Genomic DNA, 55,191 nt, shown 5'->3' with positions numbered 1-55,191 from the left:
AGGTTGACCGAGGGAGTGGCGGTCGAGCCCCGGAAGCCGTCCGCCGAGGCGGCCGTTTCCGGGACCAACGATTCGCCCTCAGCTCCGAGCGCGGGGGCCGCGTCGGCGCTGGTGTCGTCGGTGAAGAAGCTCGACATCGGGGTCACTCTCCGCTTTCGGCCCAGATCAGGGCGCAATGGCCATTGATGAAGTCGGTGAAGGCATCGGCGCTCTCGGACTCGTCGGCGACGGTGTCGCTGTCGCCTTCGATGAAGCCGTCCGGGCCGTAGGGGGTGCCACATCCGGCGATCTCAGCCGGTGTGCGGTTGCCGATCAGCTCGGCGGTCAGTGCGGGCAGCGGCTCGAGTTCGTAGTCGTCGGGCAGCAACGTCAGGTAGACGTCGGACGGTTCGACCGAAGCGAGGAGCTGAGCGGCCTCGTTGGGCACCATGAAGGTGATGGTGCCGCCCTGCGGCGTCAGCGCCGTCTGGGTACCGTCGGCCCCGGTCTGCAACTGCTGACGGGCGCCGATGGCCAGGATCTCGATCCGCTGGTAGACGTAGCGAGCCGGCTGGGAGAACGTGCAGTACTCCTCGTCGCTGACCGTGGCCCCGAACGAGTTGTTGTCCGGGTCGGTGGCGCCGTCTTCGATCGGCGCCTCGCCCTCGGCGGGTGTCGGCGCAGCGTCCTCGGTGGTGCAGCTGCCGTCGTGGTTCACCATCAGGTTCACCTCGTCGCCGGGCTGGAGGTAGCCGCCGACCGCTCGGATCGTGTCGACCTCCATCGAGAAGGCGACGTTGCCCGAGGGGATCTGGTCACGCAGCGACTGCGTCAGGACCGTCGGGTCGATGAAGAGTCCGGCGACGATGATCTGGTTGCGAGGGATGTCGCCGCCGGCAACGAGCCCGGTGATGGGATCGGTGTTGTCCGGCGAGATGAACGTCGACGGGCGGATCTTCAGCGGGACCTCGCTGCGCTCCACCGATTCGAGGGCCTGCGCAACGGGGGTTCCCTTGGGGATGTCCGCCGTTGCGATCAGCACTTCGACCGGCTGAGCGTCGTCGTAGACATCGCGTTCGATGCCTCGTACGTAGTTGAGCAACGCGATGCCGGCAAAGATGCCGACGCCGATCGCAGCGATAAGGATGAGTGTCTTCCGGGAACTCACGGGAACCTCGTTGGTGAGAGAGTGACCTTCTGCGGTCCCCCTGTCGGATGCGCCGTCTCGTAGTTGAGGCGTTTGGCCCGGTACTTCGGTCCCGGTGCGCGACCGACGTCAGGGGCCTCCCTCTCAACGGCGTTCCGCTGTGGGTTCTTGATGAGAACGCGAAACGGGCGCCCCGTTGGGGCGCCCGTTCGGTGGAGTGTGTCGGCCCGGAGGCCGAGTGCTCAGGTTTCCTCGGTCGATTCCTCGGCCTCGGTGCCCTCGGCAGCCGCCTCGGCCACCGGGACTTCCTCGACCACTTCGACCTCTTCTTCGACGTACTCGTACTCGATCTCGTTGCCGTGCTCGTCGGTTCCGGTCTCGGTCGTACCGGGCACCGGCGCATCTTCGCCGGCCTCCGCGTAGTACTCCTCCCAGGCCTGCTGGCCCTCGGAGCTGGTGTCGTCGCCCATGTAGTTGCCCTCGGCGTCGTACGCATGATCACCGAAGTGCTCCTGGTACTCGGCGGCAACCTGGCCACCCTCGGCGGCCTGCTTGATCGACAGGCTGATGCGACGGCGCTGGAGGTCGAGATCGATGATTTTGACCCACAGCTCCTCGCCCGGGGTGACGACCTGCTCAGGGAGGTCGACGTGGTGTGCCGACATCTCGGAGATGTGCACGAGGCCCTCGATGCCGTCGCCCACCTGGACGAACGAACCGAACGGCACGAGCTTGGTGACCCGGCCGTAGACGAGTTCGCCCACGCGGTGCGATCCGGCGAACTCCTGCCACGGATCCTGCTGCGTCGCCTTCAGCGAGAGGCTGATGCGCTCACGGTCGAGATCGACCTCGAGCACCTCGACCTCGATCTCGTCACCGACGGTGACGACCGAGCTCGGGTGGTCGACGTGCTTCCACGACAGCTCGGAGACGTGGACGAGACCGTCCATGCCGCCCAGGTCGACGAAGGCGCCGAAGTTGACGACCGACGAGACGACACCGGTGCGCTTCTCGCCCGGCTTGAGATCGTCGAGGAACGCTTCGCGCTGTTCCTTCTGGGTCTCCTCGAGCCACGCACGACGCGAGAGCACGACATTGTTGCGGTTCTTGTCGAGCTCGATGATCTTGGCCTCGAGCTCCTTGCCGACGTAGGGCTGGAGGTCGCGGACACGACGGAGCTCCACGAGCGACGCCGGGAGGAAGCCGCGGAGACCGATGTCGATGATGAGGCCGCCCTTGACGACTTCGATCACCGGGCCCTTGACCATGCCCTCGGCTTCCTTGATCTCTTCGATCTTGCCCCACGCGCGCTCGTACTGCGCACGCTTCTTGGAGAGGACGAGACGCCCTTCCTTGTCTTCCTTGGTGATGACGAGCGCTTCGATCGACTCGCCCATCGACACGACCTCGTTGGGGTCGACGTCGTTGCGAATCGAGAGTTCACGGCTCGGGATCACGCCTTCGGACTTGTAGCCGATGTCGAGCAGGACCTCGTCCTGGTCGACCCTGACGACGGTGCCCGTGACGAGCTGCCCGTCTTCCACCAGCACCATGGTGCTGGTGTAGGCCTCTTCGATGTCGACGCCACCGAGGTCGGTGTCGATGATCTGGCGAGGGGTGTAGTTGCCTTCGGCATCGAAGGTCCCGAATTGGGTCTCTTCGAGGGAGGTGTCAGTCATGTACTTTTTCTCGGGAATCGGGTTGACGCGGCGGTATCGGACCACAGTGCCCTGTCAGGAAGACAGCCTTCAAAGGCTAGCCGTGGCGATCACGAGAAACTCCGGCGACTCGACATCGGGAGGACGTGCCGTCCACTTCCCCGGTTCGACCGCGTCGAGCGAACGCACCTCGAGCCCGACGGCGGCGCACATCAGGCGCAGTTCCCGAGGCGTGAAGCAGGTGGTCCACAGGTCGGTCCCGGCGACGTTGCCCTCGGCGTCGCGGATCTCCGTGGATTCGCGATGCACGCCGCGGAGAGCGTCGAAGTCGTTGCCCTCGACGAGGTTTGCCACCTGGAGATAGGCACTGAACGCCGTGAAGACGAGCGTGCCGCCGGGCTTCAGGGCGCGGGCCATGCCGGCGAGGATCTCCAGGTCCGGGTCGAGCCGCTCCCCCGCCGCCGGGCCGCCGGCAAGGCCGAAGGCCCCCTGGCAGATCGAGATGACCAGGTCGAATTCCACGCGAAAGGGCAGGTCGCGGGCATCCTCTCGCGAGTACGTGACGCCGGCGGGGGCCTCGTTGCGGGCGACCTCGAGAAACGTCTCACTGATGTCCACGCCGTGCACGTCGTAGCCACGCCGTCCGAGCTCGTTGGCATGGCGACCGGGCCCGCACCCCACGTCGAGCACCCGAATGCCGGGCGCCAGGCCGAGCCGTTCGACCAGCGCGTCGATCTCCCGTCGGGTTCCCTTCGTGAACGAGTAGCGCAGGTACGCGGGACCCATGTGGTCGGCCAACTCCTCGAACCAGTGCCCCCTGTCGCTCACTCCCCGATTCTCCCGTTCACCCCCGTCGTTCTGGTGGACCATTCGTGCGCCTGACGCGCAATTGGTCCACCAGAACGGCGGGTTTCAGGCGGCGCGGGACTGCCGGTAGGCGGCGGCGAGGAGCTGACGCAGCTCGGCGGGAGCGTGGAACAGCTCTCGTTCCGTGACCGAGATGACCTGCAGCCCCGCTGCTCGCAGCCGTTCGCGTCGTGCGGTGTCGTGGGCGACGTCGAGCAGTGAGGAGTGGAACGGTGCCGGGTCGATCTCGACGACGATGCCGGCCTCCATGTCGACGAAATCGACGCGGCCGATCCACCGGTTCTCATCTCCCAGGTCACGCTGCTGCTCGAACGATCGATGGCCCCACGACACTGCCAACTCGCGGAAACGCCCCTCGGCGCCCGACTCCGGCGGGCGATAGTCCTCCCCTCTGGCGTTGATGTGTTCGCGCATGAGGGTGATTCCCGGTCGTCCCCGCTTCGCCAGGCAGTCGAGCATCCGCCGCAGGGACCGATGGTCGACTCTGCCCTGCGCCCACAGGCGGTCGAGCGCCCGTCCCACCCGCTTGGGATGGACCCACCGGAGGCCGGCCAGATCGAAGAGCGTTCGCGTCGGCGTGGTGACCCGGAGTCCGTCGACGTCGACCCAGTGCCAGTCGAGCAGGCAGCGCGGCTGATGCACCGTCGCGAGTCTCGGACGCCCTCCCTTGCCGGGTCGGCCGGGAGCGGTCACCCCCGCGGGCAGTGCGGTGAAGCCCGGCACGCCCCAGAGGGCAGCGGCCGAAGGGTGGGAGACCACTGCGGTGGGACCCGCCTCCAACATGGCGGCACTGAGCGCAGCCCGTTCGGTCTCGGGCGCGCCCGCCACACGGAACACCCCGTCGCCCACCTCGAGCAGCTGACCGTCCCGTCTCCGCCTGCCGATCGCTCCCGCATCGAACCCGATCTCGCGCAGCTGCCTTCGCGCGACCGTTCCGTGCTGTCGTCCAGCCAGCTCCCACACCATCTCGTCACGTTCCGTCGCCATGGCGACCGGGCTACCAACCCGGTGTGACAGCGCTCGTGTGACCCCGTGGTTCTGGTGGACTATTTGTGCGGATTTCGCACGAATAGTCCACCAGAACGACGCGGTTTCCCAGAGCGACGAGGTATGGGGTCAACCCTTGGCGTCGGCCCAGGTGTCGGCGACCTGGAGGTCGATCTCGAGGGGGACGCGGAGGTCGAACGCGTCCCGCATGACCTCACGGGTGAGCACCGAGGCCCGCTCGACTTCGGCGTCGGGGGTCTCGAGGATGATCTCGTCGTGGACCTGGAGGACGATGCGGCTGTCGAGGCCCTCGTCGTCGATGGCCTGGTCGAGCCGCACGAGGGCGACCTTGAAGATGTCGGCGGCGAGCCCCTGGATCCCGGCGTTCATGGCCTGACGCTCGCCGGCCTGGCGGATCTGCCGGTTGCCCGACGACAGCTCGGGGATCTGCCGGCGTCGACCGAACAACGTCTCGGTATAGCCCCGTTCCCGGGCCTGTTCGACGGTGTCGTCCATGTACTGCTTCACCGACGGGAACGCCTCGAAGTACGACTCGAGGATCTCCGACGCCTCCGATACTGCGATGTTGAGCCGCTGGGCGAGCCCGTAGGCCTCCATGCCGTAGGCGAGTCCGTAGGACACCATCTTCGCCTTCGACCGTTCCTCGACGTGGACATCGGCGGGGTCGATGCCGAAGATCTTCGCCGCCGTCGCCGTGTGGATGTCGTCGCCGGCGTCGAACGCCTCGATCAGGCCGGGGTCCTCGGCCAGGTGGGCGATGCACCGTAGCTCGATCTGGTCGTAGTCGGCGATCAACAACTTGTGGCCGGGCGGGGCCACGAAGGCCGTGCGGAACACCCGACCCCGCTCGGAGCGCACCGGGATGTTGTGGAGGTTGGGCTGATCCGAGCTCAGGCGACCGGTGCGCGCCACGGTCTGGTTGAACGTGGCCCGAATGCGGTCGCCCTCCCCCACCTCGGCCACCAGACCCTGCCCGTAGGTCGAACGCAGCTTCTCTATTTCGCGATAGGCGAGCAGGTGGTCGACGATCGGGTGCTCGCCGCGCATCTTCTCCAGCGACTGGGCATCGGTGCTGAAGCCGGTCTTGGTCTTCTTTCCCGGCGTGAGCCCCAGCTCGTCGAAGAGCACCTCTCGGAGCTGCTTGGTGGAGTTCACGTTGAAGTCGTGGCCGGCCTCGGCGATCACCGCGGCCCGGAGACCCTCGGTCTCGGCGGTGAGTTCGTCGCGAATCTTGATCAGGACTGCCGGATCGACGCCGATGCCGCGCTGTTCCATCCGCGCCAGCACGCGCACGAGGGGGATCTCGAGGTCGTCGTGCAGCGCCACCGACCCCTGGGCCGTCATCGCCTCGACGATCGGGCCGACGAGCCGGTCGACCGCCAGCGCGGCACGGCACGGTCCGGCCGCGGGGTCCTCCTGACCGCCGTCGAGGTCGAGCTGGCCGTCGGGCGGTCCCGACTGCGGCAGCTCCAGACCGGCGTACTGATAGAGGAGTTCGCCCAGGTCGTAGCGATTGTCGGCCGGATTCAGCAGGTACGCGGCCAGCTGTGTGTCGACGCGCAGGTCGCGCATGTCGACGCCGAGGTCGAGCAGCCGACGGGCCGTGGCCTTGGCGCCGTGCATCGCCACCGGGCGACCGTCGGGGCCGAGCATTTCGCGTAACGCAGCGAGCACGGCCTCATCGGTGATGACGCCCGGTGGCACGAACCCGACCTCGGCGGCCTCGCCATCGATCACGAAGGCGAGACCGTCGTCGATACCGGTCTCGGGAACGGCCAGCGCAAGGACGCTGGATCCCTTGGCCGTCTGGCGCATGGCCGCGATCGCGTCGTCGGCGGTGGCGAAGGTCGTGATCTCGGCTTCGAGCACCTCGGCCGCAGGCCCGGCCTCGGCCCCGAGCGCTTCGGCGAGTCGGTCGTGAAGGGTGCGGAATTCGAGGAAGTCGAAGAGCTTGCGCACCTCGTCGGAGTCGTGGTCGCCCTTGTTCAGGTCGTCGATCGTCACGTCGAGTTCGACGTCGCGGACCAGCACCATCATCTCGACGTTGTTGCGCACGTTGGCCTCGTTGGCGGCCAGGTTCTCGCGCAGCTTCGGCGTCAGCTCGTCGAGCGCGGCGTAGATGCCGTCGATCCCGCCCCGTTCGTTGATCAGCTTGGCCGCGGTCTTCTCACCCACCCCGGGCACGCCGGGCAGATTGTCGGAGTTGTCACCGCGCATCGCGGCGTATTCGACATAGTTCGACGGCGTGACCCCGGTGCGTTCGAGAATGCCGGCCTCGTCGTAGAACGCGTAGTCGGAGACGCCCCGCTTGTTGTAGAGCACCTTCACGTGGGGGTCCTCCACCAGTTGGTAGCTGTCGCGGTCGCCGGTGACGACGATGACGTCGTCACCCCGGTCGCGGCCCTGGGTGGCGAGCGTGGCGATGATGTCGTCGGCCTCGAAACCCACGACTTCGACCGAGGGGATCTTCAGCGCCTCGAGCACTTCCCGCACGAGCCCCATCTGTTGGCGGAGGATGTCGGGCGCCGACTCGCGCTGGGCCTTGTAGGTCGGCGTCATCTCGTGGCGAAACGTCGGCTCCGGCCGGTCGAATGCCACACCGATGTGATCGGGGTGATGGTCCTTGATCAGGTTGATCAGCATCGACGTGAAGCCGAAGACCGCATTCGTGACCTGCCCCGAAGCGGTGGCCATGTCGGTCGGGAGGGCGAAGAACGCGCGATAGGTGAGCGAGTTCCCGTCGATGAGCATCACTTTTGCCATTGCCGGCGACCCTAGCGCTGGATCTCAGGGCGTGAGCGTGCCGGCGAGCACCTCTTCGGCGACGTCGGCCATGGTCCGTCGACCCGACATCGCCTGCTGCTGCAGAAAGCGGAATGCGTCCCCCTCGGAGAGGCCGTGGGAGTCGATCAGCCGCCCCTTGGCCCGGTCGATCAGCTTGCGAACCTCGAGCTGGCCGGTGAGATCCCCGACCTTCGCCTCGAGGGCTCGGCGCTCCCGGAATCGGGCCAGGGCCGTCTCGATCGCCGGCACGAGCTCCGCCCGCTGGTAGGGCTTGACGAGATACGCCATCGCCCCGGCATCGGCCGCCTGCTCGACGAGCTCGCGATCGCTGAAGGCAGTGAGCAACACCACCGCCGTTCGATTGCCGTCGCTGATGGCCCGGGTCGCCTCGATGCCGTCGATGCCGGGCATCTTCACGTCGAATAGGGCAACGTCGGGCGCGAAGGTGGCAACCAGCTCCACTGCGTCGTCGCCGCGGCCGGTGTCGGCCACCACGTCGTATCCCTCGGCCGTCAGGGTCTCGACCAGGTCGAGACGGATGATCGCCTCGTCCTCGGCGACGACCACCCGGATCGGTGGCGTCACGTGTTGGCGGTGAGCCGGTCGAGCAGGTCGTCCTGTAGCTGCTCGAGCTCGGCGATCTTCGCAACGGCCTTGTCGCGAGAGACGCGCAATCGGTCGGCATGGCGGCTCGCCTTGCGGTGTTCCTTCTCGGCCACCGGCGTTTCCGACACGAGAGCCCGGATCCGGGCGTCGTCCTCCTCGCCCGCGAGCTGCTGCAGGTGCTCCTCGGTGACCCGGAGGTCGTCACGCAACGAACGGAGCTGGTCGCCGACCTTGCGGAGCTTGCGCTCGACCTGGGCATTCGCGCCGGAACTGGACATGCAGCCACCTTAGGCTGTGCCGATGCGTTTGTTGGCCGCTTTGCTCCTCTCGACGGTGGTGATGACCGCCTGCGGCCGGGGCAGCGACGGCTCGGGTTGCGTCGAGGTGCGCGAGCCGCTCGATCCGCTGAGCATCCAGCACGTCCTGGACGCCGAGGCAGCCGTGTTCCTCACCGACCCACCCACGTCGGGGCCGCACCTGTCAGGGCCGTCGGTGTCGGGTGAGTTCGCGGCACCCGTCACCCCTGCGGCGCAGGTCCGAGTGCTCGAGGCCGGCGGTGTCGTCGTGCAGTACACCGATGGCGTCGACGTCGACCCGTTGCGCGCCATCGTCGACCAGACCGACCTCGCCGCCGTGTTGGCCCCGGCCGAGGCGCTGCCGGCGCCGGTCGTCGCCACGGCATGGACATGGAAGCTGACGTGCGATGGACCCGAGGTCGACCGCATCCTCGACTTCGCCGCGGCCCGGGTCAACGACGCGCCGGGCCTGGACTGACGGCGTTCAGCTCTCGACTTCGACGGCCAGCCGAGCCAGGGTGGCTTCCATCGCGGCCGGGTGCTTCTCGGGGTAACCCATGAGCTCGATCGCCTTCGGGATGACGGCGGTCGACCAATCGAAGGTCTGGGTGACCAGCGTCGCCTCGCCGACCGGCTCGAGCTCGAAACGCCACCGGTGCTTGCCCTTGTGGGCCCACGCGATCAGGCGGTCCTGCTCGAACTCCACGACCTTCGACCAGATCTTGTAGGGCACGCCCATCTTCATGTCCATGCGGAAGCGGTCGCCGAGTGCGAGCGGATCGGGCCCCTCCATCGCGCCTCGCACCGTGTCGGACCCGTCGATGCGGGTGTGTCCTGCCGGGCTCGAGAGGATCGCGAAGATCGCCTCGGGTGAGGCCTGGATGGTTCGGGAGCGGGAGACGGCGCGCGTGGACATCGGCGCAGCATCCCACGGCTGTCGGCAGATGCTTAACTCGCGCGATGATCGTTTCGCATCAGCACCGTCTGATCTTCGTGAAGACCTACAAGACGGCAGGCACCAGCATCGAGCTGTTCCTGGCTGGGCGAGTCGGCCCCGACGCCATCGTGACGCCCATCAATCCGCCGGTCGACGGGCACGAGGCGCGCAACTTCGAGTCCACACCCGGCAACGGGCCCGGCTTCCGCAATCATCTGCCCGCCAGCACGCTGCGCACCTCGCTGGGGGCCGACATCTGGCGGGAGTACACGTCGTTCTGCGTCGATCGCAACCCTTGGGACCAGGTCGTGTCGACTTACTTCATGCGGAAGAGTCGAAATGAACCGTCACTGCGGTGGGAGGAGTTCCTGGACCGTCGCGACTTCTACCGGAACCACTTGTCCTACACCGACCCCGATGATCGCCGACGGGTGCTCGTCGACCGCGTCGTCCGCTACGAGGACCTGCACAACGGTCTCGGCGAGGTGTTCGCCGCGGTCGGCATCTCCTTCGACGGCGATCTGGGCGCTCGGGCCAAGGGCGAGTACCGGACCGACCGGCGTCACTATCGCGACTTCTACACCGCCGAACAGGCCGGCATCGTCGCAGAGGAACTCTCCGCCGAGATCGCGTTGAACCACTACTCGTTCTGACCGCAGCGAGCCCGGCTCCACACGCCCGGTCAAACGGTGCCCGGGGCGGGACTTGAACCCGCACGCTCGTGAGAGCAACGGATTTTGAGTCCGTCGTGTCTGCCAATTCCACCACCCGGGCGGGGTGTCGTCCGCGCAGCGTAGCCTTGTCGACATGAGCCCCGGCACCCGTTCGCGAATCGTTCGACTGCTGATTCTCCTCGCGTTGTTCGGCGCGGTACGGGAAATCTCGATTCGTCGCCACGAGGCCGACCTCGACGACTGGCCGCGCCCGGGCGACCCCAGCCAGAACGGCGCGTGACCGAGGTCACGAGGCATTACCGGCGGGTAACGAAACCAACTGCGAACATGTGGGTCAGAATGCCGATGACCGCCGTTGGAAGCACCCCCTCATGATCGTCTTCACCTATCCGGGCCAGGGCTCCCAAGCACCGGGGATGGGTTCGGCGTGGGCCGACCATCCCTCGTGGGAGCTCGTCGAGGAGGCGTCCGACGCGGCCAACCGGGACGTCGCCGCGCTGCTCCTCGACACCGACGCCGACGAACTCACGATGACCCGCAATGCCCAGTTGGCCACGTTCGTCACCTCGATGGTGGTGCTCGATGCCGTCAGTCGCGTCGGTGGCGAGGCCGCGGCCCATGCCGGGCACAGCCTCGGGGAGTACTCCGCGCTGACCGCCGCCGGTGCGCTCGACTTCAGCGACGCCGTCCGACTCGTCAACGAGCGCGGCGACGCGATGCAGTCGGCCGCCGATGAGCAGCACGGCACCATGGCGGCGCTCCTGGCCCTCGACGACGACCAGGTCGACATCGCCTGCCAGCGCGCCGCGGGCGACGTCTGGATCGCCAACTACAACGCACCCGGTCAAGTCGTGATCGCCGGCGTGCCCGACGATCTCGATCGGGCGTGCGAGATCGCCAAGGAGCTCGGCGCGAAACGGGCCATGCGTCTGCCGGTGGGTGGCGCGTTCCACACCCCGCTCATGGCGCCGGCGCGCGATCGCCTCCGCAAGGCCATCGATCAGGTCGAGTTCCGCGCCCCCGAACAGCCCGTCTACGCCAACGTCGACGGCGCGGCCCATGCCGAGGCCGCCGACTGGCCCGATCTCCTCGGCGCCCAGCTCTGCTCGCCTGTGCGCTGGCGACAGACGTTGCGCAATCTCGAGGCCGACGGCTTCAACACCTATGTCGAACTCGGGCCCGGCACCGTGCTCACCGGTCTCGTCAAGCGCACCGTGAAGACCGGGCATCGCATCAACATCGCCACGCCGGCCGATCTCGACAGCACGCTCGAGAAGCTGGCCCGCCTGCCCCAGATCGAAGCGAAGGTTCTCGAGGGCGAGCACCTCTTCGCCACCGAGCGCCTCGTCGTCTCCCCCGCCACCGGCGTCTTCGCGCTGCGCACGGGTGTCGAGCCCGGGATGACGATCGACGTCGGCGACGTGATCGGCACGGTCGGCACCAACGACGTCGTCAGCTCGTTCGCCGGCGAGATCGTGGGAGTGCTCGCACTCGAAGGCGAACGGGTCGGATCTCGTCAGCCCATCGCCTGGCTGCGCACGCGCCAATGACCATCCGTGTCAACGGTATCGGGACTGCGCTGCCGGAGAAGATCGTCACCAACGACGACCTCTCGGCGACCATGGACACCTCCGACGCGTGGATCCGCGCCCGTGCGGGCATCGGTGCGCGCCATGTCGGCGGGGTGACGTCGGAGATGGCCATCGAGGCCGGCGCGAACGCCCTGAAGGCCGCCGATCTCCCGCCCGATGCCATCGATCTCCTCATCCTCTGCACCACCACCCCCGACCAGCGCTTCCCGGCCACCTCGGCCGTCGTGCAGTCCGGCCTCGGCCTCACCTGTGGCGCGTTCGACGTCAATGCCGTCTGCGCCGGGTTCACCTATGGCTACGTCAGCGCCTACGGCATGATGCAGGCGCCCAGCGGCCCCGACCGCGTGCTGCTCATCGGCAGCGACGCCATGTCCACCATCACGGACTGGACCGACCGGGGCACGGCGATCCTCTTCGGCGACGGCGCGGCCGCCGTCGTGATGGAGAAGCACGACCAGGGCGAGATGCTGGCCTTCGATCTCGGTGCCGACGGCAACCTCCAGTCCATCCTCTACTGCGACCACGACGGCTACATCCAGATGGAGGGCCGAGAGGTCTTCAAGAAGGCCGTGCGGGCCGTCGCCCAGTCGGTCGAGAACGTGCTGGCCAAGGCCGGCGTGTCGCCCGACGAGGTCGACGTCGTGCTCCCCCACCAGGCCAACATCCGCATCATCGAGGCCGTGTGTCAGCGCATCGGCATCCCGATGTCGAAGACCCACAACGTGCTCGAATCCACCGGCAACACGTCGGGCGCATCGATTCCGCTCGCCATGGCCAAGGCCCGCGACGACGGCGTACTCGAACCCGGCGCCATCGTGCTCATGTCGGGCTTCGGCGCCGGCATGGCCTGGGGCTCGATCGTGGTGCGGTGGTAGACGTGCCGGTCCGAAACGAACGCGAACGAGACTGACGCCATGACCGAAACCCCATCCCGTGTCGTCCTGGTGACCGGCGGCAACCGAGGAATCGGCCTGGCCACGGCCAAGCGTTTCCAGGCGGCCGGCCACGCGGTGGCCATCACCGCCCGCAGCGGTGAGGCCGCCGACGCCGACGGGCTCACCGTCGTGAAGTGCGATGTCACCGACAGCGCGTCGGTCGATGCCGCTTTCGCCGAGATCGAGTCCACACTCGGCGCGGTCGAGATCCTCGTGAGCAACGCCGGCATCACGAAGGACGGACTCGTGCTCCGCATGGGCGACGACGACTTCACCGACGTCCTCGACGCGAACCTCACCGGCGGCTTCCGGGTTGCCAAGCGGGCGGTGAAGGGCATGATGCGGGCCCGCTGGGGCCGCATGGTCTTCGTCTCCTCGGTCGTGGGCCTCGGCGGCCAGGCCGGTCAAGCCAACTACGCCGCGTCCAAGGCCGGCCTGGTCGGCCTCGCCCGCTCCCTGGCCAAGGAGTTCGCCAGCCGCAACGTGACGGTCAACGTGGTCGCGCCGGGCCCGATCGAAACCGACATGCTCGCGGCGCTGACCGACGACCAGCGGGCCGCGATGCTCGCCATGGTTCCCGCCGGACGGCTGGGTGCCACCGACGAGATCGCGGCCGCCATCGCCTTCCTCGCATCCGAGGACGCGGGATACATCACGGGTACCGTGCTCCCCGTCGACGGCGGCCTTTCCATGGGCTGATCAGGCCGACCTGACTAGCCTCGACCCATTCCGCACAACCCCATTCCGAACAACAGGGAGAACCCCAGTGAGTGACAACTTCGATCGCTTCAAGAAATGCGCCGTCGACGTGCTTTCCGTCGACGAGGACAAGATCGTCCCCGAGGCCACGTTCGAGAGCCTCGACGCCGACAGCCTCGATCTCGTCGAGCTCGTCATGGCGCTCGAGGAAGAGTTCGACGTCAACGTCGAAGAAGAAGAGCTCGAGGGTGTGACCACCATCCAGGGCGCCTTCTCGCTGGTCGAGTCCAAGCTCTGATGCAGGGACGTCGAGTCGCCGTCACCGGCATCGGCGTCGTCGCCCCGTGCGGCATCGGCGTCGATGCGTTCTTCGAGGGTCTGTGTTCGCCTGCGCCCGTGGGCCCGCGCATACTCGACGACTTCGACCCGACGCCCTACTTCGACAATCCCAAGGAGGCGCGGCGCAGCGACCGCTTCTCCCAGTTCGCCCTGGCTGCGGCCGAGCAGGCGATGGCCCAAGCCGGCGAGATCGATGCCGACCCGGTCCGTCGCGGTACCTTCGTCGGCACCGGCGTGGGCGGCATCCAGACCCTCGAGGGGCAGATCGAGGTCCGCATCGAGAAGGGCGAGCGGCGGGTGTCGCCGTTCCTCGTGCCGATGATGATGGCCAACGCTGCGGCCGCCACGTTGTCGATGCGCTACGGATGGCAGGGGCCCTGTGAGAACACCGTCACCGCCTGCGCGGCCGGCACCCATGCCATCGGCAACGGCGCCCGAATGATCGCCGACGGTCGCTGCGACGCGGTGCTCGCCGGTGGCAGCGAGGCCCCGTTCACGCTCACCGCCACCGCCGGTTTCAGCAACATGACGGCGCTGTCGAACTCCGGCGTGAGTCGGCCCTTCGATGCCGACCGCGACGGTTTCGTCATGGCCGAGGGCGCCGGCATCCTCGTGCTCGAGGAGTGGGACCGAGCTGTCGCTCGTGGCGCCACCATCCTCGGCGAGGTGCTCGGCTCGGCGTCGACCGCCGATGCCCACCACATCACCGCGCCCGCCCCCGGCGGCTCCGGCGCCATCAACTGCATGCAGATCGCCATGGCCGACGCGGGCATCACGGCCGGCGACGTCGTCCACATCAACGCCCACGGCACCTCCACCGACAAGAACGACGCGGCCGAGGCGGCCGCCGTCGCCAAAGTCTTCGGCCTCCCCGGTCCCGCCGTCACGTCCACGAAGGGCGTGACCGGGCACGCCCTAGGCGGTGCCGGGGCGCTCGAGGCGGTCGCGGTCCTCGTGGCGATGCAGAAGGGCCTCATTCCCCCCACCGCGGGCCACGAGCGCATGGACCCCGACATGCCGCCCATCGACCTGGTCGTCGGCGAGCCCCGCCCATGGACCCCCGGCCCGTCGCTGTCCAACAGCTTCGGCTTCGGCGGCCACAACGGCACCATCGTCCTCGCCCCGCCCTCCTGAGGCGCCGACGAAGCCCTATTGGGCGTCGACGATGACGAACATCAGCTCGCAACTGGTCGCCAGCTCACCATTCACCGTGGCCCGGCCCTCGCCCTTGCCGGCCCTCGCCGACATGCGGGTCATCGTCACGTCGATCTCCAGGGTGTCGCCCGGCACGACCTGGCGACGGAAGCGGGCCTTGTCGAGCCCGCCGAAGAGCGGGAGCTTGCCGGCATAGCGTTCGTCGGTGAGCACGGCGAACGCGCCGACCTGGGCGATCGCCTCGCACATCAGCACGCCCGGCAGGGTCGGCCGTCCGGGGAAGTGGCCGGCGAAGAACGCCTCGTCACCGGAGAGCCGCCACAGCCCCGACGCCGACGCTCCCGGCGTGATCGCCGTGATCTCGTCGACGAACAGGAACGGGTCGCGATGCGGAAGGACGTCGATCGGATCGGGGAGGCTCATGGCGCCGAAGATAGCGCCCCGCCCTCATCGCCGAGACCAACGACGGACCAGCGCCAAAACGACGAACCGGGAGCGGCCGTGGCCGCTCCCGGTCAGAGAGTCTTCGCCGAGGCGAGGATCAGCTCTTGCCCGCTGCCTTCAGCTTGGAGCCGACGGTCAGCTTGGTTCGAGTACCGGCGGGCACCTGGATGGGCTGACCGGTCTGGGGGTTGCGGCCGGTTCGGGCCGAGGTCTTCGCCTTCTCCGCCTTCAGCCAGCCGGTGATCGCGACCTCGTTGCCACTGCTCACCTGCGCGGCGATGGTCTCGAACATGGCGTCGAGGCAGGCGCCGGCGTCCTTCTGGCTGACGTCTGCGGCCTCGGCCATTGCGGCGATGAGTTCACCCTTGTTCATGTTGCACTCCTGTACTGCGTTGTTGAAATCCACGGCTTTCGCGGGCTTGTGAATGACACGCGACTCGAAATCGGACCGCGAGTCAAGCATTTCGGGGGTCTGGTGTACCCAGTTTGGCCTGAAATCTCGCCCGAGTGTGGTCAGAAGTCGACAAAGAGCGGCAAATGACACACTCTCCGTGAGGGTCAGTCCTCGGCGTTGCGGAGAAATTCCGCCGACCGGACGAAATAGTCGTCGACCAATTCGACCACCGCGGCCGGCGTCTCGCGTCGTTCCGCGGTTCTCGCCAGCGCGGCGCGCATGTGCCGCAGCCACGCATCGCGCGCCGCCGTGTCGACCGTGAACGGCATGTGACGCATCCGCAGCCGCGGATGCCCACGGTGCTCGCTGTAGGTGGAAGGACCTCCCCAGTACTGCACCAGGAACATCGCGAGGCGAGCCTTGGCACCGGCGAGGTCGGCGGGATACATCGGCCGCAACACCTCGTCGGTTTCCACACCCTCGTAGAAGGCCTCGACCAGATCGGCGAAGAAGTCACTGCCGACGAGGTCGTGCACACGCGTGGGTTCGCCGGGCTCGGTCACTCGACCGACGCTAGCGGGCGACGGGTGTGGGCCAGACGTCGAAGCGACTGCCGGAGGCGGACCAGCGCCTCGAGCTCGGCCAGGCACTCGGGACAGTCCTGGAGATGCGCGAGCACCCGCCCCAGTCGACGGGGGTCGAGCTCGTCGTCCAGCAGGGCTTCGAGAGCCGAGGCCCAACGGACACGATGGAACCGCTTCATACGCGCATGAACCCGCCGTTGCGACCAGGCATTCCTGGCGCCGCCCCTCCCCCGGCGGCGATTGGTAGTTTCCCCACACATGTCCGAACCGGCGGTCGACGAGAAGGCACAGAAGGCGGCGTTCGACCGCTACGTCGTGCCCGAGGTCGAGGTGCTCTACCGCGTCGCCCGCTCCATCACCCGCAACCCGACCGATGCCGAGGACCTGGTGCAGGACACCATGCTGCGGGCCTATCGGGCGATCCTGCGCTTCGACGGTCGTCATCCTCGGGCCTGGCTCCTCACCATCATGCGCAATGCCCAGATCAATCGGGTGCGGAGGAAGCGACCCGAGTTGCTGCGCGATCCCGACGCTGCGATGGCCCGCCTGGCCGACGAGCACGCCGACGAGACCGGACCCGAGGGCATCGTGGTCGAGTCGCAGTACGACGCCGCGGTGGAGAAGGCGGTCGACGCGCTACCCGCGAAGTTCCGCAGCGTGGTCGAACTGGTCGACATCCAGGGCCTCTCCTACGCCGAGGCCGCCGAGATCCTCGGTGTCCCGACCGGCACCATCATGAGCCGGCTCCACCGTGCCCGCTCCCGCATCCGCAGGCATCTCGAGGACAGTGGCGCCTACGCGAACGGACGACCGACGTGATCCGACGACGGTGGACCCGCCGCCATCTGCCCGAGGTCGACTGCCGCGAGGTCGGCCGCGTCCTGCAGAGCTATCTCGACGACGATGTCGACGCCGACTTCGCCGAGAAGATCGCGGCCCACCTCGACGCGTGCCGGGCTTGCGGCCTCGAGCTCACCACCTACCGGGCGATCAAGACCTCGCTCGCCGCGAAGATGCCCGCCGTCGACGCGGCGACCATCGAGCGACTGCACGCGTTCGGCGCGGAGATCAACGGTCGTGGCGACTAATCGCCGGCGGCGGCGTTGCGCTCTCGTTCGCCCTTGACGAACGCCGCCCGTGCCTCTTCGCCGAGTCCGTGGAGGTTGAGTTCGAAGGTGAACCCCTGCTCGTAGCGGTAGCTGCGGCTCGGGTCGTCGTCGATACCGATGAGCGAACGTTTCGCCGCGCGCATCACCACCGGATGCTTCGATGCGATCACCCGGGCGACCCCGCGAGCGGTGTCCATCAGGTCTTCGAGCGGCACCACCCGAAGAACGGTTCCCCACTCCTCGAGCTTCTCCGCCTCGACCGGCTCGCAGCTGTAGAGCATCCACCGAAGGTGCTTCTCGGGCACGAGTCGCCCCAGGTGGGTGGCCGCCCCGAGCGCGCCGTTGTCGATCTCGGGCAGCCCGAAGCGAACTCCCTCGGCCGCGACGACGATGTCGGCGCTGCCGGCCAGACCGATTCCGGTGCCCAGGCAGAAGTCGTTGACCGCGCAGATCACGGGCACCGCGCACTCGTAGACGGCCCGGAAGGCATCAAAGCACGCCTGGTTGACCCCGAGGATGCCCTCGTTGCCCTCCATGGCCTGCATCTCCTTGATGTCGACGCCGGCCGAGAACCCCCGGCCGGTGGCGGTGAGGATGACGGCCGTGATCTCGGGCCGATGACGGACGCCCTCGAGCACCTCGGCGATGCGCCGGGTGTCGGCGATCGGCAACGCGTTGACCTTGGGGTTGTCCATGACCAGCTCGAGCACGCCGTCGTCGTTGACGGTCTCGTGGATGGTCACCTGCGCACCAGCACCGACGAGCCGTGACCGAACAGGCCCTGGTTGGCGGTGATCCCCACCCTGGCGCCCTCGACCTGGCGGCCGTCGGCCTGGCCCCGCAGCTGCCACGTGAGTTCGCACACCTGGGCGATGGCCTGGGCGGGCACTGCTTCGCCGAACGCGCCGAGTCCGCCGGACGGATTGACCGGAAGCCGCCCACCGATGGTGGTGACACCGTCGTTGAGCAACTTCTCGGCGTCGCCCTCGGCGCAGAAGCCGAGTTGCTCGTACCAATCGAGCTCGAGGGCCGACGACAGGTCGTAGACCTCGGCGACGTCGACGTCGTCGGGGCCCACACCGGCCTCGGCATACACCCGGTCGCCGATCGACTGCTTGAATCCACGCTCGGGACGACTGGTGGCGCCCGCGGAGTCGGTGGCGATGTAGGGCAGGTCGATGATGGTGTCGGGAAACGTCGGCGTGACGGTGGAGATGCCGGCCACCCGTACCGGGTCGACATGGCCGTGGGCTTTCGCGTACTCCATCGACGACACGACGATGGCGGCGCCCCCGTCGGACGTTGCGCAGATGTCCAGGAGCCGCAGCGGGTCGGACACGACGGGCGAGTTCATCACGTCGTCGATGTCGTATTCCTTGGTGAACCGGGCCCGCGGGTTGTGGACCGAGTGGCGGGAGTTCTTCACCTTCACCCGGGCGAAGTCCTCCTGCGTGGCGCCGTGGACGTCCATGCGTCGGCGGGCCTGGAGTCCGAAGTACACGGGGTTGGTGGCGCCCACGAGCTTGAATCGCAGCCAGTCCATGTCGTCGGGGCGGTCACCCTCGCTCGGCGCGAGGAAGCCCTTGGGCGTGGTGTCGGCACCCACGATGAGTGCCACGTCGGTGGCCCCCGACAGGATCTGGCCGCGGGCGACCTGCAGCGCGGTGGCCCCGGAGGCGCACGCCGCGTAGGACGACGCGACCTGCGCGCCGTTGAAGCCGAGCTGCTGGGCGAACGTGGAGCCGGCGACGTAGCCGGGATAGCCACATCGCACCGTGATGGCCCCGGACACGAAGCCCACGTCGTTCCAGTCGACGCCGGCGTCGGCGAGCGCCTCGCGGGCCGCCGCCGTGCCGTACTCCGTGAAGTTGCGTCCCCACTTGCCCCAGGGGTGCATGCCCACGCCGAGAATCGCGATCTCTTCCATCAGCCGTTCTCCTCTGTGTGCACGGGCTTCCACTTCCAGACCATGTATTCGGTGTCGTCGTCCTCGTAGAGCGTGTCGACCACCAGCTCGACCTCGGTGCCGACCGAGAGATCGCCGGGCGTGACGCCGGCGACGCACTGGCCGAGCACCACCATCTGTTCCTTCTCGAGCTCGACCGCCGCAACGGTGATCGGCACGTAGGGGTCGGTGTTGGCCACGAAGGGGGGCGGTGGCTGATAGTCGGAGGAGGTGTAGGACCACACCCGCCCGGTACGCGAGAGCAGCACCTCCTCGAGTTCGGCACCCAGCGCCGCAGGATCACCACCGGCGACGTGCTTCGGAAAGAAGTACGTCTCGCGGCCCGGTACCTTGCCGCCGATGAGGCACGGCTCATCGTCCATCGTGAACATGCCTTCGACCACGGGTACTCGCTGCTTCGTCACGGGGCTCCTCTGGGATCTGACGCACCGTCAGAGTAACGGTTACGGTCGCCCACCATGAACGCCAGCCAGTACAACCAGAGCATCTCGAGCTGGGACGACTTCCCGGTACACCAGACATCGGAGTACATCCGCCACGTCGCCACCAGCGATCGCAACTTCTACGACCGCTACTACTTCAACCTCCATCCGAGCTCCGACGACTACTTCGCCATCTTCGGACTGGGGGTGTATCCGAACCTGGGCACGACCGACGCGTTCCTGGCGGTGACCCGTGGTGGCACGCAGCGCATCATGCGGGCATCGAAGCCGCTCGAGGATCGGATGGACATCTCCGTCGGCCCGTTCCGCATCGAGATCATCGAGCCGCTGCACAAGCTCCGGGTGGTCGTCGAGCCCAATGACGCGAACATCTCCATGGACATCACCTGGACCGGCTCGCATCCGGCGTTCGAGGAGCCGCGCCAGTACATCCGCAGCCGTGGCACCGTCATGTTCGACACCCAGCGGTTCGCCCAGTGCGGACGTTGGGAGGGCCAGATCACCATCGCCGGCGAGGAGATCGCCGTCGACCCGTCGCACTGTGGTGGCTCGCGGGACCGCAGCTGGGGTGTCCGCCCCGTCGGCGAGAAGCAGCCCGACGGCATCCGCCAGTCGCTCAATACCATGGCCGGCATGTGGAACTACATGCCGATGGACTTCGGCGATCACTCGATCATCTACATGTGCCACGAGGAGCCGTCGGAAGACCGGCCGCTCGAGGAAGCGATGCGGGTCTGGAAGGACCCGGCTCGCGAGCCGGAATGGCTGGGCCACCCGCAATGGGACCACGACATGATCTCCGGCACCCGCCTGCTCAGCGGCAGCCGCATCACCTTCCCGGACGCACCGGAAGGTCCGATCACCGTCGAGTGCAAGCCGCTGCTCACGAACTTCATCTCGATCGGGACCGGCTACGGCATGGACGAGGACTGGCGACACGGCATGTGGCAGGGCGAGAACGAGGTCGTCCAGGCCCTCGAACTCGACGTCGACGAGATCCGACCGATGGCCCAGTACGGCGTCGTCGACTCGGTCGGCGAGTTCACCTACAACGGACGCACCGGCTACGGCCTCTACGAACACGGCTTCTTCGGCCCGTTCGAGAAGATGGGCCTGCCCGACGGCGGCGCGCTCCACCCGTAGCGCGGTCCCCCGTCGCGCGTTTCGGCGCTGGCGCGCGCCACTGATACCCGCCGGGGTGGTCCTACGCTGGCGGGGGCATGGCCCCCCTGCCACCTCCGCCGCCCCGCCCTCCGCGCCTCCCACCGCCACCCCCGCGCCCCGCGCCGGCCTCCTCGGGCCCGCGCGTCGTCACCAACACCTACGACCACTCGGTGTCGCGATGGGGACTCGGCGAGGTCGTTCTCACCCTGGTGCTCTACATCGTCGTGGGCACCGGCATCGGCCTCCTCGCGCTCGGCGGTGACGTCGACAGCACGCTCGAGGGCCCATGGCTCCCGGGCGTTCTCACAGTGCCGCCGATGGCCGCGCTCGCCTACCTCACGTGGCTCGCCCGACGGCGAGGCGCCGGCCTGACCGCCGACTTCCGGCTGCAAGCCCGCCGCCAGGACCTGCTCGTCGGTTTCGGCCTGCTGGTCGGCGCCTGGATCATGGCGATCGCGACCCTGCTGATCATGATCGCCCTCGGCGGCGAGGCACCGTCCGCGGCCGCCGCCGATCTCGCCATCGATTCCGGTGAGGGCACCGGGATCACGGTGTGGATCCTCGCCTTCGCGGTACTCGGCTCGACCCTCGTTCCGCTGGTGGAGGAACTCCTTTTTCGCGGCCTGTTCTGGAGCGCGCTGGAGAAGCGGGGCATCAACAACATCGTGACGCTGCTGATCACCAGTGCGGGCTTCGCGGCCTTCCATTTCGAGCCCTCGCGATTCCCGATCCTGTTCGCGATCGGGCTCGCTTTCGGGGTGGGCCGGTTGGTCACCGGCCGGATCGCAGCCTCGATCCTGGCCCATGCACTCGTGAACGCGGTCAGCATGGTGGCGATCATCTCCGAAGTGGCCTGATATCTTTCTCTTCACGTCGTCTGCAGCGGCGGGAGAGCGATGACCGAACCTTCGGGGCCGGGCATCCGCCGAAGGAGCAACCTCCCCGGGAACCTCTCAGGCATCCCCGACCGCCACTGCGTGGGCGTCTCGGGAGAGTGGTGTCGGCCGCCAGGTCGGGCACCCGCCGAAGGGGAAAGCGCCGACCGGTCCGCCGGACGACGTGAAGCTCTCAGGCCTCCGGACCGAGCGGGGAAACCTCGCTCTCGACCCCGGAGTTTCCCGTGACAACCCAGCCGCAGACCCGAGCCTCGGGCCAGGACGACCGCCCCACGCTCACCGAACTCGAGGGTCACGACGCCTTCGTCGCCCGCCACATCGGGCCGACCGACCGCGAGCGGGCCACCATGCTCGAGGCCCTCGGCGTCGACAGCATGGCGGCGCTCATCGATCAGACGGTGCCCGCCGACATCCGCATGCCCGGTCCCCTGGCGCTGCCCGATCCGATCGGCCAGCAGGCGGCCCAGGACGAACTCCGCGCCATCGCATCGGCCAACCGGCCCACCACGTCACTGATCGGGCTCGGCTACCACGACACCCTCACGCCACCGGTCATCCGTCGCAACATCATGGAGAATCCGGGCTGGTACACGGCCTACACGCCGTACCAACCCGAGATCTCCCAAGGACGCCTCGAGGCCCTGCTGAACTTCCAGACGATGGCGTCCGAGCTGAGCGGCATGGATCTCGCCAACGCGTCGCTGCTCGACGAAGGCACCGCCGCGGGCGAGGCGATGACCATGCTGCACCGCATCAGCGGCGGCAAGCAGGGCGATCGCTTCGTGATCGACCCCGAGTGTCACCCCCAGACCATCGCCGTCGTCGAGACGCGGGCCGAACCGATCGGACTCGAGACCCTCGTGGCCGATCCGCTCACCGCCGATCTCGACGGTGTCTACGCCGTGCTCGTGCAGTATCCGGGCAGCACCGGGGCCATCCCCGATCTCGCCGCGATCATCGAGCGATGCAAGGCCAACGACACCCTCGTCGCCGTGGCCGCGGACCCGCTCGCCCTCACGGTGCTGACGCCGCCCGGCGAACTCGGCGCCGACGTCGTTCTCGGCTCCACCCAGCGCTTCGGTGTGCCCATGGCCTTCGGCGGGCCCCACGCGGCCTACTTCGCCGTGCGCGAGGCGCACCAGCGTTCGCTCCCCGGCCGTCTCGTCGGCGTGTCGATCGACACCCACGGACGGCGGGCCCTGCGGTTGGCCCTCCAGACCCGCGAGCAGCACATCCGACGCGAGAAGGCCACCTCCAACATCTGCACCTCCCAGGTGCTGCTGGCCGTGATGGCGTCGATGTACGCCCTGCACCACGGCCCGTCGGGGCTGCGCCGCATCGGCCGGCGGGTCAACCGGCTGGCCGCGGTGCTCGCCCAGGGGCTGCGCGAGGGCGGTGTCGAGATCGTCCACGACCACTTCTTCGACACCGTGTGTGCCCGGGTGCCGGGCCGGGCCGACAAGGTCATGGCGATGGCGCTGGCCGAGGGCATCAACCTGCGCCGCATCGATGCCGACACCGTCGTCGCCTGCCTCGACGAGACGACGGGCCGCGCCGAGATCGAGATCGTGTGGCGTGCGTTCGGGGTCGACGCCGACCTGGCCCGGCTCGACGCCACCGTCGACGATCCCCGGCCCGCGTCGCTGCGCCGAGCCACTCCGGCCCTCGCTCACCCGGTCTTCTCCGCGTATCGCAGCGAGACCGAGCTCGTGCGCTACATGCGCAAGCTCGTCAACAAGGACATCGCGCTCGATCGTTCGATGATCCCGCTCGGCTCGTGCACGATGAAGCTCAACGCGGCCACGGAGATGGAACCGATCAGCTGGCCCGAGTTCGCCGGAATCCACCCGTTCGCTCCGGTCGACCAGACGGTCGGCTACCAGCGCATGATCGATCAGCTCGAACGCTGGCTCGTCGAGATCACCGGCTACGCCGCGGTGTCGCTCCAGCCGAACTCCGGTGCCCAGGGCGAGCTGGCCGGTCTGCTGGCCATCAGGGCCTACCACCGGTCCCGGGGCGACCACGAGCGCGACATATGCCTCATCCCGTCGTCGGCCCACGGCACCAACGCGGCCAGCGCGGTGATGGCGGGAATGAAGGTGGTCGTAGTGCAGTGCGACGAGCTCGGCAACGTCGACCTCGCCCACCTCGACAAGGTCGTCAGCGAGTACCGCGAGCGGGTCTCGGCGCTGATGATCACCTACCCGTCGACCCACGGCGTGTTCGAGGTCGAGGTCCGCCGGATCTGCGAGATGGTCCACGACGCCGGCGGTCAGGTCTATCTCGACGGCGCGAACCTCAACGCCATGGTCGGGCTCGCCCAGCCCGGCAAGTTCGGCGCCGACGTGAGCCACCTGAACCTGCACAAGACCTTCTGCATCCCGCACGGCGGCGGCGGTCCCGGCGTCGGGCCGATCGGGGTGGGCGCCCATCTCGTGCCGTTCCTGCCGAACCATCCCCTGAACCCGGTGGCGGGACCGCCCACCGGTGCCGGACCCATCGCGGCTGCGCCCTGGGGGTCCGCCGGCATCCTCGCGATCCCGTGGATGTACATCCGCATGATGGGCGCCGAGGGCCTGCGCAGTGCCACCGAGACCGCCATTCTCAACGCCAACTACATCGCGAAGCGCCTCGAGGACCACTATCCGGTCCTCTACACGGGCGCCACCGGCCGGGTGGCCCACGAGTGCATCCTCGACACCCGCGTCCTCAAGCAGGAGGCCGGCATCGAGGTCGACGACATCGCCAAGCGGCTGATCGACTTCGGGTTCCACGCGCCGACGATGTCGTTCCCCGTCGCCGGCACCTTGATGGTCGAACCGACGGAATCCGAGGGGCTCGAAGAGCTCGATCGCTTCTGCAACGCCATGCTCGCCATCCACGCCGAGGCGAAGCGCGTGCAGTCCGGCGACTGGCCGGCCGACGACAACCCGCTCGTCAACGCGCCACACCCGGCCGACCAGGCGACCGCCGACGAGTGGACCCACCCCTACACCCGCGAGGAAGCCGTGTTCCCCGAAGCCTGGGACCGCGAGAGCAAGTACTGGCCGCCGGTCAGCCGCATCGACGGCGTCCACGGCGACCGCCACCTCATCTGCAGCTGCCCCCCGCTCGAGGACCTCGCCCTGGCCTGACCTGTCCCCCGCCCCCACCCCCGAAATTGATGCCCGCTGGCCACCTCCGCGGTGGTCAACTCCATCAATTTCGGGGTTGGGGGGAGGGGGGCCTAGGTTTCGGGGTCATGGGTGACGAGAACCACGACCTGTTGGTGGAGCGGGACGGTCACGTCCTGATCCTGACGATGAACCGGCCCGAGCGATTCAACGCGCTCTCGGGCGCGATGTTGATCCGGATGTACGACGCCTACGAGGAAGCGTCGAACGATCCCGACATCCGCTGCATCGTCGTGACCGGCGCGGGTGGCAACTTCTGCGCCGGTGCCGACCTGCGGGCCATGGCCGGCGACGCGAAGGACGGCGATCCCCTGGACACGGCGGCCCGCATGGCCGAGGACCCCGACATCGTCTACAAGGCGTTGTTCCGCCACTACCGCCCGACCAAGCCCATCGTGGCGGCGGTCGAGGGCGTGGCGATCGCGGGCGGGACCGAACTGCTCCAGGCCATGGAGATCCGTGTGGCCGGTGAGAGCGCCCGCTTCGGGGTGAGCGAGGCGCGCTGGTCGCTCTATCCGATGGGCGGTTCGGCGGTGCGACTCCCCCGCCAGATCCCCTACACCCAGGCCGCCGAGATCCTGCTGACCGGCAAGCACCTCCCCGCCCAGGAGGCGAAGGACATCGGCCTGATCGGCCATGTCGTCCCCGACGGGTCTGCCCTCGAGAAGGCGCTCGAGATCGCCCAGGTGGTGGCGGCGAACGGGCCGCTCTCCACGGCCGCCATCACCCGCACCCTCCACGAGTGCGACGGCATGGAGCTCGACGACGCACTTCGCCACGAGTGGGAGTACGGCCAGGCCGTCTTCGCCAGCAATGACGCCAAGGAGGGCCCCAAGGCCTTCGCCGAGAAGCGCACCCCGAACTTCACCGGCACCTGATCTGCAGTCATGGCGAATTCCCTGCTAATCTCAAAACCAGAACACGTTCTAGTTTCCTAGGAGCAACCCATGGAGTTCGGTCTCTTCTTCAACGGCTATCTGCCGGGTCCCGCCGCCCACGACCCCGACTCTGAGCATCTCATGCTCATGCGCGAGGCCGAGTACGCGATCCATGCGGACAGGTTCAACTGGAAGTACACCTGGTTCGGCGAGCACCATGCGCTGACCGAGTACAGCCACATGTCGGCTCCCTACCCGTTCATGGGCTACGTGGCGGCCAAGACCGAGCGCATCCACGTCGGCTCCGCGATCACCTCCTTCCCCACCACCAAGGAGCACCCCGTTCGCATCGCCGAGCGCGCCGCGATGATGGACCACCTTTCCGAGGGTCGGTTCGAGTTCGGCACCGGGCGTGGCGCCGGCAGCCACGAGGTCGCCACCTTCGGCGGCACCGAACTCTCGGTCACCAAGTCGATGTGGGACGAGGTCGCCCACGAGATTCCCCGTATGTGGGAGCAAAAGGACTACTCCTTCGAAGGCGAGCACTTCTCGGTGCCCAAGCCCCACAACATCCTCCCCAAGCCCTATGGCAAGGGTCACCCGCCCATGTGGGTCGCCTGTGGCAACCCCGCGACCTTCGCCAAGGCCGGCGGACACGGCATCGGTGCGATCGCGTTCAACTTCGAGCCGATCCACAACCTCAAGGGTCGCGTCGAGGCCTACAAGGAAGCGGCCGAGAACGTCACCGACCCGATCGGCCAGTACCAGAACAACAACGTGATGATGACCAACGCCGTCATCTGTCTCGAGGACCGCGAAGAGGCCCGAGCGATGGCCAAGCGCAACCTGCGTGGCTACCGGGTGACCATGGTCAACCTGTACCACGACTCGATGCCGCAAAGCCCCGACGCCATTGTGTGGCCGAGCCCCACGAACCGCTTCGAGCTCGACGACGACACGCTCGACTACGCCATCCGCGAGGGCTACATGCTGTGTGGCAATCCCGAAGAGGTGTGCGAGCAGGTGCAGGCCTACGAGAAGGTCGGTTGCGACCAGGTCGCGTTCGGCACCCCCGACGAGGGCTACACGCACGAGCAGACCATCGAGATGATCGAGACCTTCGGCAAGTACGTGATCCCCGAGTTCGACAAGGACCCGGTCCACTCGACCACTCGCATGCGCGAAGCGGCCACGCCGAAGTTCCCGATGTTCAACGGCGAGGTCGACCCCATCGTGAACCAGGCCGTGCCGCCCGAATTCACCATCGCCGTCTGATCACGCCGCCGCCCCTCGACGAACTTGGTGCGAGTTGACCACCTTCGCGGTGGTCAACTCGCCTCAATTTGCGGGGGTGGGGGGGGACCTCAGGAGGGGGTGGGGCGGATGGCGTCGGGGGACCACATGGTGTCGGTGCCGATACCGGAGAGCCAGGTCTCGACCAGCTTTCCGTGTTCGACGCGGAACGCCTGGACCCAGTCCCACTGCTGACCGTTGAAGGACCACGACCCGATCGCCACGACATGGTCGTCCTCGGCGATGAGCCGATAGCGGCCGTCGGTGATCTGCACGTCGGTCATCGCGGACTGGAGGAAGTCCCGGTACTGCTCGGCCGCGATCGTGCGCGTGCCGCCGGCCTCGTGACGCGTGTAGATCGGGCCGACACACTCGGGCACCAGCGCGAAGTTCTTCTGGAACCACATCTCGTCGTACCAACGCGCCAGCGCGGCCTTGGACTCGTCGGCTGTCGTCATCGGTCCCCTTCGACTCGGACATCGAAGCGTTCGACGTAGAACGCGAGGTCCCGGGCCAGCTCGGCGGTGTCGACGCCGAAGTCCTCCTCGATGTGATAGGTCACGCTGCCGTGGACACCCCGCGGGTGGTCCGCCATGTAGTCGTGCATGCCCGCCTCGGTGGTGTCGTCCCAGCGATGGTCGGCCAGCTCGTAGATGCGCCGCACGGTCGCGATGTCGTCGGCCATGAACTCGTGGAACTTCACGTCGATGGACTGATCGGCCGGCACGAGCTCGCGCTGATCGGCCATGCCCTGGAACATGGTGCCCATACGGTCGATCCAGTAGCGGCCGACGTCGACCAGCTTCGTCGGGTCGCGGCTCATCCGTGACGTGTAGGCGAGCATGGTCGACATCGACTTCGCCACCGCCACCGGATCGCGGTGCGTGCACACGACGGTCGCATCGGGGAACACGGTGATCAGTTCCCGCAGTCGTTCGACGTGTTGCGGCGACTTCAGCAGCCACCGGCCCCCGTTGCGTTCGGTGCCGCGGGCCAGGAACGTCATCGCCTTGAGCACGGTCTTCATGAACTCGTACTGCGGCGTCTGATCGCTGGCCAGGTACCAGTCGCGCCACGTCGGCATGACCGCCATCGTCTCGGGGGCCATGCCGCCGTGGACGATCGCCAGCAGCGCGATCTCCTCGTGCACGTGCTCGGGATACATGTCGTGCATGCGCTTGAAGTACGGCAGGGCCTCGTTGAGGCCGGCGAGCGTTTCGGCGCAGCGCTGGTAGCGCGGGTCCGACCGATAGTCGGTACCGAGATCGAGGTCCTGCTCCTCGCGCGGCGGCACCGGTTCGAGGCTCTCCCAGTACGGCATCGTGCGAAACGAACGGTCGCTCGACATCAGGTTGTGGAGATGGGTCGTGCCGGTGCGCCCCTGACCGGCGATGACGACCGGGCGTTCGATCTCGATCTCGTGGATCTCGGGATGGCGACGCAACAGGTCCTCGACCAGAAGCTTCTGGCGGGCGTGGCCGACCAGCGTTGCGTGATTCGAGAGCTGACCCAGCGTGGACAGCTCGGCCTCGTCGCGCAGGGCGGTCGAGAGCACGGCCAGCGGCGCGACGTGCAGATCGTCGCCGAAGTCGTCGAGGCCGGTCTCGGCCGTGGCCTGACCGAGGATCGCGTCGGGTGACCAGTCGAGCGCCTCGGCCAGCGGCGCCACCATGTCGAAGGCGGCGGCGATCTCCGGCGTGAACTCGGGGGCGACGAGGTCGTGGATTCGGACGGCGGCAGGCCTGCTCACGACGGCTCGTCGGCAATGTCGAACTCGCCGACGAGCACCGAGGCATCGCCCAGCGGCGTGTCGGGGCCCCCCATGAAGTGCTCGTAGTAGCGCCGGAACCGGCCCTGGAGGTCGGCGTCGATCTGCGCCTGTGAGTAGTCGAGTGTGTGGAACGTGGTGACGCCGAGCTCCTCGCCGGCCGCCTTCGAGGCGTCGGCGTCGGCCACCGCCCAGACGACGCCGATGATGCCTTCACCCCGCTCGTCGACGATCTTTCCGATGTAGCTGTCACGACCCTCGATCGGCGCGACGAGCTCGATGCCACCGTCCCAGCTGAACAGCATCCGCACGCCGAATGCGGCCGCCTCCTCGTCGTTGCCATGGTGGAAGGTGCAGCCGAGCAGCTTCTCGTAGAACGCCCGACCGGCATCGATGTCACGAACGGCCATCACCACCCGGTTGACGCCGCGCTGACGTGTGGAACTCTCGCTCATTCGCCCTCCCTGGGGAACATCTGCTTGCCGTCGGATTCCACTCGGATCCGACGGAGATACATCCTGGCGATGCGCCACTCGCCGTCGTCGTCTCGGCGATAGTCCTCTTCGTACCAACCGGTGCCCCACATGTGGCCGAGCCCGATCTCGGGCGGCCAGAAGAGATGGTCCTCCATCGACCAGATGCCGGTGGCAACGTCGCCGTCGACCTCGATCTCGACCATGTGACCGTGGTGCACCGTCGTGACCGTCGCCAGCATCTCGGCCAGGCCGTCGACGAAGCGGTCACGCCCGACGATCGGATTCGGGTCGCCCGTGTCGTCGGGTGTGAGGATCTCGACATCGCGGACGAACACGTCGCGCCAGTCGTCCCACCGTTTCTGGTCGAGCAGGCGGAAGTAGCGGGCCTTGAGCCGGCGGATCGCTTCGATGTCGGCAGCGTTCCTCGCGGCAGTGTCGTTCGGGGTCGCAGCCATCGCTCACGAAGGTAGTGCCATACTCGGACAGGGCTGAAAACCCTGCCGTCGACCAGGAAGGCCGAGAGTGACCGACGCCGACACCTACCGACTGAGCGATCGCTACACGCACGACGCCGGCACCGTGTTCATGACCGGCATCCAGGCCCTCGCGCGGCTCCCGGTGGAGCAACTCCGCGTCGACCGACGCAACGGCCTTCGGACCGCAGCGTTCGCCGCCGGCTACCCGGGCTCACCGCTCGGTGGACTCGACAGCGCGCTCGCGGCGGCTGCCAAGGAGGCAGCCGACCTCCCGGTCGTGCTCCGACCCTCCGTCAACGAGGAGTACGCCGCCACTGCGGTCATGGGAAGCCAGCTGGCATCGACGCGTCCCGACACCCGCTACGACGGGGTGCTCGGACTCTGGTACGGCAAGGCGCCCGGCGTCGATCGTGCCGCCGATGCGCTGCGTCATGCCGCGTTCGCGGGAAGCGACCCCCTGGGCGGCGCCGTCGCCCTCGTCGGCGACGACCCGGCCGCCAAGTCCTCGACGCTGCCGTCGACCTCGGCAGGGGTGTTGGCGTCGCTCCACATCCCCGTGCTCTATCCCGGTGACCCCGAAGAGGCGCTCGACCTCGGTCGTCACGCCATCGCGCTCAGCCGAGCCACCGGGCTGTGGGTCAGCCTGAAGATCGTGGCCGATGTCGCCGACGGCTCGAGCACCGTCGATCTCGATCCCGATCGCGTCACGCCGGTGATCCCGACCATCGACGGCCGAACCTATGCCCACCGGCCCAACGGCGTGCTGCTCACCCCGACCTCGCTCGACATCGAACGCGAGATCATCGAGGTCCGCGCGCCGCTGGCTCTCGAGTACGCCGCGGTCAACCGTCTCAATCACGTGACGATCGATCCGAGCGACGCCTGGATCGGCATCGTCGCATCGGGCATCACCTACCGGGAGCTCCGCGAGGCGCTCCGTCGCATCGGGCTCGAGACCGACGCCGACATCGAGAGCGCCGGCATCCGACTCCTCAAACTGGGCATGCCGATTCCGTTCAACGTGTCCACCATCCGGACGTTCGCCCGCGGACTCGAGCGCATCCTCGTGATCGAGGAGAAGACCCCCAACGTCGAGTCGCTCGTGAAGGACGCGCTCTACAACGCCAGCCATCACCCCACCGTGGTCGGGCGAGCCGACGAGTTCGAGAAGTTGCTGGTGCCGGCATCCGGGGCGCTGCACGCAGACGAGATCATCCCGGTTCTGCGCACCGAGCTCCAGGAGCGACTCGGCGGCCGTCTGCGCACCGAGCCGCCGACCCGGGAGCGCATCCCGCTGGCCGTCTCTCGCACCCCGTACTTCTGTTCCGGTTGCCCCCACAATCGCAGCACGGTGGTCGAGCCGGGCACGCTCGTCGGGGCGGGCATCGGGTGCCACACGATGGTGCTCCTCGGCGACGACGAGCGCTACGGCGACATCGCCGGCATCACGTGCATGGGCAACGAGGGCACCCAGTGGATCGGGATGGCGCCCTTCGTCGACACGCCGCACATGGTGCAAAACCTCGGCGACGGCACGTTCTTCCACTCCGGTCAGCTCGCCATCACCGCTGCCATCGCGGCCGACGCCAACATGACCTACAAGCTCCTGTGGAACGGCGCCGTGGCCATGACCGGCGGGCAGGATCCGACCGGCCGCATCGAGCTCCCCCGGGTGTGCCGGCAGCTGCTCGCCCAGGGTGTCAAGCGCGTCATCGTCACCAGTGAGGATCCCGATCGGGCCCGGGCGATGCGACTGCCGCCGGAGGTCGACGTGTGGGACCGTACGCGGCTGGACGACGCGCAGCGGGCCCTGGCCGGCGTCCGGGGCGTCACCGTGCTCATCCACGACCAACGCTGCGCAGCGGAGGCCCGTCGCGATCGCAAGCGGGGAAAGGTGGCCATGCCACCCACCCGCGTGGTCATCAATCATCGGGTGTGTGAGGGCTGTGGCGACTGCGCCCGGGTATCCAACTGCCTCTCGGTCCAACCCCTCGACACCGAGTTCGGCCGCAAGACCACGATCGACCAGGACAGCTGCAATCTCGACCTGTCGTGTCTCGAAGGCGACTGCCCTGCGTTCATCTCGATCACCACCCGGCCGTCGCGCTGGTGGCGGCCCCGGCGCGCCGCCGCACCCTCCGCGGCCCTGCCGCAACCGCCTGAGCCACCGGCACCCTCGCCGCGGACCGCCGACGATGTCAGCGTCCACATCACCGGCATCGGAGGCACCGGCGTGGTCACCGTCTCGCAGCTGCTCGGCACCGCCGCGATGTTCGAGGGCGCCGAGGTGCTCGGCCTCGACCAGATCGGGCTGTCACAGAAAGCCGGGCCCGTCGTCTCCGACGTCCGGATCGCCCACGGTACGCTCCCGGGCAGCAGCCGCGTCGGCGCCGGTCAGGCCGACCTGCTCCTGGCGTTCGATCTCCTCGTCGCCTCCTCGTGGAGCGGGCTCGACGCCACCGATCCGAGCCGCACCTCGGTCGTCGGCTCGCTCGCGCTCACCCCGCCCGGCGCGAAGATCGCCCGCCCCGAGACCGAGATGCCGTCGACCGAACACCTGCTCCGGCGCATCGACGAGGGCACCCGGGACGGGGCCCGGCACTGGGCCGACGCCGCCACGATCTGCGGCGACCTGGTGGGCGACTCCGTCGGTGCGAACATCTTCGTCATCGGGATGGCCGTACAGGCCGGCCTCCTGCCGATCGCCCCCGAGTCGCTCGAGCACGCGATCGAGCTGAACGGCGTGGCTGTCGACCTCAACCTGGCGTCCTTTCGCTGGGGTCGATGGCAGGTCGCCGATCCCACCGTCGTGGACGCCGCCCGACACCGTGTCGTCCCGAGGCCGTCGCCCGTGGTGCCGGCCGGGCTCGAGAAGCGGATCCAGGAGCTCGCGAGGGGTGACGCGTCGCGGGCTGAGATGATCACTCGCAACACGGCCGAGCTCATCGCCTTCCAGAACCAGCGCCTGGCCGGACGATTCCTCGGCGCGCTCGAGGCGGTCGACGCCGTGGCGGGTTCGCCCGAGCTGCTGGACGCGACCGCCGAGGGCCTCTTCAAGCTGATGGCCTACAAGGACGAGTACGAGGTGGCTCGCCTGATGCTCGATCCCGACGGCCACCGAGCGGTCGACGAAGTCGCCGCACCGGGCGACAAGGTCGCATGGCGACTGCATCCCCCCACCCTGCGGGCACTCGGTCGCAGCTCGAAGCTGTCGATCAACACCCGCTGGCAACCGGCGTTCAGGCTCCTGGCGAAGGCGAAGCGCCTTCGCGGCACCCCGCTCGACCCCTTCGGCCGGGCCGAGGTGCGCCGCATAGAACGGGCGCTACCCGAGGAGTACCTCACCGCGATCACCGATGCGCTCGGCGCCGCACCGACCCCCGACGATGTCGGACGCGCGCTCGCCATCGCCGAGGCCGCCGATCTCGTCCGCGGCTACGAGGGCGTCAAGATGGCGAACGTCGAACGCTTCCGGGCGACCCTCGAGCGGCTCGCGTCAGCCTGACGTCAGGCCTACGCTGCTCCCCATGAGTTCCGTTCCGAACGTCGCCCAGCTCGACGACGACCTCAGCGCCCTCCACCAACAGACCCTCGACTTCGTGGCCAACGAGGTCGTGCCCCAGGCCGCGCAGTGGGAGCTCGACGGGTTCGTGCCCCGCGACGTGCTCCAGAAGATGGGCGCACTGGGCATGTTCGGCCTCCGGGTACCGGAAGATCAGGGGGGTTTGGGCCTCGGTCCTCTCGCCTCCCTCACCTTCGCCGAAGCGCTCGGCTCGTCGACCTACGCAGGCTTCGACGTGACGGTGCTGGACCACACCGACATGGCGCTCCCCCATCTGCTCAACTCCGGTTCCGACGACCAGCTCACCCGATATCTCCCCGATGTACTCGCCGGGAAATGCATCCTGTCGATCGGGGTGACCGAACCCGACGCCGGGTCCGACGTCGCCGGCATCCGCACCCGGGCCGACAAGGACGGCGACGGGTGGCGCATCAACGGATCGAAGATGTTCATCACCAACGCGGCCTACGGCGACATGACCATCATCGCCGCCCGTACCCAGCCCGACGACCGCTACGGCATCTCGATGTTCCTGGTCGAGAAGGGCACCGAGGGCTTCTCCGTCGCCAACACACTCGACAAGACCGGATGGCGTTGTTCCGACACCGCCGAGCTCCGTCTCGACGACGTGTGGGTCGGCGACGAACAGCTGCTGGGCACCGTGCACCGCGGTTTCTACCAGACGATGCAGAACTTCCAGAACGAGCGACTGGTCCTGGTGGGCATGGGCATCGGGGCCGCCCAGCGAGCGATCGACATCACCGTCGAATACACGAAGGACCGCTCGGCCTTCGGCGGACACCTGTTCGACCTCGGTGCCATTCGGCAACGGCTCGCCATGCGCCAGGCCCAGGTCGACGCCGCTCGGGCCTCGATGTACCACTGCGCGTGGCTCGCCGAGCAGGGCATCGACCCGGTCCGGGAGACCTCCGGCCTCAAGGCGTGGGCCTGCGAGATGATCAACGAGGTCATGTACGACTGTGTGCAGTTCCACGGTGGCATGGGCTACATGCGCGAGACCACGGTCGAGCGCATGAGCCGCGACGCTCGCATCCTTCCCATCGGCGGCGGCGCCACCGAGGTCATGCTCGAAGAGGTCGCCAAGCGACTCGGAAACGCGTGACGATGCTGCCCGCTCGACTTCGCTCGCTGCTCTTCGCGCCGGCCGTGCGACCCGACCTCGTGGCCAAGATGCCGAACAGTGGCGCCGACCTGATCGCCATCGACCTCGAGGACGCCACCCCGATCGGGGCCAAGCAGAGCGCCCGGGTGGCGCTGCCCGAGCTCATGGCGACCGTCGAGAGCCGGGCGGCGGTCGCCGTTCGGGTCAACGATCCGAGCACGGAATGGTTCGCCGACGACATCGCCGGGCTGCCCGACGGCCTGGCCGCCGTCGTCGTCCCGAAGATCGAGACGCGGGAGGGTTTGGACCAGGTCCGCGAGGCCCTGGCGTCGGCCGGACGGGCCGACCTCGCCGTGATCGCCGGGATCGAAACGGCGCTGGGCGTAGCCGACGCGCGGCTCACGCTCGCGCACCCGGTCGTCGCCGCCGCCTACTTCGGGGCCGAGGACTTCATCGCCGACATGGGCGGTTCCCGCACGTCGTCCAACGACGAGGTCCACATCGCCCGCAGCCTCGTCGTCCTGGCCGGTCGATTGGCCGAGGTCCCCACCCTCGACCAGGTGGTCGCCGACTTCCGCGACGACGACCGGTCGCGACGAGAGGCCGAGCAGGCCCTGGCCATGGGCTACGCGGGCAAGCTCTGCATCCACCCGGCCCAGGTCAGCATCGCCAATGCGGCATTCACGCCCTCGGTCGAGGCCGTGGACCGGGCTCGCCGCCTGCTCGACGCCTACGAGACCGCCTCGGCCGGTGGCGTCGCGGCAATCGACTTCGAGGGTCAGATGGTCGACGAGCCGGTGGCCCGTCAAGCGCGGCGCCTGCTCTCCCTGGCCGACTGAGTTCAGGGGCGGCGCAGCATCAACGCGTTGCGCCGGGCCCGGCACACCAGGGAGTCCTCCTGGTTGAACCCACGATGCTCGAAGGTGACGATGCCCTGACCCGGTCGGCTGGACGACTCGCGAGCCGCCACCACCTCGGTCTCCACGCGGATCGTGTCGCCGTGGAACAGCGGGGCCGGGAAGTCGACCTTGTCGAATCCGAGGTTGGCCACCGTCGTGCCGAGGGTCGTCTCGTGGACCGAGATGCCGACGACGATGCCGAGCGTCAACAACGAGTTCACCAGCGGCCGACCGAACTCGGTCTCGTTGGTTGCGTAGTCGAAGTCGAGGTGCAGCCAGGCCGGATTCATCGTCATCGTGGAGAAGCCGACATTGTCGGCTTCGGTCACCGTGCGGCGCAGTGCGTGCGGTATCACGAGCCCGACGGCGAGTTCCTCGAACCACTTTCCCGGCACCGGACGTTCAGCCATTCCCGGACACTAGTGCCGGGTCGACACTCCCCCGTTCCTGGCCGACGTCGACCGGGTCATTGCGCTCGTTCCACGACCGACTCTCCATCAACAGCCAGCCCAGAAGCGCGGTCAGGACGACGAGGGCCACGGTCAGCGCCACCAGAAGCCCAGCCACTCCGGCGACATTCCTCCACAACGGATGCTCGATGTCCGCCGGGACCTCCTCGGTTGTCGGCTCCGAAACCATGCGGAAACGGTAGTTCTTCCGCGCCGAGCGCTCGGCGCGGCGACGGCCCGGTCAGCGGCGCAGCTTGGCCAGCGAATCGTCGAGACCACCGGGCCGGCTGCTCAGCAACCAGGCCGCCCGTTGGGCCACGATTGCCCCCTCGAAGGTGCCCAGCGTCGGCGGCACGCCGGTGTCCACACCGTGGTCGGCAGCGACACGGACGAGGCCGTGCAACGCGAGCCGACACGCCGCAGCCATCTCGGCGGCGACAATTTCGCCCCGTTCGCCGCCGATCGACCCGTCGTCGAATCGGGCGATCGCGTCGACGAGCAGGGCGTGCGCAGCCTCGATCCCGTCGGGGTCGGCGGTCCCCAACACGGGCATCGCGGATCCCCCGAGCGCGGCCGACAACGCCGAGCCGTTGGGCGAGCTCACGCCGATCGACTCGGCGATGTCGCCGAGTCGGTCGACGAGTTCCCCGATGCCACGGTCGCAGCCGAGCACGCGGTCGATCACCGACCAGACCGTGACGTCGTCGGGCACGATTCCGGTGGTGGCGGCGGCTCCTCCCCGAACGATCGACGGCAACGACACGGCCAACGGCTGCCAGTGACCGCCATCGCCCCAGTCGGTCAACAGGAACCCGGGCGAGTGGTTGGCGCCGCCCACGGCCACGGCGTCGGCGATGTTGGCCGCCGCGTTCGGGTTGCGTCCGATCACCGTGTTCCAGGTCGAGGTGCCCGGCGCGACCCAGAAGGGCTCACCGGCATCGACGAACTGGCGAGCATGGGCGGCGAAACCGAGATTGGCGTCGTCGGGCAGGCCGAGGCGTTCGACGAACTCGGGTTCGAGGAAGTCGAGCCAGCTGAACTCGGCCGGTGCCTCGTAGTTCCAGACGACCGGTACTGCCCCCGCGGGGATCCTCGGAATGAGCGAGGGGTCGCGCCGGAAGAGGTCGGCCCAGAACATGATCTCGAATCCCTCGGCCTGCAACGGCTCGATGATGCGCCGCAGGTGCTCGAGATAGACCTCGTCGCGCCCACGGGCGGCGACGTCGGCCGCGGACACCCCGTCGCCGAGTTCGAACGGCTCGTCGCCGCCGATGTGGATTCGCCGCTCACGCACGACTGACGCCATGTCGCGAGCGAGTTCGACCGCGAGCGCCGCGTTCTCCACGGTCGGCGCGAAGCAGGACGGTGGGCTCTGGCCGCCGCCGAAGAGGCTGTCGAATCCATCCGGACACTCGGCCCGGTCGCGATACTTGTCGAGCGCCAACCAGCGCCCCATGTGGCCGAAGCCGTTCATGTTCGCGACGAGGGTCACGCCGGCGGCTTGGCATCGTTCGTCGAGCCGGCCCATGTCGTCGTGGGTGAGCGGCGACGCCGCCGCCCAGACCGCGTCGTGACCGACATAGTCGAACGTGTGCTCCACGTAGAGCTGGAGCTCGTTGAAGCCGGTCGCGGCGAGCACACCGACGAGCCAATCGAGCGTGTCGTTGGTCGGCACGCGGTCTCGGCTGACATCGAGCATGAACGCCCGATGAGCGAACACGTCACTCACAACGTGGTGCCGTCGGAACTCAGATCGTCGATGGCCGCGTCCCACTCGAAGAAGTAGACGGGAACCCGACCGTCGGGCGTAGTCGCGCTGTAGGTCCCCGGGCCGAGCCCCGGCACGTGGAACTCACCCAACCCCTCGCCGGCGGCTCGGAAGGTGTCGTTGGTGAGGTCGGCGCCGGCCGCAGTCGCGATCGCCACGAACAACGCGATGTTGCGGCACGCAGCTGCCACCGAGACGAGGTTCTCGGGCTCGTCGGGCAGCCGGGTGTTCGGGTCGAGGATCGTCGGTTCTCCGGCTGCCTCCACCGTGGCGATGCAGTCCTGCACAGCGGGATCGTCCCACCAGCCCAGCTGCTCCGCGGTGTTGCCGGCCACGGCGCCCTCCAGGACCGAGAGATCCCTCCCGCCACGATCGCGGATGTAGCCTCGCAATGACGAGAGCGAGGTCGCCGCAACCTGCGGGCGGTAGCTGACCTGCTCGAGGCCACCGGCGTAGATGGGCGAGCTCGCACCGATCGCCAATGCGAGGGTGACGCCCTCGGACTCCTGCTTCTCGGCGATCAGCGACGTCTCGGCCTCCGCGGCCACGGTGTCGAGCGGCGACGCCTCGATGAACGCGACATCCACCACATCGACGCCCAACTCGTCGAGCAACGGAAGGGCCTTCGCCTCGACCGCATCCTGGTCGGCGGCACCCGCCACCACGCCGACTGTCTCTCCGTCGAAGATCCCTTCGGCGTCGAAGCCGCGGATGATCGTCTCGGTCACGTTGTCGCTGTTGCGGAATGCGCTGAACCAGGGTGCGGCGGACGCGGCGACCCGATCGTCGTTCTGGGTACTGCCCACGACCGCGGTGTCGCTCAGCTCGGTGTAGCAGAGCGGCCCGTCGTTCTGCAGATCGCCGACGACCGCGAACACCTCCTCGTCCTGGGTGAGCCGCGCACAGATGGTGTCCATCGCCTCGGTGCCGACGGGCAGGAACGGCTCGAAGACCACCTCGACCTCGCGGCCGTTGATCCCACCGTTGGCGTTCACCTCTTCGAAGAGCGCACGATACGCGGCCTCGTAGGATCCGTGGTCGAGGTCGACGAGTCCCTGAAGCGCCTCGAGATCCGGTGCGACCACGCCGACCTTGATCGTGGTGGCCGTCACCCCGCGAAACGAGTCGGTCAGCTCGAGCGGCTCGGTGGTGGTGGAGTCGTCCGCCTCCGTCTCGTCCCCACTCGCGTCCTCGGCCGTCGCCGGATCGCTGGTGTCCTCACCGCCGCTGTCGGACGAATCCGAGTCGAGATCGACGTCATCGACCTCGCCGGTCGCCGAGGGGTCGTCCCCGCTCCCGCACGCCGTCGCGAGGGTTGCCGTCGCGACGACGCAGACCAGCAGGAAACGCCATTGCCCACGTAGATGCGTCATGTCGCGAAGCTAGCCTGCGGCCGTGCAACGATTCGATCTGATCATCATCGGCGCCGGTTCGGGCAACTCGATCATCGGCCCCGAGCACGATGGCTGGAACATCGCGCTGGTCGAACGGGGGCTGTTCGGCGGCACGTGCCTCAATGTCGGCTGTATCCCCTCGAAGATGTTCGTCTACGCGGCCGAGACAGCCGAGATCGCGAAGAGGGGCCCCGAGCTCGGTGTCCACACGCGCTTCGAGGGTGTCGACTGGCCCGCCATCCGCGACCGGGTGTTCGGCCGGATCGACCCCATCGCCGCCGGCGGCGAGGAGTACCGCAGGAGCCTCGACAACGTCACGGTATTCCCGCACGACGCCCGCTTCGTCGGCCCGAAGCAGCTCCAGGTAGGTGACCAGGTGATCACCGCCGACACGATCGTCCTCGCGGCCGGCGCCCGCTCGCTCATACCGCCGATCGCCGGGCTCGACGCCGCGGGATTCCACACCTCCGACACGATCATGCGGGTCGAGGAGCTACCGGAGCGACTGCTCGTGCTCGGTGGCGGCTACATCGCCGCGGAACTCGGCAGCGTCTTCGGGTCATTCGGCAGCGAGGTCACCTATCTCCTCCGGGGTACGACGATGCTGCGCGACCAGGACCACGACATCAGCCGCCGCATCACCGAGATCTACGGCCGTCGCTTCCCGACCCACTACGGGGCCGCCATCGAGGAGGTCCGGCGAGAAAGCGGCGAGCTCGTGGTGCAGCTCGGGTCGGGCGAGACGATCGAGGGCGACGAGATCCTGGTGGCGACCGGTCGAATCCCCAACGGCAGTCAACTCGGCGTCGAGCACACGGGGGTCGAGCTCGATGGCGCCGGTTATGTCATCACCGACGAGTACGGGCGCACCACCGCCGACGGCATCTGGGCGCTCGGCGACATCAGCAATCCGGTGCAGCTCAAGCACGTGGCCAACCACGAGGCGAAGGTCGTCGCCCACAACATCACCCACGCCGACCAGCTGCGGAAGATGAACCACGAGCTGATCCCGTCCGCCGTGTTCGGCGACCCCCAGATCGGCTCGGTCGGCCTCACCGAACAGGAGTGCGAGGCCCAGAACCTGAACTTCACCGCGCACGTGCAGGACTACGGATCCGCGGCCTACGGCTGGGCCATGGAGGACTCCGAGAGCATCTGCAAGCTCATCATGGACAACGACACCCGGCTCCTACTCGGTGCCCACATCATGGGTCCGCAGGCACCCACGCTCGTGCAGCAGCTGATCCAGGGCATGGTCTTCGGTCTCACCGTCGATCAGATGGCGGCGGGCATGTACTACATCCACCCCGCCCTGCCCGAAGTGCTCGAACAGGCGCTCCTCGAGCTGTAGCTCAGTCGACGAGCGATGCCGCGGTCGCCTGTGCCCACTTGTAGTCGGGCTTGCCGTTGGGGCTGCGCACGAAGTCGCTGACCCGCAGGATCCGCTTGGGCGCCTTGTAGGCGGCGATCCGGGTGCGGGCATGGGCGATGATCTCGTGGTCCTCGACGACGAAGCCCTCCCGAATGGCGACCACCGCGTTGACCGATTGGCCCCAGCGCTCGTCGGGCAGGCCCACGACATTGCAGTCGGCGATGGCCGGGTGGGTCTTCACCGCCTCCTCGACCTCCTCGGGATAGATCTTCTCGCCGCCGGAGTTGATGCAGACCGAGCCACGGCCCAGAAGCGTGATCGTGCCGTCGGCTTCGACCGTCGCGTAGTCACCCGGGATCGACCAGCGGATGCCGTTGATGGTCGGGAACGTCTCTTCGGTCTTCTGCGGATCCTTGTAGTAGCCGAGCGGGTTGGCACCCTTGTTCGCCAGCCGACCGATGTCGCCGGAGCCGGGCTCGACCATTCGCCCGTCGTCGGTGATGACCTGCGTGGTCGGTCCGAGCGAGAACCGCCCGGTGTTCAACACCGGTTCGCTCCTGCGGGTGATCTGGGTGGCCTGACCGACCGACTCGCTCGAGCCGAGGGAGTCGAGCAGCGTCATCGGTTTGTGGGCCAGGAATGCCTGCTTGGATTCCTTCGACCACATGACCCCAGACGACATGATCTGGAACACACTCGACAGGTCATGGGGTCGTCCGGCCGCCTCGGCCCGGTCGAGCGCCTCGAGCATCGGCCGGGCGAACGCCTCGCCCACGATCGTCAGCATCGTCAGCCGGTGTTCGGCGACGGTGGTCCACAGCTCGTCGGCGTCGAAACTCCGCCCGGCCAACGTCGCCACCATTCCGCCCTGGGTCAGCGTGTGCAGGGCGCTGATGCCCGACGTGCCGTGCATCAGTGGTGCCGCAGCCAGCAGCCGGGTGGTGCGATGACGGGCGTGGAGGGCGACCGCACCCTCGATCGCCTCGGCCGCACCGGTCGGGATGTCGCGATCGAGCACGGAATACTGGGCCTTCATGTTGCCGATCATCTGATCGTGGGGCCACATGACGGCCTTCGGACTACCGGTCGTCCCACCCGTGTAGAGGAACCAGAGGTCGCCACCCGATCGCTCGATCCGAGGGGCCGGCTCGTGCGAGGCGAGCAGGTCGTCGTAGGCCACGGCACCGTCGAGCAACTCGCCGCCACCGACCTGCACCCACAGGGCAACCTCCGGGCACCGGGAGCGGGCCTCGGCCACACGATCGGCCAGGGTGTGGTCGAAGAAGAGCACCTGCGCATCGGCGTTCTCGAGGAGGTAGACGAGCTCGTCGGCGAGATAGCGATAGTTCACGTTGCACGGCACCGCCCGTTGTTTGAACGCCGCGAACTGTGCCTCCTCGTACTCGAACCCGTTGAAGAGGAAGATGGCAACCTTGTCGTCGGCTCCGACGCCGGCTGCGTCGAGCGCTCCCGCGATGCGGGCCGCTCGCGCCTCGAACGTGGCCCAGTCGTGCACCTCACGGCCGTGGGCGGCCGCCGGCTTGTCGGGCAGAGCATCGGCGATGCCTTCCCAGATCGTGGCGAAGTTCACCGCGTCGGTGGAGACGAGCTGGGTCCGGGCCATAGCAGCGCAGCGTAGGCTCTGGACATGCCCGACCCCACGTCTGGCACGCCGGTGCCCGGCTCCCTCGGGCCCCGCCAGCGTGCGCGAGATCTGGATCGCCTCCGAGACGAAGAGTTCGACGTGCTCGTCATCGGGGGCGGCATCACCGGCGTCGGCTGCGCGCTCGACGCCGCCACCCGCGGTCTTCGTGTGGCCCTCGTCGAACAGCGAGACATCGCCAGCGGCACGTCCAGCCGCTCGTCGAAGCTCCTCCACGGCGGCCTGCGCTACCTCGAACAGCGCGACTTCGCCCTGGTGCGCGAGGCACTCCACGAGCGGGGGCTGCTCACGAAGAAGGTCTGTCCGCACCTCGTGCGCCCGGTCACGTTCCTGATCCCGCTCACGCATCGCATCTGGCAGCGCCTCTACTACGGCGCCGGAGTGCTGCTCTACGACCTGCTCGCCTGGACCGGAAAGAACCCGCTCCCCCGCCATCGCCACCTCTCCCGTCAGAAGGCGCTCGAGCTCGTGCCGGGCTTACGGCGCTCGTCGCTCATCGGCGGCATCGTCTACTCCGACGCGCAGATCGACGACGCCCGCCACACGCTCGCCGTTGCGCGCACGGCGGCTCGCCATGGCGCGGCGATCGCCACCAGCACCCAGGTCACCGGTCTCGTGTTCGACCCCGACGCCGAGCAGCCGACCGTGATCGGCGCCGAACTCATCGACCTCGAATCGGACGCCACGGTCACGTGTAGGGCGAAGAAGGTGGTCAACGCCACCGGCGTGTGGATCGACGACATCCAGGACATGGCCGGGCCTGCGGGTCTGACGGTGCGGGCCGCCAAGGGTGTCCACATCGTCGTGCCCCGTGCGTGCATCGAGAGCGACAGCGGCATCGTCCTGAAGACCCCCCGCAGCGTGCTCTTCATCATCCCGTGGGGCGTGCACTGGCTCATCGGCACGACCGACACCGACTGGGAGTTCGACCGCGCCCACCCGGCCGCGTCACAGGCCGACATCGACTACATCCTCGATCAGGCCAACGCCGCCCTCGAACGTCCGCTCACCGAGGACGACATCGTCGGGGTCTACGCCGGCCTGCGTCCCCTGGTCAGCGGCGAAACCGACGACGACACCACGAAGATCAGCCGTGAACACGCAGTGGCGCAGCCGGTGCCGGGTCTCATCTCGATCGCCGGCGGCAAGTACACGACCTACCGGGTGATGGCGGCCGACACGATCGACATGGTCGCCGAAGGCCTCGACCATCGCGTGCCGCCATCGTGCACGGAGGACGTCACCGTGGTCGGCAGCGAGGGCTGGGCGGGCTGGTCGACCCGGGCCGCGGAGATCGCGCGCCACCATGCGTTGCCCGAGCCGCTGGTCACCCGGCTGCTCTGGCGCCACGGCAGCCGCGTGCCCGACGTGCTCGAGATCATCGACGAAGACCCGGCGTTCGCCACGGTGCTCGGCGATCTCTACCTGGCGGCCGAGGTCGTCCATGCGGCGCGCCACGAGGGTGCCCTGCACCTCGAGGACGTCCTCGCCCGCCGCCTGCGGATCTCGATCGAAGCCGAGGAACGGGGCACGGACATCGCCGCCGCGGCGGCGGGTCTGATGGCTCGCGAACTCGGTTGGGACGCCGTGCGCGAGCGCGACGAGATCACAGCCTGGAACCGTCGCGTCCACGCGGAACGAGCCGCCAACGACGCCCCCGACGATGCGTCGGCCGACGCGTTGCGACGACGAGCCGTCGACGCCCGCGGCCTGATCGACGTCGACCACCCCGAATAGCCCCGGTCCCGGCATCTCGGGGCCGTACACTTCGAGTCGATGTCCAGCTCCTTCGGCACCCTTTTCCGCCTCAGCACCTTCGGCGAGTCCCACGGTGGCGGCGTCGGCGTGGTCATCGACGGGGTTCCACCTCGCCTCCCGATCAGCGTCGAGGAGATCCAGGCCGACCTCGATCGGCGACGTCCCGGCCAGAGCCGTCTGGTCACCCAGCGCGACGAGGCCGACCGGGCCGAGATCCTCTCCGGCGTGTTCGAGGGCTACACCACCGGCACCCCCCTGGCCGTGCTCGTGCGCAACAAGGACCACAACAGCGGCGCCTACGACCATCTGAAGGACGTCTACCGCCCGTCCCACGCCGACTTCACCTACGACGCCAAGTACGGCTTCCGCAACTGGGCCGGCGGTGGTCGGGCCAGCGCCCGCGAAACCATCGGCCGAGTCGCTGCGGCTGCCGTTGCCCGCAAGCTCCTGGCCCAGGTCGCCGGCATCGAGGTGCTCGCCTGGGTCCAGTCGGTGGGCACCATCGACGCCTCGGTCGACGGCGCCGCCGTCTCGCTCGCCGACGTCGAGGCCGACCCCACCCGCTGTCCCGATCCGGCCGCTGCTGCCGAAATGACCGGTGCGATCGAGCAGGCGCGCCGCAACGGCGACTCGCTCGGCGGCGTGGTCGCCTGTGTCGCCCGGCGCGTCCCCGCCGGTCTGGGCGAACCGGTCTTCGACAAGCTCGACGCCGACCTCGCCGGTGGCCTGATGTCGTTGCCCGCAGCGAAGGGAATCGAGATCGGCAGCGGATTCGCGGGCACGCTGATGACGGGCCTGGCCCACAACGATCCGTTCGCGCCGGGTCCCGACGGTCCCCGCACCACGACCAACCACAGCGGCGGCATACAGGGCGGAATCTCCAACGGCGAGGACATCACCTGTCGGGTCGCCTTCAAGCCCACGGGCACGATCGCCAGCGAACAGGACACCGTGACACGAGCGGGTGAGGCCACCACCCTCGCCGCCAGGGGCCGCCACGATCCGTGCGTACTCCCCCGGGCGGTGCCGATGGTCGAGGCGATGGTGCTGCTCACCCTGGCCGACCACTGGCTCCGCCAGCGCGCCGTCGACGTGCTGCCACAACTCGACGTGCGCCCCTGAGCTGCGCCACACTCGGCGCCTCATGGAGTTCCAACTCTTTCTTCCCCAGATGCGGATGACGCTGCCGACGATGGTCGAACGCGTGCAGGTCGCCGTCGATGCCGGCTTCGGCGGTGTGGCGCTGATGGATCATCTCGCGCCACCGATGGCCGAGTCCCAGCCCATGTGGGACGCCATGGTGGCCGCGTCGTGGATCGGGGCGAACACCACGGGCACCGTCGGCCATCTCGTGCTCTGTGATGCATTCCGTCACCCGGCCGTGCTGGCCCGCCAGGCCGTGAGTCTCGACCATGCCACCGCGGGCCGCTTCGAGCTGGGCATCGGATGGGGCAGCGTCCCCACGGAGTTCACCACGTTCGGCGTGGGCGAGACCGCCGCCCGGGCCCGCGTCGACCGGCTCACGGAGACGCTCGAGGTCGTCCAAGCGCTCTGGTCGGGCGAGCCGGTCTCCTACGAGGGTGAGCACCATTCGCTCGTCGATGCGCAACAGTCACCGGCTCCAGAGCACCACATTCCGATCGTGATCGGCGGCGCGGGCCCCCGCACGCTGGACCTGGTCGCCCGGTTCGCCGACTGGTGGAACCTCCCGATCCACAAGCTCGATCAGTTCGACGAGTTGCGAGCGAAGACCGGCAACGCCCGTCCTTCGCTGCAGGAACGGGTGACCTTCGTGCCCGAGGGTGGCGACCGCGAGGAAATCGTGGGCAAGGCCATGCAGCGATTCTCCGACACCGGCCACGCCGTCGGCACCGCCGACGAACTCATCGAGCACTTCGCCGCCCGGGCCGAGGCCGGTATCGAGCGGATCTACGTCTGGACCAGCGACTTCGCCGACCCCGACACCCTCACCGAATTCGGAGAAACCGTCATCACCCCTCTCCCCTGACCGTCCCCTTCCCGTGCGCGGGCGGGTCAGCGGTTGTTGTGGGAGAAGTGTTGGTAGTCGACGGTCGTGGTCCAGTTGCCGCCCCACCCCCAGCCGATCGACGCGAATGCGTCGGTGACCACGTCACCGGCGACGATCAGGCCGGGCACGGAGGGATCCCGGTCGACGTAGGGCGCACCCGCCGGAGGGTCGACACGGCTGCCCCGCACCCAGGGGTTCACGAGCGGGTTGATGTCGATCGCCCCGCCGTAGGCGTGCTGGCTCCACACCCCCGGCCGACCGTCGATCTCTCGACAGTTGAAGGCGGAGGTGTTGTTCGCCCGCATCGATGCGTTGTCGTCGCCGCCGAACTCGGTGATCGGCCGCATGGACAGGATCGGAAAGCGGGCCGCGAAGAGCTTCTCGAAGACGCCGACGACATCGTCGGCATGGTCGGCGTGCACCACCAGCGACCCGCCGATCGCTTCCGCGCGGTCGTCCCAGTGGGTCAGGTCGAGCCAGCGCAGGTCCTCGATGTCCACCGGGCACCCCGACCGCCACGACGCCCCCAGGTCCTCGGCGGTCGCCGGCCGCACCGTCGATGAGAACGCGGCCACGGTCGTCGTGGGGACGGTCGTCGTGGGGACGGTCGTCGGCGACGACGCGGTGGTCGTGGGCTCGGTCGGGTCGGTCGTCGACGGCATCGACGCGTCCTCCTCGTCGTGTCCACTGTCGCCACAGGCGCTGGGCGCCATCAGGCAGGCCAGCCCCACCAGTATCGTCAGGGTTCGTTGCGCCACGTCCACGAGTCTCGCGCCGGAACCGACGAGAATCGTGCCCACATGTCAACGCAAGTCGGGTCTCGGGCGTCTGTAGGGGGTGAGGAGGCGCGATGTACACCATCTCCGGAGCCCCGCACCCGGTCATGACCGATCCACTGACGACACACCACTCGATCGAGGCGCTCTTCACCGAGCACTATCGCGGGCTCGTGCGTCTGGTTTCCGGCCTGCTCGACGACAACGAGACGTGCGAGGAGATCGTGCAGGACGCGTTCGCCGCGCTGCTCCGGGGCCACCGCACCGCCGAAGCCGGCCGGGAGGCCGCGTACCTTCGTTCGGCGGTTCTGAACGGCGCTCGCTCGCAGCTGCGCAAGCGCCGAGTGCGGCGCCGCCACCTGCGCTCGCTCTCCCCCACGGCGGAGACCACCGACGCGGCGGAGACCGCTGCGGTGGCGGCCCTCGAGCACCAACGAGTGCTCGAAGCCATCCGCGACCTGCCGAGACGGCAGAGCGAGGTGCTGCTCCTGCGCTACCAGGCCGACCTCACCGAGATCGAGATCGCCGAGACGCTCGGCATCAGCCCCGGCTCGGTGAAGACCCATGCGAGTCGCGGCGTCGCCGCGGTACGCGACCGACTCCAGGAGCCCGCATGAGTGATCATTCACCCGACCCGACCGAAGACCAGATCCGCCGCGCCCTGCGCGCCCGAGCAAACGAGACCACAGTGAGCCCCAATGCCATGGACGACATCGAACGACAAGCAGCCCGACGATCGTGGGCCCGGCCGGTCGGCTACAGCGCCGTGGCGGCCGTCGTCGTGCTCATCGCCGGCATCGCCCTACTGAACCTGCCCGACGACGATCCCGACGTCGTGAACGAAGCCGACACGACCACCACCGTGCCGGACTACCCCACGGACCCCACGACGACGTCGACGACTGCGCCCGACACAGCGCCAACCACGAGCGTGCCTGCGCCCCCTGCTGACGGGGTCAACCAGGGCGGTCTCGGCGAGCCCCTCGCAGCCGACCCGTCCGCGGTGCTGGCCGCCGGCCTCGAGTTGTGGCGTGACGACGCGATCACCGACGCCGACGCGTTGGCTACGGCGTACGCAACCACTCAACTCGGCATCGAGGACCCCTCGCTCAGCGAGACCACGATCGGCCTCGAGAGTTCCACAATCGGCACCGAGATCCAGTCCTTCGGGGTCCACCGCCGGGCCGAGTCGGGCGACATCATGGAGAGCTTCGCCTTCAAGATCGTCGTCGCGGTCGACGACCGAGGCCCGGCAGTGACCCATGTCGTGAGCGATTCGTTCCGCATCGACATCGTGGAGGAGAACTCCGTCGGCTCACTGCGCATCACCGGCGGGGGTGTCGCCTTCGAAGGCACCGCAGTGCTACGCGTCGAGGACGTCGGCGAGACGCTCATCAGCGTCGGCGGTGTCGAGTTCGACCAGTTCTCGGTGATCGTGCCCCGCCCGGCCGACGACGGCCCCGTCACCGTGCTCATCGAGGGCACCACCGTGGCCGACAACGAGGTCCCGGAGTTCACGGCCTATCGGACCGTTCCCGTCGCCACCCAGACGACACTGAGCGTCTTCGGCGTCGCCGACGACGACGTGCTCAACGTCCGCGATGGTGCCGGCGTGAGCAACGAGATCGTGTACGAGCTCGCACCCGATGCCACCGGCCTGGTGCCCACCGGCGCCACCGAGGTCGTCGACGACGACAGCTGGTGGGAGATCGACGCCGACGGTCAGCGAGGCTGGGTCAACAGCCGATACCTCGTGACCCGCCGCCCTCCACCGCCGTCCCTTCTCGACTGGGTCAACGACCTCATGCTGCAGGACGGCCTCGACCCGAGTGCCCTGGCGAACCAGTCGGAGTTCGGCGGCATCGGTGTCTTCGCCGACTTCCCGACCCCGTGGACCGCGATCGATCGCAACGAGCTCGGCGAGCTCCACAACTGGAGCCCCGACGGCACCGACGACCGCAGCTGTGACTGCGAGCTGACGGTCGAGGAGTTCCTCGGCTTCGACACGGCCGAGTGGGAACTCGCCGAATACACCATCGGCACCGATGTGGCGATCGACGACCCGAACTTCTTCTACTCGGTCGGTCTGCCGCCCGAATTCTTCGATCGGTTCACCACCGCCACGGCGTTCATCCCCGAGCCCAACCCGCAGGATTCGCTCGACTGGCGGCGCTACACCGTGGTGATCGACTTCGTCGACGGCTCGCCCACGATCCGGGGCATCTGGCGCTGGGGCTGGACGCCCTGAGTCAGGCCGCGAGCGTGAGGTCTTCGACCAGGCCGAATCGGGCAGCCAATGCGGCGGCCTCCAGCTCGAGTTCGGCCGCTCGGCGCCGGTAGGTGGTCGACAGCGGTGCCGAGATGTCCGCAGCGCTCACACGCAGATCGGCAGCCTTGGACCGCAGCAGGCTCACGTCGAGCAGCATGCGGCCGTCGATCTGGGAGGCCGTGGGAGTCTGCGTGGTGGGGGTGGAGGTGATGATCGACATGGTTTCGCCCTTCTCTGTCGTGATCGTTACAACCTCGCCGATCACCCCCCTGTTCCGGCCGGAGCCGAGACAGTGGTCACACGCTCAGACGAAAGGCGGCGCGGTCACCACGGCGGGCACGTCGGTGCCCCGCACGTCGATCGTGACCGCCGTGCCGGCCTCGATGTCGGGCGGCAGGAACGCCAGGGCGATCCCCTGCTCGAGCACGGGTGAGAAGTTTCCGCTGCTGATGGTGCCGATCTCGGTGTCTCCCAGGCGCACGGACTGACCTTCCCGCGGCGGACGGCGCCCGTCGACCACGAGCCCGGTGAGCAGCCGATCGACACCTCGCTCCTTCTGGGCCAGCAGCGCTGATCGACCCCGGAAGTCGTCCTTCTCGAAGCGCACGACCCAGCCCAGGCCGGCATCGAGTGAGGTGATACCCGGCCCGAGTTCGTGCCCGTGCAGCGGCAGGCCGGCCTCGAGTCGCAGCGTGTCGCGGGCGCCGAGTCCGGCCGGCGCGATGCCGGTGGTGCGCACCAGGTCCCAGACCGCCGCAGCGGCGTCGACCGGTGCGGCGATCTCCAGTCCGTCCTCGCCCGTGTAGCCGGTGCCGGCCACGATGACCGGATGACCGGCGATCTCGACTTCGGCAACCCGGAAACGGCCGATGGCGGCCGCCTCGGGGGCGACCGTGGCCAGACGCTCACGGGCGTTGGGACCCTGCACCGCCAATACGGCTCGGCTGCCGGTGACATCGACGATCTCGGGAGCCGTCGGGCCGTCGGCCAGCGCCTTCTCCACACGGCTGGTGTTGGAGGCGTTGGGCATCACGTCGAACCGGTCGACGTCGAGCCACCAGACGATGATGTCGTCGAGCACGGAGGCGTCCGACGGGTCGAGCAGATGGGTGTACTGGGCCCGGCCGGGCTCGATCCGGCCGAGATCGTTCGTGAACGCCCACTGCAACGCGTCCAGGGCGCCCTCGCCGCTCACCCGAACCGTGCCGAGGTGCGAGACGTCGAAGACCACCGCGTCGCTGCGACAGGCCGCGTGCTCGGCCAACGTGCCCTCGCCGTAGGAGAGCGGCATCTCCCAACCGCCGAACGGCACCATCTTGGCACCGAGCGCTACGTGGGCGTCGTGAAGCGGCGAGCGACGATCGTTGGACACGGAGATCTCCGGAGTTCGTGGACGACGGCGCCTACGCGGCGTCGGCCAGACCGTACTTCGCGCCGAGCCGCTCGAGGTCCTTGCGATAGAGGATCTTGACGGTGACGTCGGGCCGTAGCTCCTGCAGCCGCCGGATCTTGCGGTGCTTGCCGGTGACCAACGGTTGCCGCAGCGTCGTCAGCTCGATGTAGGTGTCGAAGTCCGGCAGGTAGAAGTCGGGGGTGAACGCCGACGTGGGGTTTCCGTCGTCGTCGGACGCGAGCACGAACGTGGTGGGTTCGTAGTGCCAGCGGATGCCGTAGCTGTCGAGGAGCGACGCGACCTCGCGTTCGGACGAATGGGCGAACGAGACCACGGGGCTCAGGCGTCGCCTGCGGCCTTGGGCATCTCGACGACCACACCGGCCATGTCGGGATAGAGCGACACGATGCGGGCGTCGACCTCGTCCTTCACACCGGCCAGCGGCAGCACGTTGAGTACGCCCTGACCGTTCTGGAGGAGATCGATCAATTCCTCGCCCGTGTTGACGAGTACCGAGTTGGAGCCGTCGATCACGAGGTTGGCCGAGGCCACGTCTTCGCCGAGGTGGTTGCGCATGTAGGCGAAGACCTTGCGCACCTGTTCGAGGCGAATGCCCGAATCCAACAGGCTCTTGATGACCTTCAACTCGAGGAGGTCACGATAGGAGTACTGCCGACGGCTGCCCGAGCCACTGGCGTCGGCCAGCGAGGGTCGAACCAGATCGGTACGGGCCCAGTAGTCGAGCTGTCGATAGGTGATGTCGACGATCTCCGCCGTGCGCTTGCCACTGAAGCCGGTCTCGCCTGCCATGTTGCGGTCTCCCTGTTGCAGTGATTGCCGCGGTTGCGGCGCCGGCCTCGATGGTCCGAGCGTGACATCGACGAAATTACGTCGTTGTGAGTGGCCTGACAATACGACGGGTGGCTGCGCCGGTCAACGACCCCGCGCGATTCTGCGCGCGGAGCGCGCGAACAGGCGAGATGCCCGCCGACGGCGCTCAGTCCTCGAAGTCCTCGGGGGTGATGTTGTCGAGGAACTCCATGAACTCCTCGACGACCTCTTCGGCGGGCGGTTCCTCGGGCGCGGTGTCGTCGGTCTCGGTGAAGCCCACCTCGTCGATCACCGCGGTCTCGACGAAGATCGGCGTGCCGGTTCGGGCCGCCACTGCGATGGCGTCGGAGGGCCGGCTGGAGATCACGTGGGCTTCGCCGTCGCGCCGTAGGTGGATCTCGGCGAAGAAGGTCTTGTCGTGGAGGTCGGTGATGACCACCCGCTCGACGTCGACCGCGAGCTCCTCAAGGATGTCGCGTAGGAGGTCGTGGGTCATCGGTCGCGGGGTGTCGACACCGTCGAGGGCCAGCGCGATCGCCGTCGCCTCGGGCGCGCCGATGTAGATCGGGACCGTGCGGCCCTGGCCGTCGCGCTCGCGCAACAGCACCATGGGCGCGTTCGTGGGCATCTCCACCCGTACGCCGAGGAGCTCCATCTCGTGCATGACGAACACCCTACGCCGGGTACAGGGCTGCGACGTAGGCATCGGGGTCGCGAGCGAGAACTTCGGGCTCGGCCACCGCCAACACCCGGGCATTGCGGTAGCGCCCCTCGTGGTCGAGTCCGTAGCCGACCACGAACTGGTCGGGAATCTGTACGCCCACGTGGTCGAGCTCGACCGGCACGACCCGCCGAGCGGGACGATCGACGAACGTACACACCGAGACCCGACTCGGATCACGCCGCTGCATCTCGGCCACGATGAACGCCGTGGTGAGGCCGGTGTCGACGATGTCCTCGACGATCACGACCTCGCGACCGGCGATGTCGATGTCGAGATCCTTGAGCATGCGCACCCGGCCGGTGTTGGGCGCATACGGGGTGAGGGCGAGGAAGTCGACCAGCGGTCGGATGGTCAGCGCCCGAGCCAGATCGGAGAGGAACGGCACGCTCCCCCGCAGCACGCCGGCGAGAACCACGCCGTCGGAGAAGTCGGCGCTGATCTCCGCGGCCAGCCGTTCGACCGTGGCGGCGATCGCCGCTTCGTCGAGAAGGACCGGAACCGCCGACGCAGCGTTGCTCGACGCAGCGTTGTTCGACTCACCCAAGCCGGAATCGCCCATGTCAGTCGAGCTGGTTGCCGAAACCTCGCCGGAGGATCGACCGGTGGATCGTCTCACCCAACGCGACGAGTTCGTTGAGTTCGGCCCGGGCCACCCGTTGCACCTCGCCGCCCTTCTTGAGTCGCGCGCTCACGAGCTGTTCGAGCACACCGGTCTCGCGATCCGCGGCCACCTTGAACATGCGCAGGTGACGGGGTTCGACCCCGCGTGCCTTGAACACTCCGGCCGCCTTCGCAACGACCAGCGCCTCGTGATCGAAGGTGTGACCCTCGCCGCCGTTGACCGGCCGGATGAGACCGAGCCGTTCGAGATCGGCCACGAGTCCGAGATCGACGCCGGCGCTCTCGGCGAGCTCGAGCGCGGACAGGCTCACCGACGCCGACGGCGTGTCGAGCGGGTCGCCGTCGGCGATGGGGGGCGCCGGTGGCACCTCGGCCGCGACCGGCCCCGGATCGGGTTCGACATCGGGTTCGGGCTCGGGTTCGGCATCGGCGGGCGCGTCGGATGCTTCGACGATCGCGACCGTCTCGACGACCGCAACCTCGGCCTCGGCGCCGTCGTCGTCGTCGAGCTCGGCCACCACGACAGTCTCGACCTCGACCACAGCTTCAGCCTCGATCTCGTCGGGGCGGGTGAACAGGGTGGGCTCGGGCAGGGGCCCGTCGGGTGGGGCGATGTCGGCCGTGGGATCGAACCCGGGTTCCTCCATCCGACGCTTGATGACCTTCAGCGGCAGATAGTGGTCACGCTGTTGCACGAGAATCCAGCGGAGCCGGTCGATGTCGCCGTCGTAGAACTTGCGGTAGCCCGAGGGGGTGCGCTCCGGGGCGATCAGGCCCTGACTCTCGAAGAAGCGGATCTTGGAGATGGTGACATCGGTGTGCTCGTCCTTGAGCATCGACAACACCTCACCGATCGAGTGATGACGAGCCTCAGCCATTCGGGTGCGCTCCCCTGCTCATGCGCTGCCCGTGCCGTGCACGAACACGAGCTTGTACTTGCCGACCTGGAGTTCGTCGCCGTCGACCAACTCACGATCATCGGCCCTCTCGCGGTTCACGTAGGTGCCGTTGAGCGATCCGACATCACGGACCCAGTAGCGGGCCCCCTCGCGTCGGACCTCGACATGACGTCGGGACACGGTGATGTCGTCGAGGAAGATGTCGCTCTCGGGGTGACGCCCGACGGTCACCCGGTCGGCGTCGAGTGCGTAGCGGGCACCCGCCTTGGGGCCGTGGGGCACCACGAACAGCCCCTCATGCTTGCCGAAGGCCGAACGGTCGATGTCGGACATGGCGTCGGAATCGACGTCGACCATGGGCAGATCGGAGGTGATGTCGTCTTTGGGAAGCCCCGTGCCACAGGAGGAACAGAAGTTGGCGGTTGCGAGATTGCCATGGCCGCACTCGCGGCAGACGAGATCACCCATGCTCACCCCTCGATGAGCGACGTGTAGGCGCCGGCGTCGAGCAGGGCGTCGAGCTCCGATGGATCCGACATCTCGATCGCGATCAGCCACCCGTCGCCATAGGCGTCGTCGTTGAGCTTCTCGGGGGTGTCGGTCAGTTGGGAATTGACCTCGATCACCTCGCCGGAGACGGGGGCATAGAGCTCGGAGACGGACTTCGTCGATTCCACCTCGCCGAACGACTCGGTGGCGCTGACGGTGGTGCCGCCATCGGGCAGGTCCACGTAGACCACGTCGCCCAGCGCGTCCTGGGCGTAGTCGGTGATCCCCACGCGAGCGATGTTGCCGTCGACCGCCACCCATTCATGGTCGGACGAGTATCGAAGTCCTTCTGGCACGTTCATGGTCGAGAACCTAACGCAAGACCCCGGGCCAGGCGCGCTGGTCAGGAACGAACCATCTGTTCGATACGCCGGACGTACTCGTCGGCCAGGCGTTCGGCCGACGCGAGGTCGTCGCCCTCGGCCGTCACCCGGGTGACCGGGTCGTCGGGATCGGGCAGCACGAGCGCCCAGCCCTCGGGATGATGGATGCGCACACCGTCGACCAGGTCGACGTCGCGATCGTTGGACTGCTCGACGAGGACTCTCATCACCGCGCCCTTCTGTTCCCACGGCGTGACCACCTCACGGGTGACCATGAACACCTCGGGCAGGGCATCGACCACGTCGCTCAGCTTGCGGCCGCTCGAGGCGAGGAGTCCGAGCAGCGACACGAACGTGGCCGTGGCGTCGAAGGCGGGCATGAACTCCGGCACGACGTAGCGGCCGTTGGTGTCGGCCGCGAAGCACACGAAGGGGTCGGACGCAGCGCTCATGATGGCGGCCCCGGACGTCTGGGTGAGCACGACCGAACCATTGTGAGCCTCGACCAGCCGGCCGGCTCTGGAGGTCATGGAGACCGGCAGCGCCACGCGGGCGCCGTCGAGGTCGTCGCCCATCAGGTCGATCAGCGCCAGGACGAGCTCGGTGTGGGCGAGCAGTCGTCCGGTGTCGTCGACCACACTCAGCAGCTGGCCGCCGGCCGAGAACATCACGCCGAGCCCGGCCGCCGACGAGATCACCATGTCGGCCACGACCTTGGCGTTGGCCTCGCGGTCGAAGTCGACGGCGCGCTGCGTGCTCGCGAAAGGATTGATCGCAAGTACCTCCGCGCCCAGCTTGGCGAGCAGGTTCGGCATGATGAACGACACCGCGCCGTTGCCGTAGTCGGCGACCACCTTGGTGCGAGCAGCCCGAATCGCCGGAAGATCGACCATCGACTCGAGCGCGGTCGCATAGTGCTCCAGCGCCCTCGGCGGATAGTCGATGTCGCCGATCTCGCTGGGGAGCACACGGCGGTAGTCCTCGCGATTGAAGATCCTCTCGATCTTGCGGTGGCCGTTCTCGGCCAGGTCGGCCCCGTCGCCGTCCAT

General features: G+C 68.1%; 60 protein-coding genes, 1 tRNA gene and 1 riboswitch (2 of these 62 cut by a window edge). Of the genes, 24 read left to right on the top strand and 37 right to left on the bottom strand.

Annotation, left to right across the window (positions count from 1 at the left end; genetic code table 11):
* The 8 genes from RIB98_16805 to RIB98_16770 all read right to left on the bottom strand — a co-directional run.
* A protein-coding gene (locus RIB98_16805; GenBank protein ID MEQ8842644.1) for a P-loop NTPase crosses the window boundary here: on the bottom strand, nt 1-137 show its 5' portion. 1,147 nt of this gene lie to the left of the window's left edge; 137 of the gene's 1,284 nt are visible here — the first part of the coding sequence; the start codon lies at nt 135-137; its stop codon lies beyond the left edge, outside the window.
* Nucleotides 138-142: 5 nt separating this feature from the next.
* Entirely contained in the window at nt 143-1,147 is a 1,005-nt protein-coding gene (locus RIB98_16800; protein MEQ8842643.1) for a hypothetical protein, read from the bottom strand.
* A 221-nt stretch (nt 1,148-1,368) separates the two neighbouring features.
* Nucleotides 1,369-2,805, bottom strand: coding sequence for a 30S ribosomal protein S1 (gene rpsA / locus RIB98_16795; GenBank protein MEQ8842642.1), 1,437 nt, complete (start codon nt 2,803-2,805; stop codon nt 1,369-1,371).
* Nucleotides 2,806-2,874: 69 nt separating this feature from the next.
* Nucleotides 2,875-3,612: a methyltransferase domain-containing protein gene (locus RIB98_16790; GenBank protein ID MEQ8842641.1), complete on the bottom strand. Its 738-nt coding sequence runs from the start codon at nt 3,610-3,612 to the stop codon at nt 2,875-2,877.
* An 84-nt stretch (nt 3,613-3,696) separates the two neighbouring features.
* Nucleotides 3,697-4,638 (bottom strand): hypothetical protein, encoded by a 942-nt coding sequence (locus tag RIB98_16785; GenBank protein ID MEQ8842640.1) that lies wholly within the window; start codon nt 4,636-4,638, stop codon nt 3,697-3,699.
* A 129-nt stretch (nt 4,639-4,767) separates the two neighbouring features.
* A complete protein-coding gene (polA, locus tag RIB98_16780; protein ID MEQ8842639.1) occupies nt 4,768-7,422 on the bottom strand; it encodes a DNA polymerase I in 2,655 nt (884 codons plus the stop codon).
* A gap of 24 nt (nt 7,423-7,446) precedes the next feature.
* Nucleotides 7,447-8,028: a response regulator gene (locus tag RIB98_16775; GenBank protein ID MEQ8842638.1), complete on the bottom strand. Its 582-nt coding sequence runs from the start codon at nt 8,026-8,028 to the stop codon at nt 7,447-7,449.
* Entirely contained in the window at nt 8,025-8,327 is a 303-nt protein-coding gene (locus RIB98_16770; GenBank protein ID MEQ8842637.1) for a hypothetical protein, read from the bottom strand. Before RIB98_16770 ends, RIB98_16775 begins: the two co-directional genes overlap by 4 nt.
* A 22-nt stretch (nt 8,328-8,349) precedes the next feature.
* Between RIB98_16770 and RIB98_16765 the strand changes: the two genes are divergently transcribed.
* Nucleotides 8,350-8,823, top strand: coding sequence for a DUF3105 domain-containing protein (locus RIB98_16765; protein ID MEQ8842636.1), 474 nt, complete (start codon nt 8,350-8,352; stop codon nt 8,821-8,823).
* Nucleotides 8,824-8,829: 6 nt separating this feature from the next.
* On the opposite strand, the gene RIB98_16760 is transcribed toward RIB98_16765, so the two are convergent.
* The gene (locus tag RIB98_16760; GenBank protein ID MEQ8842635.1) at nt 8,830-9,261 is read right to left on the bottom strand and encodes an SRPBCC family protein; all 432 of its coding nucleotides are present in this window, start codon (nt 9,259-9,261) and stop codon (nt 8,830-8,832) included.
* A gap of 44 nt (nt 9,262-9,305) precedes the next feature.
* On the opposite strand from RIB98_16760, the gene RIB98_16755 reads away from it, so the two are divergent.
* The gene (locus RIB98_16755; GenBank protein ID MEQ8842634.1) at nt 9,306-9,935 is read left to right on the top strand and encodes a hypothetical protein; all 630 of its coding nucleotides are present in this window, start codon (nt 9,306-9,308) and stop codon (nt 9,933-9,935) included.
* 37 nt (nt 9,936-9,972) lie between these two features.
* On the opposite strand, the gene RIB98_16750 is transcribed toward RIB98_16755, so the two are convergent.
* A tRNA-Leu gene (locus RIB98_16750) sits at nt 9,973-10,056 on the bottom strand.
* A gap of 33 nt (nt 10,057-10,089) precedes the next feature.
* Here RIB98_16750 and RIB98_16745 point away from each other — a divergent pair.
* The 6 genes from RIB98_16745 to RIB98_16720 all read left to right on the top strand — a co-directional run bounded on the left by RIB98_16745 (nt 10,090) and on the right by RIB98_16720 (nt 14,655).
* A complete protein-coding gene (locus RIB98_16745) occupies nt 10,090-10,236 on the top strand; it encodes a hypothetical protein (protein ID MEQ8842633.1) in 147 nt (48 codons plus the stop codon).
* Nucleotides 10,237-10,327: 91 nt separating this feature from the next.
* Entirely contained in the window at nt 10,328-11,506 is a 1,179-nt protein-coding gene (fabD, locus tag RIB98_16740) for an ACP S-malonyltransferase (protein MEQ8842632.1), read from the top strand.
* Entirely contained in the window at nt 11,503-12,423 is a 921-nt protein-coding gene (locus RIB98_16735; GenBank protein ID MEQ8842631.1) for a beta-ketoacyl-ACP synthase III, read from the top strand. Before fabD ends, RIB98_16735 begins: the two co-directional genes overlap by 4 nt.
* Nucleotides 12,424-12,462: 39 nt before the next feature.
* Nucleotides 12,463-13,182 (top strand): 3-oxoacyl-ACP reductase FabG, encoded by a 720-nt coding sequence (gene fabG / locus RIB98_16730; protein MEQ8842630.1) that lies wholly within the window; start codon nt 12,463-12,465, stop codon nt 13,180-13,182.
* Between the two features lie 67 nt (nt 13,183-13,249).
* The gene (locus RIB98_16725) at nt 13,250-13,480 is read left to right on the top strand and encodes an acyl carrier protein (protein ID MEQ8842629.1); all 231 of its coding nucleotides are present in this window, start codon (nt 13,250-13,252) and stop codon (nt 13,478-13,480) included.
* Nucleotides 13,480-14,655 (top strand): beta-ketoacyl-ACP synthase II, encoded by a 1,176-nt coding sequence (locus RIB98_16720; protein ID MEQ8842628.1) that lies wholly within the window; start codon nt 13,480-13,482, stop codon nt 14,653-14,655. The genes RIB98_16725 and RIB98_16720 overlap by 1 nt, the downstream gene beginning before the upstream one ends.
* A 15-nt stretch (nt 14,656-14,670) precedes the next feature.
* On the opposite strand, the gene fabZ is transcribed toward RIB98_16720, so the two are convergent.
* The 4 genes from fabZ to RIB98_16700 all read right to left on the bottom strand — a co-directional run bounded on the left by fabZ (nt 14,671) and on the right by RIB98_16700 (nt 16,277).
* Complete coding sequence (gene fabZ, locus RIB98_16715) at nt 14,671-15,099, bottom strand: 3-hydroxyacyl-ACP dehydratase FabZ (protein ID MEQ8842627.1); 429 nt, start codon at nt 15,097-15,099, stop codon at nt 14,671-14,673.
* A gap of 118 nt (nt 15,100-15,217) precedes the next feature.
* Nucleotides 15,218-15,493, bottom strand: a complete 276-nt coding sequence (locus RIB98_16710; GenBank protein MEQ8842626.1) for an HU family DNA-binding protein — start codon at nt 15,491-15,493, stop codon at nt 15,218-15,220.
* Nucleotides 15,494-15,678: 185 nt separating this feature from the next.
* Complete coding sequence (locus RIB98_16705; GenBank protein ID MEQ8842625.1) at nt 15,679-16,077, bottom strand: globin; 399 nt, start codon at nt 16,075-16,077, stop codon at nt 15,679-15,681.
* The gene (locus RIB98_16700; GenBank protein ID MEQ8842624.1) at nt 16,074-16,277 is read right to left on the bottom strand and encodes a zf-HC2 domain-containing protein; all 204 of its coding nucleotides are present in this window, start codon (nt 16,275-16,277) and stop codon (nt 16,074-16,076) included. The genes RIB98_16705 and RIB98_16700 overlap by 4 nt, the downstream gene beginning before the upstream one ends.
* Nucleotides 16,278-16,356: 79 nt before the next feature.
* Here RIB98_16700 and RIB98_16695 point away from each other — a divergent pair, with 79 nt between their 5' ends.
* The gene (locus RIB98_16695) at nt 16,357-16,917 is read left to right on the top strand and encodes a sigma-70 family RNA polymerase sigma factor (GenBank protein MEQ8842623.1); all 561 of its coding nucleotides are present in this window, start codon (nt 16,357-16,359) and stop codon (nt 16,915-16,917) included.
* The gene (locus RIB98_16690) at nt 16,914-17,186 is read left to right on the top strand and encodes a zf-HC2 domain-containing protein (protein ID MEQ8842622.1); all 273 of its coding nucleotides are present in this window, start codon (nt 16,914-16,916) and stop codon (nt 17,184-17,186) included. Before RIB98_16695 ends, RIB98_16690 begins: the two co-directional genes overlap by 4 nt.
* On the opposite strand, the gene RIB98_16685 is transcribed toward RIB98_16690, so the two are convergent.
* From RIB98_16685 to RIB98_16675, 3 genes are read right to left on the bottom strand one after another with little or no spacing between them, the layout of a single operon-like run.
* Nucleotides 17,183-17,950: an enoyl-CoA hydratase family protein gene (locus RIB98_16685; protein ID MEQ8842621.1), complete on the bottom strand. Its 768-nt coding sequence runs from the start codon at nt 17,948-17,950 to the stop codon at nt 17,183-17,185. The two genes, RIB98_16690 and RIB98_16685, sit on opposite strands and share 4 nt — an antisense overlap.
* Nucleotides 17,947-19,134, bottom strand: coding sequence for a lipid-transfer protein (locus RIB98_16680; protein MEQ8842620.1), 1,188 nt, complete (start codon nt 19,132-19,134; stop codon nt 17,947-17,949). Before RIB98_16680 ends, RIB98_16685 begins: the two co-directional genes overlap by 4 nt.
* On the bottom strand, nt 19,134-19,577 hold the full coding sequence (locus RIB98_16675; GenBank protein ID MEQ8842619.1) for an OB-fold domain-containing protein: 444 nt from the start codon (nt 19,575-19,577) through the stop codon (nt 19,134-19,136). Before RIB98_16675 ends, RIB98_16680 begins: the two co-directional genes overlap by 1 nt.
* A gap of 54 nt (nt 19,578-19,631) precedes the next feature.
* Between RIB98_16675 and RIB98_16670 the strand changes: the two genes are divergently transcribed.
* The 5 genes from RIB98_16670 (at nt 19,632) to RIB98_16650 (ending at nt 27,002) form a co-directional block, all read left to right on the top strand.
* On the top strand, nt 19,632-20,759 hold the full coding sequence (locus tag RIB98_16670) for a hypothetical protein (protein MEQ8842618.1): 1,128 nt from the start codon (nt 19,632-19,634) through the stop codon (nt 20,757-20,759).
* Nucleotides 20,760-20,836: 77 nt separating this feature from the next.
* Nucleotides 20,837-21,637, top strand: coding sequence for a type II CAAX endopeptidase family protein (locus tag RIB98_16665; protein ID MEQ8842617.1), 801 nt, complete (start codon nt 20,837-20,839; stop codon nt 21,635-21,637).
* A gap of 19 nt (nt 21,638-21,656) precedes the next feature.
* Nucleotides 21,657-21,760, top strand: a riboswitch (glycine riboswitch).
* 140 nt (nt 21,761-21,900) lie between these two features.
* A complete protein-coding gene (gcvP, locus tag RIB98_16660) occupies nt 21,901-24,810 on the top strand; it encodes an aminomethyl-transferring glycine dehydrogenase (protein MEQ8842616.1) in 2,910 nt (969 codons plus the stop codon).
* Between the two features lie 107 nt (nt 24,811-24,917).
* Nucleotides 24,918-25,727 (top strand): crotonase/enoyl-CoA hydratase family protein, encoded by an 810-nt coding sequence (locus RIB98_16655; GenBank protein MEQ8842615.1) that lies wholly within the window; start codon nt 24,918-24,920, stop codon nt 25,725-25,727.
* Between the two features lie 69 nt (nt 25,728-25,796).
* Nucleotides 25,797-27,002, top strand: a complete 1,206-nt coding sequence (locus tag RIB98_16650) for an LLM class flavin-dependent oxidoreductase (protein MEQ8842614.1) — start codon at nt 25,797-25,799, stop codon at nt 27,000-27,002.
* An 89-nt stretch (nt 27,003-27,091) separates the two neighbouring features.
* Here RIB98_16650 and RIB98_16645 read toward each other — a convergent pair whose 3' ends face one another.
* Genes RIB98_16645 through RIB98_16630 form a run of 4 tightly spaced genes read right to left on the bottom strand, consistent with a single transcriptional unit; the run spans nt 27,092 to nt 29,719 of the window.
* A complete protein-coding gene (locus RIB98_16645; GenBank protein MEQ8842613.1) occupies nt 27,092-27,478 on the bottom strand; it encodes a nuclear transport factor 2 family protein in 387 nt (128 codons plus the stop codon).
* Nucleotides 27,475-28,770: a sulfotransferase gene (locus RIB98_16640; GenBank protein ID MEQ8842612.1), complete on the bottom strand. Its 1,296-nt coding sequence runs from the start codon at nt 28,768-28,770 to the stop codon at nt 27,475-27,477. The genes RIB98_16645 and RIB98_16640 overlap by 4 nt, the downstream gene beginning before the upstream one ends.
* Nucleotides 28,767-29,243 carry a VOC family protein gene (locus RIB98_16635; protein ID MEQ8842611.1) on the bottom strand — a complete coding sequence of 159 codons (477 nt, stop codon included), beginning with the start codon at nt 29,241-29,243 and terminating at the stop codon, nt 28,767-28,769. The genes RIB98_16640 and RIB98_16635 overlap by 4 nt, the downstream gene beginning before the upstream one ends.
* Nucleotides 29,240-29,719 carry a nuclear transport factor 2 family protein gene (locus tag RIB98_16630; protein ID MEQ8842610.1) on the bottom strand — a complete coding sequence of 160 codons (480 nt, stop codon included), beginning with the start codon at nt 29,717-29,719 and terminating at the stop codon, nt 29,240-29,242. The genes RIB98_16635 and RIB98_16630 overlap by 4 nt, the downstream gene beginning before the upstream one ends.
* A 67-nt stretch (nt 29,720-29,786) precedes the next feature.
* Between RIB98_16630 and RIB98_16625 the strand changes: the two genes are divergently transcribed.
* The 3 genes from RIB98_16625 to RIB98_16615 are packed head-to-tail and all read left to right on the top strand — an operon-like array spanning nt 29,787 to nt 35,264.
* A complete protein-coding gene (locus RIB98_16625) occupies nt 29,787-33,245 on the top strand; it encodes an indolepyruvate ferredoxin oxidoreductase family protein (GenBank protein MEQ8842609.1) in 3,459 nt (1,152 codons plus the stop codon).
* 22 nt (nt 33,246-33,267) lie between these two features.
* Nucleotides 33,268-34,425 carry an acyl-CoA dehydrogenase family protein gene (locus RIB98_16620; protein MEQ8842608.1) on the top strand — a complete coding sequence of 386 codons (1,158 nt, stop codon included), beginning with the start codon at nt 33,268-33,270 and terminating at the stop codon, nt 34,423-34,425.
* A gap of 2 nt (nt 34,426-34,427) precedes the next feature.
* Nucleotides 34,428-35,264 (top strand): CoA ester lyase, encoded by an 837-nt coding sequence (locus tag RIB98_16615; GenBank protein MEQ8842607.1) that lies wholly within the window; start codon nt 34,428-34,430, stop codon nt 35,262-35,264.
* 2 nt (nt 35,265-35,266) lie between these two features.
* Here RIB98_16615 and RIB98_16610 read toward each other — a convergent pair whose 3' ends face one another.
* The 4 genes from RIB98_16610 to RIB98_16595 are packed head-to-tail and all read right to left on the bottom strand — an operon-like array spanning nt 35,267 to nt 38,914.
* Nucleotides 35,267-35,734 carry a MaoC family dehydratase gene (locus tag RIB98_16610; protein MEQ8842606.1) on the bottom strand — a complete coding sequence of 156 codons (468 nt, stop codon included), beginning with the start codon at nt 35,732-35,734 and terminating at the stop codon, nt 35,267-35,269.
* On the bottom strand, nt 35,727-35,963 hold the full coding sequence (locus tag RIB98_16605; GenBank protein MEQ8842605.1) for a hypothetical protein: 237 nt from the start codon (nt 35,961-35,963) through the stop codon (nt 35,727-35,729). Before RIB98_16605 ends, RIB98_16610 begins: the two co-directional genes overlap by 8 nt.
* Nucleotides 35,964-36,014: 51 nt before the next feature.
* A complete protein-coding gene (locus RIB98_16600) occupies nt 36,015-37,502 on the bottom strand; it encodes a hypothetical protein (GenBank protein ID MEQ8842604.1) in 1,488 nt (495 codons plus the stop codon).
* Nucleotides 37,499-38,914: an ABC transporter substrate-binding protein gene (locus RIB98_16595; protein ID MEQ8842603.1), complete on the bottom strand. Its 1,416-nt coding sequence runs from the start codon at nt 38,912-38,914 to the stop codon at nt 37,499-37,501. Before RIB98_16595 ends, RIB98_16600 begins: the two co-directional genes overlap by 4 nt.
* A gap of 22 nt (nt 38,915-38,936) precedes the next feature.
* Here RIB98_16595 and RIB98_16590 point away from each other — a divergent pair, with 22 nt between their 5' ends.
* Nucleotides 38,937-40,286, top strand: a complete 1,350-nt coding sequence (locus RIB98_16590) for a mycothione reductase (GenBank protein MEQ8842602.1) — start codon at nt 38,937-38,939, stop codon at nt 40,284-40,286.
* A 1-nt stretch (nt 40,287) separates the two neighbouring features.
* Here the strand turns inward: RIB98_16590 and RIB98_16585 are convergent, their stop codons facing one another.
* Nucleotides 40,288-41,931: an acyl-CoA synthetase gene (locus RIB98_16585; GenBank protein ID MEQ8842601.1), complete on the bottom strand. Its 1,644-nt coding sequence runs from the start codon at nt 41,929-41,931 to the stop codon at nt 40,288-40,290.
* A gap of 24 nt (nt 41,932-41,955) precedes the next feature.
* Here RIB98_16585 and RIB98_16580 point away from each other — a divergent pair, with 24 nt between their 5' ends.
* From RIB98_16580 to RIB98_16570, 3 genes are read left to right on the top strand one after another with little or no spacing between them, the layout of a single operon-like run.
* Complete coding sequence (locus RIB98_16580; GenBank protein ID MEQ8842600.1) at nt 41,956-43,707, top strand: glycerol-3-phosphate dehydrogenase/oxidase; 1,752 nt, start codon at nt 41,956-41,958, stop codon at nt 43,705-43,707.
* Between the two features lie 39 nt (nt 43,708-43,746).
* The gene (gene aroC, locus RIB98_16575) at nt 43,747-44,850 is read left to right on the top strand and encodes a chorismate synthase (GenBank protein MEQ8842599.1); all 1,104 of its coding nucleotides are present in this window, start codon (nt 43,747-43,749) and stop codon (nt 44,848-44,850) included.
* A 22-nt stretch (nt 44,851-44,872) separates the two neighbouring features.
* Nucleotides 44,873-45,736 carry an LLM class flavin-dependent oxidoreductase gene (locus RIB98_16570; GenBank protein ID MEQ8842598.1) on the top strand — a complete coding sequence of 288 codons (864 nt, stop codon included), beginning with the start codon at nt 44,873-44,875 and terminating at the stop codon, nt 45,734-45,736.
* Nucleotides 45,737-45,762: 26 nt separating this feature from the next.
* On the opposite strand, the gene RIB98_16565 is transcribed toward RIB98_16570, so the two are convergent.
* On the bottom strand, nt 45,763-46,515 hold the full coding sequence (locus RIB98_16565; GenBank protein ID MEQ8842597.1) for a M15 family metallopeptidase: 753 nt from the start codon (nt 46,513-46,515) through the stop codon (nt 45,763-45,765).
* 92 nt (nt 46,516-46,607) lie between these two features.
* On the opposite strand from RIB98_16565, the gene RIB98_16560 reads away from it, so the two are divergent.
* Nucleotides 46,608-47,150, top strand: a complete 543-nt coding sequence (locus tag RIB98_16560) for a sigma-70 family RNA polymerase sigma factor (GenBank protein MEQ8842596.1) — start codon at nt 46,608-46,610, stop codon at nt 47,148-47,150.
* Nucleotides 47,147-48,781, top strand: a complete 1,635-nt coding sequence (locus RIB98_16555) for an SH3 domain-containing protein (GenBank protein MEQ8842595.1) — start codon at nt 47,147-47,149, stop codon at nt 48,779-48,781. Before RIB98_16560 ends, RIB98_16555 begins: the two co-directional genes overlap by 4 nt.
* A gap of 1 nt (nt 48,782) precedes the next feature.
* Here RIB98_16555 and RIB98_16550 read toward each other — a convergent pair whose 3' ends face one another.
* From RIB98_16550 to RIB98_16505, 10 genes are all read right to left on the bottom strand, one after another.
* A complete protein-coding gene (locus RIB98_16550) occupies nt 48,783-49,022 on the bottom strand; it encodes a hypothetical protein (protein ID MEQ8842594.1) in 240 nt (79 codons plus the stop codon).
* An 84-nt stretch (nt 49,023-49,106) separates the two neighbouring features.
* Nucleotides 49,107-50,174, bottom strand: a complete 1,068-nt coding sequence (gene gcvT, locus RIB98_16545; protein ID MEQ8842593.1) for a glycine cleavage system aminomethyltransferase GcvT — start codon at nt 50,172-50,174, stop codon at nt 49,107-49,109.
* Nucleotides 50,175-50,205: 31 nt separating this feature from the next.
* Nucleotides 50,206-50,529, bottom strand: a complete 324-nt coding sequence (locus RIB98_16540; GenBank protein ID MEQ8842592.1) for a hypothetical protein — start codon at nt 50,527-50,529, stop codon at nt 50,206-50,208.
* Between the two features lie 5 nt (nt 50,530-50,534).
* Nucleotides 50,535-51,005 carry a MerR family transcriptional regulator gene (locus RIB98_16535; protein MEQ8842591.1) on the bottom strand — a complete coding sequence of 157 codons (471 nt, stop codon included), beginning with the start codon at nt 51,003-51,005 and terminating at the stop codon, nt 50,535-50,537.
* A gap of 187 nt (nt 51,006-51,192) precedes the next feature.
* On the bottom strand, nt 51,193-51,690 hold the full coding sequence (locus tag RIB98_16530) for a bifunctional nuclease family protein (protein ID MEQ8842590.1): 498 nt from the start codon (nt 51,688-51,690) through the stop codon (nt 51,193-51,195).
* 10 nt (nt 51,691-51,700) lie between these two features.
* Nucleotides 51,701-52,309, bottom strand: coding sequence for a hypoxanthine phosphoribosyltransferase (gene hpt / locus RIB98_16525; GenBank protein ID MEQ8842589.1), 609 nt, complete (start codon nt 52,307-52,309; stop codon nt 51,701-51,703).
* Between the two features lies 1 nt (nt 52,310).
* Entirely contained in the window at nt 52,311-53,249 is a 939-nt protein-coding gene (locus RIB98_16520; protein MEQ8842588.1) for a MerR family transcriptional regulator, read from the bottom strand.
* 18 nt (nt 53,250-53,267) lie between these two features.
* Nucleotides 53,268-53,738, bottom strand: coding sequence for an FHA domain-containing protein (locus RIB98_16515; protein MEQ8842587.1), 471 nt, complete (start codon nt 53,736-53,738; stop codon nt 53,268-53,270).
* Nucleotides 53,739-53,740: 2 nt separating this feature from the next.
* A complete protein-coding gene (gene gcvH / locus RIB98_16510) occupies nt 53,741-54,121 on the bottom strand; it encodes a glycine cleavage system protein GcvH (GenBank protein MEQ8842586.1) in 381 nt (126 codons plus the stop codon).
* A 41-nt stretch (nt 54,122-54,162) separates the two neighbouring features.
* On the bottom strand, nt 54,163-55,191 hold the 3' portion of the coding sequence (locus tag RIB98_16505) for a sugar phosphate nucleotidyltransferase (protein MEQ8842585.1). The gene runs 1,461 nt beyond the window's last position; the window shows 1,029 of its 2,490 coding nt (coding positions 1,462-2,490); its start codon lies beyond the right edge, outside the window — the gene reads right to left on this strand; it ends in the stop codon at nt 54,163-54,165.

The organism is Acidimicrobiales bacterium (assembly GCA_040219515.1).
Taxonomy (GTDB): domain Bacteria; phylum Actinomycetota; class Acidimicrobiia; order Acidimicrobiales; family Aldehydirespiratoraceae; genus JAJRXC01.
The sequence above is the reverse complement of the archived record's forward strand: the minus strand, read 5'-3'. Positions and strand labels throughout refer to the sequence as shown.

What these genes read in the sequence shown, in the direction of transcription:
- RIB98_16615 (MEQ8842607.1), top strand. Translation starts at nt 34,428, where the DNA reads ATGCTGCCCGCTCGACTTCGCTCGCTGCTCTTCGCGCCGGCCGTGCGA.
- RIB98_16610 (MEQ8842606.1), bottom strand. Translation starts at nt 35,734, where the DNA reads ATGGCTGAACGTCCGGTGCCGGGAAAGTGGTTCGAGGAACTCGCCGTC.
- RIB98_16755 (MEQ8842634.1), top strand. Translation starts at nt 9,306, where the DNA reads ATGATCGTTTCGCATCAGCACCGTCTGATCTTCGTGAAGACCTACAAG.
- rpsA (MEQ8842642.1), bottom strand. Translation starts at nt 2,805, where the DNA reads ATGACTGACACCTCCCTCGAAGAGACCCAATTCGGGACCTTCGATGCC.
- RIB98_16785 (MEQ8842640.1), bottom strand. Translation starts at nt 4,638, where the DNA reads ATGGCGACGGAACGTGACGAGATGGTGTGGGAGCTGGCTGGACGACAG.
- RIB98_16645 (MEQ8842613.1), bottom strand. Translation starts at nt 27,478, where the DNA reads ATGACGACAGCCGACGAGTCCAAGGCCGCGCTGGCGCGTTGGTACGAC.
- RIB98_16650 (MEQ8842614.1), top strand. Translation starts at nt 25,797, where the DNA reads ATGGAGTTCGGTCTCTTCTTCAACGGCTATCTGCCGGGTCCCGCCGCC.
- fabD (MEQ8842632.1), top strand. Translation starts at nt 10,328, where the DNA reads ATGATCGTCTTCACCTATCCGGGCCAGGGCTCCCAAGCACCGGGGATG.
- RIB98_16735 (MEQ8842631.1), top strand. Translation starts at nt 11,503, where the DNA reads ATGACCATCCGTGTCAACGGTATCGGGACTGCGCTGCCGGAGAAGATC.
- polA (MEQ8842639.1), bottom strand. Translation starts at nt 7,422, where the DNA reads ATGGCAAAAGTGATGCTCATCGACGGGAACTCGCTCACCTATCGCGCG.
- RIB98_16770 (MEQ8842637.1), bottom strand. Translation starts at nt 8,327, where the DNA reads ATGTCCAGTTCCGGCGCGAATGCCCAGGTCGAGCGCAAGCTCCGCAAG.
- RIB98_16745 (MEQ8842633.1), top strand. Translation starts at nt 10,090, where the DNA reads ATGAGCCCCGGCACCCGTTCGCGAATCGTTCGACTGCTGATTCTCCTC.
- RIB98_16760 (MEQ8842635.1), bottom strand. Translation starts at nt 9,261, where the DNA reads ATGTCCACGCGCGCCGTCTCCCGCTCCCGAACCATCCAGGCCTCACCC.
- fabZ (MEQ8842627.1), bottom strand. Translation starts at nt 15,099, where the DNA reads ATGAGCCTCCCCGATCCGATCGACGTCCTTCCGCATCGCGACCCGTTC.
- RIB98_16665 (MEQ8842617.1), top strand. Translation starts at nt 20,837, where the DNA reads ATGGCCCCCCTGCCACCTCCGCCGCCCCGCCCTCCGCGCCTCCCACCG.
- RIB98_16680 (MEQ8842620.1), bottom strand. Translation starts at nt 19,134, where the DNA reads ATGGAAGAGATCGCGATTCTCGGCGTGGGCATGCACCCCTGGGGCAAG.
- RIB98_16550 (MEQ8842594.1), bottom strand. Translation starts at nt 49,022, where the DNA reads ATGTCGATCATCACCTCCACCCCCACCACGCAGACTCCCACGGCCTCC.
- RIB98_16710 (MEQ8842626.1), bottom strand. Translation starts at nt 15,493, where the DNA reads ATGAACAAGGGTGAACTCATCGCCGCAATGGCCGAGGCCGCAGACGTC.
- RIB98_16670 (MEQ8842618.1), top strand. Translation starts at nt 19,632, where the DNA reads ATGAACGCCAGCCAGTACAACCAGAGCATCTCGAGCTGGGACGACTTC.
- hpt (MEQ8842589.1), bottom strand. Translation starts at nt 52,309, where the DNA reads ATGGGCGATTCCGGCTTGGGTGAGTCGAACAACGCTGCGTCGAGCAAC.
- RIB98_16515 (MEQ8842587.1), bottom strand. Translation starts at nt 53,738, where the DNA reads ATGGGTGATCTCGTCTGCCGCGAGTGCGGCCATGGCAATCTCGCAACC.
- RIB98_16535 (MEQ8842591.1), bottom strand. Translation starts at nt 51,005, where the DNA reads ATGGCAGGCGAGACCGGCTTCAGTGGCAAGCGCACGGCGGAGATCGTC.
- RIB98_16555 (MEQ8842595.1), top strand. Translation starts at nt 47,147, where the DNA reads ATGAGTGATCATTCACCCGACCCGACCGAAGACCAGATCCGCCGCGCC.
- aroC (MEQ8842599.1), top strand. Translation starts at nt 43,747, where the DNA reads ATGTCCAGCTCCTTCGGCACCCTTTTCCGCCTCAGCACCTTCGGCGAG.
- RIB98_16655 (MEQ8842615.1), top strand. Translation starts at nt 24,918, where the DNA reads ATGGGTGACGAGAACCACGACCTGTTGGTGGAGCGGGACGGTCACGTC.
- RIB98_16560 (MEQ8842596.1), top strand. Translation starts at nt 46,608, where the DNA reads ATGTACACCATCTCCGGAGCCCCGCACCCGGTCATGACCGATCCACTG.
- RIB98_16620 (MEQ8842608.1), top strand. Translation starts at nt 33,268, where the DNA reads ATGAGTTCCGTTCCGAACGTCGCCCAGCTCGACGACGACCTCAGCGCC.
- RIB98_16695 (MEQ8842623.1), top strand. Translation starts at nt 16,357, where the DNA reads ATGTCCGAACCGGCGGTCGACGAGAAGGCACAGAAGGCGGCGTTCGAC.
- RIB98_16520 (MEQ8842588.1), bottom strand. Translation starts at nt 53,249, where the DNA reads ATGGCTGAGGCTCGTCATCACTCGATCGGTGAGGTGTTGTCGATGCTC.
- RIB98_16765 (MEQ8842636.1), top strand. Translation starts at nt 8,350, where the DNA reads ATGCGTTTGTTGGCCGCTTTGCTCCTCTCGACGGTGGTGATGACCGCC.
- RIB98_16570 (MEQ8842598.1), top strand. Translation starts at nt 44,873, where the DNA reads ATGGAGTTCCAACTCTTTCTTCCCCAGATGCGGATGACGCTGCCGACG.
- RIB98_16585 (MEQ8842601.1), bottom strand. Translation starts at nt 41,931, where the DNA reads ATGGCCCGGACCCAGCTCGTCTCCACCGACGCGGTGAACTTCGCCACG.
- RIB98_16605 (MEQ8842605.1), bottom strand. Translation starts at nt 35,963, where the DNA reads ATGGTTTCGGAGCCGACAACCGAGGAGGTCCCGGCGGACATCGAGCAT.
- RIB98_16530 (MEQ8842590.1), bottom strand. Translation starts at nt 51,690, where the DNA reads ATGCACGAGATGGAGCTCCTCGGCGTACGGGTGGAGATGCCCACGAAC.
- gcvH (MEQ8842586.1), bottom strand. Translation starts at nt 54,121, where the DNA reads ATGAACGTGCCAGAAGGACTTCGATACTCGTCCGACCATGAATGGGTG.
- RIB98_16720 (MEQ8842628.1), top strand. Translation starts at nt 13,480, where the DNA reads ATGCAGGGACGTCGAGTCGCCGTCACCGGCATCGGCGTCGTCGCCCCG.
- fabG (MEQ8842630.1), top strand. Translation starts at nt 12,463, where the DNA reads ATGACCGAAACCCCATCCCGTGTCGTCCTGGTGACCGGCGGCAACCGA.
- RIB98_16595 (MEQ8842603.1), bottom strand. Translation starts at nt 38,914, where the DNA reads ATGACGCATCTACGTGGGCAATGGCGTTTCCTGCTGGTCTGCGTCGTC.
- RIB98_16580 (MEQ8842600.1), top strand. Translation starts at nt 41,956, where the DNA reads ATGCCCGACCCCACGTCTGGCACGCCGGTGCCCGGCTCCCTCGGGCCC.
- RIB98_16700 (MEQ8842624.1), bottom strand. Translation starts at nt 16,277, where the DNA reads ATGAAGCGGTTCCATCGTGTCCGTTGGGCCTCGGCTCTCGAAGCCCTG.
- RIB98_16635 (MEQ8842611.1), bottom strand. Translation starts at nt 29,243, where the DNA reads ATGAGCGAGAGTTCCACACGTCAGCGCGGCGTCAACCGGGTGGTGATG.
- RIB98_16630 (MEQ8842610.1), bottom strand. Translation starts at nt 29,719, where the DNA reads ATGGCTGCGACCCCGAACGACACTGCCGCGAGGAACGCTGCCGACATC.